The sequence below is a fragment of the Alteromonas sp. genome (genome assembly GCF_984505615.1).
Map to the genome: position 1 here is coordinate 57,672 of NZ_CFHOXV010000001.1, position 57,671 is coordinate 115,342.

Sequence of the window (57,671 nt, forward strand, 5' to 3'; positions counted from 1 at the left end):
TGAACGAGCACGGGCGCATTGTCGTTTGCGGAATGATTGCAGATTACCAGTCCGACACCCCTTCCCCCGGCCCCAACTGGATCCCGCTTATCAAAAAACGAGTCTCCATTCAGGGGTTTGCTATGCCTGATCACTGGGGCGAGATCCCGCAATTACTCGAAAAGCTCACACCTTATGTGCAGCAGGGTAAAATTAAATACCGTGCACATATTATTGAAGGGCTGGAAAATGCACAGAGCGGCCTGAACATGTTGTTCGACGGCAAGAACACAGGGAAAATGATTGTAAAACTTTGATTATTAATCTTTTAGAGAAGGCCGGAGGACTGCATTTTCCTGCGGCTTTCTCTATACATTTCACGGTTTAATTTAAAAAATTAAAAAAGTTTTGTCAGGATCTCCGGATTCTCCTCGTCTATGGAATTAACTGAACCACTTCAGTCATCTGACAAAAAGAGGAAAATACCGTGACAATGAATACCAGCTCCATACCCGGCAACGGAATACCGGCATCTTTAAAAACTTCATATTCTTTCCCGGAAGCTTACATCTGGCTGGCTGAAGGATGGGCTCTGTTCAAAACGGCCCCTGTTAAGCTTTTTTTATTCTGCCTTCTGCCAATGATTATCTCAGGCTGTATTCAAGTTATTCCGGGCCCCGCCGGAATGGTCCTGTCGAAATGGGCAGGGGCAATTGTTGTCGCCTCAGTCTGGCCGGTTCTCAGCTATCTTCACCATCACAGTGCCTTTTCCGTGAAGTCTGTCTTTGCCGCAAAAAACTGGTTATCTGTAGCGGTATACAGTGTGACCGGTGTCATTGTGGCCGCTCAACAATTTGGTGTGGCTTATGCACTTGCAGGTGATGACGCAGTGGCCATGTTTTTCCATATGAGCGGGACTGGTATTAAAGTTTGGCATCTTAGCCTGATTTTCGCGTCAGCCGTTCCCCTGATGACCCTGCTCATTTTTGCCCCTGCCAGAATTTTCTTTGCAAGCCGGAACCCGTTGCGTGCGGTACAGGATAGCATCAGCGCTGTCGTCAGAATGTGGAAACCATGTTGCGTTATTGCAATCATACAGGGCTTGTTGCTGGCACTGGCGCCCTATACCATTCTGCTTTCAGTCGTATTATCAGGACCGGTTTTGGCTTGTACATGGTACTGCGTATATCAGCGCTATCTTTCAGAACATTAAGCAGGGATTGCCAGTTTGGATGCATCGCAAATCACTCATCTATTGCAGCAGTTCACGCCCTTACTGGCGCGGATTGCTGCCACCCATGAAGCAGACACAGCCTTACAGGAAGACTTGATTCAGGATATGTCTGTTGCAATCTGGCGTGCACTCGACAGCAGTGAAAGCGGAACATCTGCATTTCGCGGCGAAGCCAGTGTTAAAACGTACATTACACGGATCGCCCACAATCGCGCGGTTGACCATGTTCTCAAAGAGCTGCGACGGCATGAGAGTCCTTCATCAGACGAAATGTTGTTTGACCATAAATTACAGGAGAAAAATGCGCATCAGGAAAATGCCATTGATCTCATGACAGCACTACACCAGCTTCCTTTGCCCTACCGCCAGGTGATTGCATTGCAACTGGAAGGTTTCAGTTTTGCAGAAATTGGCAATGTACTGGGACTTAAAGAGGATGCCATTGCACAGCGCTCACACCGTGCAAGAAAGCAACTAGAACAAATAATGAACAGGAATTAACCATGGACCCGCAGTTTGAACAATGGCAAAAGGCCTTTAAAGCGGCGACACCCGACGTCGATGCAGAAAAGCTGATAAAGCAGGTGACACGGGCGCAGCGCAGTATGAAAGTAAAAGCGTATATCGATCTGCTTATGGCTGTCGCTGTATCCATTTATGCTGCTTACACGGCACTTTTCCTGACCGCATCCAATTGGGAGATGTGGGGCATTGGCTCGCTGTCGCCTGTTGCATTGCTTTTCGGTATCTGGAGTTTTTCCTTCAGGCAGAAACAATGGCGCATGGAAACTACAGATGTGAGCAGCATGCTTGCGTTTAAACGCCATCAGTATCAGCGACAGGTCACCTACTGGTGGTACAGTGCACTGGCATGTGCAGGTCTTTTCGGCGCCTTACTTATCATCGCCGTTATCAATATTGTTCTGTACGCCACCTGGACGATGTGGTTAACCCAGCTTGCTGTAAACGGCGCGATTGTGGCAGCGGTTTGGGTGCGGTATGCCATTTTGAAAAAGAGATTACCCGCCAGGCTTAAGCTAATCGATGAGATGTCCTGAGCTGATACAGCCACTTATGTGGCTTTACTGTCCGCACTTTTCATCTTCATATAAAGACAGCCGGCGTTATTATCTTTACTGATAAGCCTTTCACCATTTTGGTTCAAGTGCCGCATCAGATTAGAACATTTCCTGCATTGCCGGCCCACGTCTGCCACTGATTTTGTGCTGAAACCCGCACTTCACCGCTATTAAACGGCGCTTTATCCTCCATTAGCAGCCCACCGGCATGCCTCACAGGTTTCTGGAATATCTGTTGCATTACATGAGTACGTACACCCAGGTGATAACAATAAGAAAACACTGGCATTCAACTACCACTACCCAAAATAAGAGGGAACTCATGTCTGAAGAATTAACCGGGAACATTTCTGCTGAAGGTGCTTCGCGCCGTAAATGGTTAAAAACATTTAGTTTAGGTGCGGGTGCAGTTGCCCTTACGGGTTGTTTCGATACCGGTGTAAAAGAGCTGCAGGCAGCGGGAATGAAAACTGAACATTTCCCGTCTGCAACGCCAAATGTTAATGACGGTCTGGTTCGTCTGTCTTCGAATGAAAATGCTTTTGGTCCTTCACAGAAGGCCGTTGAAGCGATGCAGGGTGAACTTTTTAATCTCGCCCGTTACACAGATGCTACTGTCGATGTGCTGAAAAAGAAAATTGCCGCGCAGGAAGGTGTCTCTGAAGACCAAATCGTTGTTACGAATGGTTCATCACCTATTTTATTCGGTTATGCAGAGTGGATAACTGAAAACGGTAATAACCTCGTTACCTCGATGGCCACTTATGAAGGTATTCCCCGCGGCGCCGAGTTCATGGGTGCCAATGTCACCTACGTGCCTCTGGATGCAGAAATGGGTTTCGACTTAGATGCCATTGAAGCTGCAGTTACTGACGAAACCACGGCTGTGTACGTATGTAACCCTAACAACCCCACCGGCTGCATGGTCGACCCTGCCAAACTGACAGCGTTTGCCAAACGGGTATCGAAAAAAGCGCAGGTGTTCATCGACGAAGCCTACATTGAAATGTCTGATGCCTATCCGGCAAACGTGCAGTCTAAGCTGGTTGCCGAAGGGCATAACGTGGTTATCTGCCGTACGTTTTCAAAAATTCATGCTATGGCAGGACAACGTTTAGGTTATGCCATTATGCCGGCAGATCAGGCTAAATCTCTGGGCGGAAAACTGCGTATGGGTGGTGTTAACTATCTGGCACTGGTGGCCGGAATGGCGAGTATGGACGATCATGCGAACCTGAACACCATGCGCGACCGCATCAAAACCGAACGTACTAAACTGACTAAGGTTGCTGAAGAACTGGGTCGTCCTTACGCGAAAAATCCTCAGGGCAACTTCATCTACGTGGATACCGGCATGCCCCACGACCAGTTTGCTGCGAAGATGAAAGATGAGGGTATCAAAGTAGTTGGCCGTACGTGGCCAGGCTATGATTCCTGGTCACGCATCAGCGTGGGTACACCGGAAGAAACCGATGCCTGTGTAGCTGCATTAAATAAAGTACTGGCTTAAGTGCCTGTGGCGGGGTGAGGCTTATTCAGCCTCATCCCGTAAAAATACCAAATCCGTCTCAGTGCTCTGTTCCGGCGAAAAGACATAACCCGCTTCGCTGAACGCCTTTAAACCCGCTACGTCTTCAATGCGATTCTGAATCACATATCTGGCCATTAATCCCCGCGCCTTTTTAGCAAAGAAACTAATCACCTTGTACTGACCGTTTTTCTTGTCTTTAAAGTGTGGCGTAATGATCATGCCGTCCAGTGACTTCGCCTTGACTGACTTGAAGTACTCATTTGAAGCCAGATTAATCAGTACATTATCGCCCTGCTCTTCCAGCGCCTTATTCAGCGCAAGGGTGATATCTGTTCCCCAGAATTCATAGAGATTTTTACCCTTAGGATTTTCAAGACGGGTCCCCATTTCCAGACGGTAAGGCTGCATTAAGTCCAGCGGACGTAACAGACCGTAAAGGCCGGAAAGCATTCTTAAATGTTGCTGTGCATATTCCACGTCCTGCTCAGACAATGAATAAGCATCCAGGCCCGTATACACGTCGCCGTTAAAGGCGTACAGCGCCTGACGTGCATTGTCTTTGGTAAACGGGGTAGTGAAAGAGTCAAAACGGTTGGCGTTCAGTGTCGCCAGTTTATCGCTGATCTTCATCAAAGAAGACAGGTCTGCCGGCGTCAGTTTCCGGCAGGTTTCTACCAGTACTTCAGCAGATGACAACATGGCAGGCTTCGTAAACGACGCTACCGGCACCGGCGTTTCAAAATCCAGGTTCTTAGCCGGTGAAACAACAACTAACATAATTCAACTTCCTCTTTACTATCAGACACCGCAGTAACATATTCATCGGGCTTATCAAACTCCGGCGCAAAGAATATCACGGTCTGCCCCGCGTTTTTGCCCTTTTACCCGCCGGATTGGGATTAAACCGTTATGTTTATACGCTATAGCGGGATAATTTAGCGCTTTGCTGTGTTATTTAACCCGCCAGTCTGTTATAAATTTACTAAATTCGATCTGGTTTAACCGTCCGGACATACAAACCCTACATAGTGGTTGATTCAGCTGTTTACAACCAACATATTCAATCAGTCTGCCCCCTTCCGGTGGCGGGCTGTTCATTTATTTAGGTCACACATTCAGAGAGAAACGATGAGCAATCAATTAGACGCGTTGCGCGAAATCACTACCGTCGTTGCCGATACCGGCGATATCGAAGCGATCAAAAAGTACGAGCCTGTAGACGCTACGACGAATCCGTCTCTTTTACTTAAAGCCGCAGGTATTCCTGAATATGCGGGTTACATTGACGATGCAGTGGCATGGGCTAAATTACAGTCACAGGATCCGGCTCAGCAGTTAACAGATGCCTCTGACAAGCTTGCCGTTACTATCGGTAAAGAAATTTCCGGCGTAATCCCGGGTCGTATTTCTACAGAAGTAGATGCCCGTTTATCATTCGACACCGACGCGACTATTGCTAAAGCAAAACGTCTGGTTGAACTGTACAACGATGAAGGTATCGATAAATCACGTATTCTGATCAAAATCGCTTCCACCTGGGAAGGCATCAAGGCTGCTGAAATTCTGGAACAGGAAGGGATCCAGTGTAACCTGACACTGTTATTCAGCTTTGCACAGGCACGTGCCTGCGCGGAAGCCGGTGTCTATCTTATTTCTCCTTTCGTGGGCCGTATTCTTGACTGGTATAAAGCCAACACTGACAAGAAAGAGTACACCGCAGAAGAAGATCCGGGTGTGGTTTCAGTAACCCGCATCTATAACTACTACAAAGAGCATGGTTACAGCACGGTAGTCATGGGCGCGAGCTTCCGTAACATTGGTGAAATTCAGGCGCTGGCCGGTTGCGACCGTCTGACCATCAGCCCGAATCTGCTGGAAGAACTCAAAAACAGTACTGAAGCGCTGCCTGTGAAACTGAAAGACGAAGGCGCCACAGCAACACCGGGCGCGAAACTGGACGAAAAAGGTTTCCGCTGGGACATGAACGAAGATGCCATGGCGACACAAAAGCTGGCAGAAGGGATCCGCAACTTTGCAGCTGACCAGGAAAAACTGGAAACCATGCTGAAAGAAAAACTGGGTCAATAAACTTCGCTGGTATCAGGAAACATTCAGACAATGACAAATTTTACCCAACAGCCAGCTTTCGCTAATTTGTCGAAGCTGGCAGAAGACATCAAAAAGACTCACATGCGTGACTGGTTTGACGCGCAGCCTGAGCGTGCAGACACCATGCAGGCGCAGGCTTGTGGTTTGTTTATTGATTATTCAAAAAACCGTGTTAACGAAGAAGCGCTTGCACAATTGTTTGCACTGGCGAAAGCACAGGGCGTGGACACGCATCGTAAAGCCATGTTTGACGGTGACACCATCAACAACACTGAAAAACGTGCTGTACTGCATACAGCGCTGCGTAATTTCAGTGGTAAGCCCGTTATGGTTGACGGTGAAGATGTGATGCCGGAAGTGCTGGCTACGCTGGACAAAATTGAAGCCTTTACGGCTTCAGTGCATTCCGGTGAGCACAAAGGTTATACCGGCAAGCCAGTTAAACACGTAGTCAGCATTGGTATCGGCGGTTCATTCCTGGGCCCTAAAATCATGACTGAGGCGCTGAAGCCGTACACCCATGATGCCGTTAAAGTGCACTTTGTAGCAAACGTAGACGGCTGTCATATTCATGATGTGCTGACGTCTCTGGATCACGAAGAAACGTTAATCGTTATGTCTTCCAAGTCGTTTTCCACTCAGGAAACGTTGCAGAATACCTTAACTGCGAAAGCCTGGTTCCTGGAACAGGGCGGCACTCAGGAAGATATTGCAAAACACTTTGTTGCCGTATCCTCAAACGTTAAAGCAGCCACTGAGTTCGGAATTGCGGAAGAAAACATTTTCCCCATGTGGGACTGGGTTGGCGGACGCTACTCGTTGTGGTCTGCGATAGGCTTACCCATCGCACTGGCACTGGGTTTTGAAAACTACAAAGGCTTGCTCGAAGGCGCCCATGAAATGGACAAACATTTCTGTGATGCACCATTTGAAAGCAACCTGCCCGTTATTCTTGCAGTTCTCGGCGTCTGGTACCGCAATTTCTTTGATGCACAGTCTCACGTCATGTTGCCTTACTATCATTATCTTCGTGGACTGCCCGCTTATGTGCAGCAACTTGATATGGAAAGTAACGGTAAGCAGGTCACACAGAACGGCGATGTGGTTGAGTGGGAAACCGGCCCGGTTATCTGGGGAAGTGAAGGCACCAATGGTCAGCACAGCTTCCATCAGTTAATCCACCAGGGTACCTCTGTCATCCCCGCAGACTTTATGCTGCCGCTGAATGTGCCTAATCAGAACGACACGCATCATGCCATGCTGGCATCGAATTGCTTTGGTCAGACTCAGGCACTTATGCAGGGAAAAACCTTCGAAGAATGCTACGCTGATCTTGAAGGTAAGGTGTCTGATGAAAGTGAACGCAAAGCACTGGCTCAGCACAAAACCATGCCCGGTAATAAACCCAGCAATACAATTTTGTTCGATAAACTGGATCCGCAAACACTTGGCGCGCTGGTTGCAATGTATGAACATAAGGTATTTGTCCAGGGCGTTATCTGGCAGGTGAACTCCTTTGATCAATGGGGTGTCGAGTTAGGAAAAGTACTTGGTAATCAGGTTCTTGACGGCATTCAGGGTAAGGCAGAAAGCGATGCGTTTGATGCTTCTACCCAACAACTCATTAATCGCTTCAGAAACGCCAATGCACCAACTTAAGGAAAGTTAATTTGGTTTACGCCAAATAAGTGCATCTGACAAACGGCCGGTTTTTACTGGCCGTTTTCATTGGGCAAACCACACGCTGTCATGCAATCGTCATATTTTGTTAATAAAAGGTAAATTTAATCATTTTATTATCGTGTCGACTGTGATACAAAAGTAGTCAGAAGGATGAAAAAACATTCAACTCTGACACTGATGTTAGTGGTAAACAAAAGGAGATCCTAGTGGATAAGTCAGATCTGTTTGCGATGTTAAATATTGAAGAAACTCCGGCTAAAACTAAAAGCAAGAAAAGAAAGTGGAGAGAGATCGAAGCCTTACAAGACAGGTTCAAACTGGAAAAAGAACTGGCAGAAATCGACTACGGTTTTGAGTACGAACTGGAATCGATGGAAAGATAAAATGAAAACGGCCACCTGATATCAGGTGGCCGTTTTTCGTTATATCACCCTGCAGGTTTTTATATCTGCCAGTTAATGGCAGGTTGCCCGTGTTTGCGCAGCCAGGCATTTGTCTGACTGAAATGCTGACACCCGAAAAAACCTTTGTAGGCCGACAACGGAGACGGATGTGGTGCTTCCAGTACCAGATGTCGCTGTTTGTCGATATTTGCGCCTTTCTTTTGCGCGTGACTGCCCCACAACAGGAACACCACATTGCTGGTGTGTTCATTAATGGCGGCTATGACGTGGTCGGTAAACGGTTCCCAGCCAAACTTTGCATGGCTGTGTGCCTTCCCCTGCTCTACCGTCAGTACAGTATTTAACAACAATACACCCTGCTCAGCCCACGACGTGAGATCGCCGTCAGAAGGCATAGAAAACCCTTCGATATCCGTTTCCAGTTCTTTGCAGATATTCTTCAGCGATGGTGGCAGCTTTACGCCTTTCTTTACGGAAAAAGATAATCCGTGCGCCTGTCCCGGCCCGTGGTAGGGATCCTGTCCCAGGATCACAACCCGCACTTTATTCAGGGGGGTGAGAGCGAATGCATTGAATACATCCGGTTCAGGAGGAAACACCACTGATGCAGCCCTGGCCTCATCAACCCTGGCCATTAGTGATTTAAAATAAGGCCGGGACTTTTCAGGTCCCAGCACATCTTGCCATGTTGTCATTTCAATATAGAGAACATGTGCGCTTTTAGCGCTTCGTAGTCAGCTGGCAGTGGCACGGCCTGGCTTTCTTTACTCGAACACTCTACCAGTGCCTGAGGCAGGCTCAGAGGCTGTCCGAGTACATTCTCAACGGTTTCGCGGAATTTAGCCGGATGTGCAGTACCAAGGAACAGACCATACTCATTGTCCGCCAAATCGTGACTTACCGCACGGTAAGCGATGGCAGCATGAGGTTCGCTGGTATATCCCTGTTGCGCAAGCTGACGCATGGCGATTTGTGTATATTCTTCATCTACACATTCACCACGCAGGCACGACTTATCCAGGTAACCACGCTCAATCAGCGCTTCGATGCGGGGCCAGTTGTTTGGCTGGCTGACATCCATTGCATTAGACATGGTTGCAACCGTCGGATTGGGCGCCCACTCGCCGGTTTTCAGGTAACGGGGAACAGTATCGTTCAGGTTCGTTGCCGCAACAAAACGCTTAATGGGCAAGCCCATAGACTTGGCAATCATACCTGCTGTCAGATTACCGAAGTTACCGCTCGGCACCGAGATAACCAGCTCTTCACGCTGTTCCGGCGTAAGCTGGCTAACCGCTTCAAAGTAGTAACAAACCTGCGCCAGCAAACGGCTGATGTTGATAGAGTTTGCTGAATTCAGATGCAAACCTTCACGCACATCCGGATCGTCAAACGCATTTTTAACCATCGCCTGACAGGCGTCGAAATCACTCTCGATAGCAACGGTATGAATGTTATCACCCAAAGTGGTAAACAGCTTTTCCTGCAGCTGACTGATTTTTCCTTTCGGGAATAAAATCACCACATTGATGTTCGGGATACCGTGGAACGCATGGGCAACAGCGGCACCGGTGTCACCGGACGTGGCGGTAAGGATGGTAATGGGTTCGCCATTGCCGATGCGGGAAAGCACCTGCGCCATAAAACGGCCGCCGAAATCTTTAAAGGCCAGCGTAGGACCGTGAAACAACTCCAGTGTGGCGACTTTGTCATTGACACTGACCACAGGAGCCGGAAAGGTAAACGCCTCTTCAACAATACTGCCAATGGTGCCTTCGCCCAGCTCGTCACCGATTAAGGCGGTAAGCACTTCTGTGCTGCGCTCAACGAAAGGCTTTTTGAGCAAGCCATCGATGTCGTCTAATTTCGGAATGTCAGTAGGGAAATATAAGCCCTGCTCCTGACCTAAACCGCGCTTTACTGCTTCTGAAAAGGAAGCGGTGTCTGATGCTACTTTTAAATTTACTAATTCCACCTGGGATACCTTTAATCTTTACACTTGCTGCTCTACCGCACCCTTATCAGGGATCCGGCAAACGTGGCTAAAGCCATCTTCATTTTGTACGTAATTGGCCTGCAGCCATTCACGAATCGCTTCGGCTTTTTCAGCATCGTCACAGACAGCAAATACTGTCGGACCAGAACCGGAGATCCCGAATGCTAATCCACCATTTTCCATACTGAACGCTCTGGCCTCGTCAAAGCCGGGCAATAATGACTTGCGGTAAGGTTCAGCTATTACATCCTGCATCACACTGGCTGCCAGGCCCGCGTTCTGCGCGTGCAGTGCATGCACGAACACGCCCAGTTGACGGCCAAAAGTCAGCGTATTTGCCATCGCCACTTCTTTCGGCAAAATATTCCGGGCCGCCGATGTGGAAACACTTATTCCAGAGTAGCACACAACCCAGTACCAGCTGCCGATAACCGGTAATTTCACCGTCACTTCGGCATCATTGCCGGTCATAAGGGTTAATCCGCCAAGATAACAGGGGGCAACATTGTCATAATGAATGCTGCCGCTAATCTGCCCTTCCAGCTCGCCCATCATTAACAGAAGCGCATTCTCATCAAAGGGATATTCAAAGTGTGCATTCAGTGCATGAAAGGCTGCAACGATAGAACTGGCACTGGAGCCAAGGCCGCTGCCAATGGGCAGGTTCTTATGCAAAATCAGTTCAACATGACGGGGGGGTTTGCCGGCTTTTACCATTTCTTCAAAAAAATGGGCATAGCATAAGGTAACAATGTTGTTATCGGCACCTGCCGGTAACTTATGGGCAAACGGGCCGGTGGCGGTCAAAGAAAATGCATCTGCATCTTTTACTTCAACAACATCGCCTAACTCAGTGCCGTCGACGGGTGCCAGTGCGGCACCCAACACATCAAAACCTAAACTTACATTGCCGATGGAGGCTGGCGCATAAGCGCGGGTGGTTTTCATACTACTCATCCTTCAATTACAGCGCCATTTGTTTCCACGGCATGGTACGCAGAATATCAGCAAACACACCGGCAGCGGTTACCGTACCACCCGCTCCGTAGCCGCGGATAACGTAAGGAATTGGCTGGTAATAGTCACTGCTGATTGCCAGCGCGTTCTCACCGTCTTTCACCGCAGCAAGAGGATGCGAAAGCGGCACCGCCTGAATGGTTACCTTACACTTGTCACCATCGATACTGCCGATATAACGCAACACACTGTCGTTGGCTTTGGCCTCTTCCACGCGCTGACCAAATGCGGCATCCAGCTCAGGTAACTGCTGCATAAACTCATCAATTGATGCACCTTCTGCAAAACCTTCCGGTAACACAGATTCAATCTGAATATCAGACAGTTCAAGCACCAGGCCGGCTTCACGTGCCATGATCAGCAGTTTACGGGCCACGTCCATGCCGCTTAAGTCATCACGTGGATCCGGCTCGGTATAGCCATTTACTTTTGCTGCACTGGTAGCCTGTGACAAGCTCATACCTTCTTCAAGCTTACCGAATACATAGGATAAGCTACCGGATAAAATGCCTTCAAACTGATGCAGCACGTCGCCGGCAGCAAACAATTTCTGCAGGTTATCGATAACCGGCAAGCCCGCACCGACGGTAGTTTCATATAAATACTGGCGATTTGTATTCTGCGCGGTTCTGCGCAGCTGACGGTAATACGCCATGGTGTCGGTGTTGGCTTTTTTGTTAGGTGTCACTACGTGGAAGCCCTGCTCCATCATATCCACGTACTGTGAAGCTACCGCTTCGTGACTGGTACAATCAACAATCACCGGATTTACCAGACTGTTGCTGTTAACAAACTGGTGTAAACGCTCAACACTTAACGACTCCTCAGAAGCTGCCAGTGCAGACTGCCAGTCGCCTGACACATCAATGCCCTGCGCGTTAAGCAGCAGTTTGCGGCTGTTGGCAATACCATATACACGTAACTGAATATTGCGCTTTAACAGTGCAGGTTGCTGACGGGCAATCTGACCCAGCAATTCTGTACCTACGTTACCGCAGCCAACCAGGAATACGTCAATGGTGTGGCGATCGGAGAAGAAGTTCTGGTGAATAACCCGTACCGCCTTCTTCGCCTTTTTCGCTTCGATAACCGTAGAGATGGAACGCTCTGAAGATCCCTGAGCAATGGCTACGTTGTTCACACGGGCTTGCGCCAGTGCAGCAAAGAACCGGGCTGCCAGGCCTTTTGTGTGACGCATTCCATCACCGACCAGAGTAACAATGGCTAAGTCGTGACGCACTTCAATTTGATCAAGCAACTGGTTTTGCAGTTCCAGAGCAAAGGCATCTTCCAGCAGTTGCTGTGCACGGGCCGCATCTTTTTCCTGTATACAGAAGCTGATGCTGTATTCCGAGCTGGACTGGGTGATCAGGCTGATGGAGATATTGGCATTACTCATCACCTCAAATACACGGCTTGCCATGCCTACCATGCCTTTGAGGCCAGGTCCGGCAACATTAAACATCGTGATGTTATCGAGCTGCGAAATACCTTTCACTGACGTCCATTTCTCGCTGGCTTCGTTACTGATTAGCGTGCCGGGCGCAGAAGGATTCAGGGTGTTTTTGATCAGGCAGGGAATGTGATGCTGAGCGATAGGACCTATGGTTTTCGGGTGCAGTACTTTGGCACCGAAGTAAGACAGCTCCATGGCTTCCTGATAAGTCAGCTTATCAAGTAATACTGCCCCTTCAACCTGATTCGGGTCAGCGTTATAAACACCGTCTACATCCGTCCAGATTTCACAGCAGTCTGCGTCGATACAGGCCGCAAGGATGGCAGCAGAGTAATCAGAACCGTTACGGCCGAGCGTGACTTTTTCACCCTCTTCATTAACTGCAACAAAGCCGGGCATAACCAGTAGTACTGAACCGTCGTTCTTTACGTCACTGAAACGAGCTTTACTCATTGCCACATCAGCAATGCTGTCGAGATATTCGCCGTGTGCCAGCACGTATTCGACCGGGTCGATGATACTGTTAACCACACCTTTACTCTGCAAAATCGCACTGAACAGCGTCACACTGATGTATTCGCCGATACTTAAGATGCCGGCAGCCACAGAATCCGGAGCACAACCAAGCAACTTAATGCCTTCCAGTTGTTGCTTAAGCGCAGACAAGCGCTCTGAGATAAATGAAGAAACGTGGTCGTGGGCGAAGTTATCTAAGGTGGTGTTTAATTCGTCAGCAATACCCTGAACAGTTTGCTCCAACTTTTCGAACAGAGGCTGGAAGTCATCCCCTGCGGCAGCCTGTTCACAAAGAGAAGAAAGCGCGTTGGTCACGCCCTTTGGCGCAGAAAGCACTACTGCTGCGCCATCGGTTTGGTGGGTGGTCATACAAATCCCGGTCACACGCAGGTATCGGGGTGCGTCGGCCAGAGAAGATCCACCAAACTTTAAGACTTTCATGTAATGCTCCTTTCGGTTTTATTTTGCTACATCAACGCTCAATTGCGTAAAAAAAAACCCGCTCCTGGTGAGGGCGGGCTTTCGATGTCTGGTTGCAATGTTGCGCACTAGCCAGCGACCGCCCTCAAAGAGGTGGTAATAATCATCGTGCCGGTGGTGCTAATCATTGTTTTCATACGGACAATTTGCCGTATAGACGTCTATCTGTCAACCGCGATTTTGCTTTTTCTGCGTAAAACACCGTCAGAACAGACAATTTACTCCTAAAGAGAGCCTTTTTCTGCCTTTTCATATTGCGATTCATCATATTTTGACAGGAAAAACGGGAATTTCATTGCGTACATTTTGCCGGAGCATTCCGTAATTTTTTCTTCCGGAGCCCAATGGGCACCCCGTTCAGGCCAGGGCAATGGAATTCTGCGCGGGAATAACTTTATATTTTTCATATCATTAGTGCATAAAAAAGGGCCGTACTCTCCGGTACAACGTCCGGCGCGTTGCGGCACTGTCTTTGCTATCTCAGCTTACACATGCCTATCAGATTTTATTTTTCCCGGAGAAAGTCCTTATGTCAGCGTTTAACGGAGTTTTAGGCGTCAGCCAGGCAGAGTCAGGTTATCAGTTTGCAGTGTGGGCGCCGAACGCCAAATCTGTATGTGTAACCGGAACATTTAATGAATGGGATGAGACTGCAAATCCTCTGGAATCCCGTGAAGGCGGAATCTGGGTTGGTTTTGCCGACAACGCGAAAAACGGTGATGAATACAAGTTTGCTATTACCACCTTGCAGGATGAGCTGTTATTAAAAAACGATCCCCGTGCCCGAAAGGTCACAAACAGTGTGGGAAACAGTGTTATTTACGATGATGAATATCAGTGGCAACACACACAATTTAAATCCGCCCCCCTTCATGAGCGCGTCATTTATGAAATGCATATTGGCACGTTTAATAAACCCGAAGATGGCCACGGCACATTTGCATCGGCCATAGAAAAGCTGCCTGAGTTGAAAGCGCTGGGCGTGACGATGGTTGAACTCATGCCTGTGAATGAATTCGCCGGGGATATAAGCTGGGGCTATAACCCTGCCTATCCCTTTGCAGTAGAAGAAGCCTACGGTGGTCCTGACGGACTGAAAGCCTTTATCGATTCAGCTCACGGCATGGGGATCGGTGTGATCCTTGATGTGGTTTACAACCATTTAGGCCCGAGCGACCTGGATATCTGGCAGTTTGACGGCTGGCACGAGAACGATAAAGGCGGCATTTATTTCTACAATGATTACCGCAGCGCCACGCCATGGGGAGATACACGACCAGACTATGGCCGTCAGGAGGTGCGGGACTATCTCACCGACAATGCACTGATGTGGCTGAACGAATTCAAAGCTGACGGATTGCGGATGGATATGGTGCCTTATATGCGCAGTGTTTCCGGTGCCGATACCGGCGATGACGATATCCCGGAAGCCTACGATCTGATTAAAACCATCAATCACCGTATTCAGACGTCCTGCCCGGGTAAAATGACCATTGCTGAAGATCTTCACAGTCATGAGTACATTACCGATCCTTTAGACAAAGGCGGTTGCGGCTATACAGCACAGTGGGCAGCAGGTTTCGTTCATCCTGTCCGCGATACGCTGACAAAAACAGAAGACAGTTATGTCGATTTGAGCACGGTGGTTAACGCGATTACCAGAGTGGTCAGCGGAAACCCGTTTGCCAGAGTGGTCTATAGCGAATCCCATGATGAAGTCGCTAACGGTCAGGCCAGACTGGTTGAGGAAGTAGCGCCGGGCGGTGTGGATGACAACTACTTTGCCCGTCAGAAAGGCATTTTAGCCGGCGTCCTTACCCTCACAACCGCGGGTATTCCTATGCTGTTTCAGGGGCAGGATTTCAAAGAGTCCGGCTGGTTCGATGATACCAGTGATATCGACTGGGAACGCAAAACCCGCTTTGCTGAGTATGCAGAAGCATTTACGCAACTGGTCGGTTTACGTACCAACAAAAACGGCAACAGTGCAGCATTAACCGGCGGTGCCACAGAAATTGTGCATAAGGACGATGACAACAAAGTGCTGATCTACAAACGAAGCAATGGCCTCGATGACAAACACGTCTATGTCATGATTAATTTTTCAGGCGCTGATGTGGAAGGATACCGGTTAAATGGCATGCCGCCGGATGCAGCCTGCCTGTTTGCCTGGCAGGACGGCATTACAACAAACGATGTGCAACTGAACGACAACCTTATCCATCTTACGGCTTACAGTGCGATGATATTTTCCGGCAGCTGAGGCCGGAACGAAAAACGCGGTGCATTGTGTGCACCGCGTATATCAGGCTGGTAATTACCAGTTCACATCATCAGAAACGGTAAGTGATTTTTCCGTATACATAGCGGCCGGTAAAGCCGTAAGGCGAAAAGCCTGAATAAGGCATGATGTAAGTAAAGGTGGTCGGCGCTTCAACCGTGTAGCGGCTTGCCTCAGGATACACATCAAATACGTTGTTTGCGCCCACAGACACAGACAACCCTTCCGTTAACGCTACATTAATGTCCAAATCGGTTACCCACTCTGCCGGAATGATTTCATTCAGTTCAGCCGTGGAGGACGGATCTTCCACTTCACCGTAACGGGTTGTTCTTAACGTTGTGGTGTAGCGGTCAAACGACCAGGTGACGCCTAAATTAACTTTACTTTCAGGCGAAGCCGTTTCGAACCGGCGCAACTCGACATCAGAGAATAAGTTACTCTGGTCAAAACCGGCGCCCTGCAGCACATCCGGCGCATCGATAACGCGGGTGACTTCGTTGTCGTTAAAGTTTATGCCGGCATTGAAGTTAAATGCGCCCCACTCTGCTGTGTCCAGCGTATACGTTGACACAATATCGACACCCTGCGTACGGGAGTCAATCGCATTTAAGAAGAAACGCGCGCTGGTCGCGCCGGTGCCTTCAAGTAGCGCCTCGATTGCATCGCCGGACAGGTTGTTTGACAACACAATGCGGTCGTCAATATCGATGCGGTAGAAATCGACTGTCAGGTTAAAATCTGCAGACGGTGACCAGGTAAAGCCTGCGCTGTAGTTAACTGACTCTTCTGCATCCAGACCGGGACTGCCCAGCGCCTGCGCAACATCACTGGACGGTGCAAAGGTACCTGTTTCTACCGGAACACTGTCTACAAAAACGGTAGAAATGGCAGTGAAATGTTGTTGCTGTAATGACGGAGCGCGGAAACCGGTAGATACCGATGCGCGCAAAGCAAATTCATCCGTCACTGTTACCCGGTTAGACAACTTCCAGTTAAAGGTGCTGCCAAAATCGGAATAGTCTTCAAAACGGCCCGCAACAGCAACGTTCCACTGCTCAAGTACATCTGCTTCCAAATCGACATACAAGCTGTAGTTGTGGCGGCTGTTCTTGCCCGCCGATTCCGGTGTGAAACCCGGAAATACCTGGGAACCTGCCGCACCCAAAGAGCCATCTGCAGAAACCGCACCGCCGGGACCGAACGTCCCCTGAATGTAAGAGCTTTCCTCACCTGCGGTAATTTCATAGCTTTCATGACGGTACTCTGCGCCCATGGCGAAGTTCATTTCGCTGTAGAATACACCGGTATCAACCAGGCGTGACGCATCTGCATTCACCACAGTGGTTTGATACTCTAAAGAGCCGGCGTCAAAACTTGTCTGGCTGTCAGGGCCCAAAGACGTATTCAGAGAATTGGCGACACCGTATTCCAGCTCGTTTTCACCATGAGTGACAGATAAATCGTAATTCCAGACTTCGTCATAACCTTTGATACCGGCCAGTACAGACGAATCTTTGATATCAGTGGTAATTTGCGGCAGGAAACCGTCAGGATAAATGGATGTAATGTTCCGTGAATCCTGTGCTCTGCGGTAGAAGCCGCCGCTGACAGAATTACGCTTACTGGCGCCGGCTGTTCCGTAAAACTCAACCTTATCGTTAATCGCTTTTCCGGCATTCACAAACAGCGCATAGTCTTCCACGTCACCATTGCCGAATACATGATTGTAACGGTCCACCGTTAACTCACGGGGATCAAGATTACCTTCTTCGTCGCGGGCATAGTTTTCACGGGGATCGTAATCGGCACGGTTGGCCTGGCCCCGGTCGCGGTATTCAGCAGACACATTCACAAAACCATCATTGCCCCATTCGAAGCCGATGTTGCCGCGCAGAGTGGCTGTCTGACCATCCGTTAAAGAGCGGTCTGAGCCGGTCTGGAAAGCAAGATCACCATTATCACCGACACTGACTCCGGTTAACTCCGGCACACCGTCCATTGTAGTCACGTTGGCACCGTAGGTGGCAGACACTTCGCCGCCTTCGCTGGCATCTTTCAGTACGATATTAATCACACCTGCGATAGCATCAGAGCCATACTGGGCAGCCGCACCGTCACGCAATACTTCAATACGCTTAATGGCGTTAGCCGGAATCGCATTTAAATCCACCGCAGAAGAACCCCGGCCAACAGAACCGTTCAGGTTTAACAGTGCGCTGGTATGCCTGCGCTTACCGTTAACTAAAACGAGAGTGTGGTCAGGAGCCAGACCGCGCAGCTGTGCAGGACGTACGTGGTCAGTACCATCGGTCATAGAAGGTTGCGGAAAGTTAAAGCTGGGCAGCAGGTTATTCAGAATCATGTTGGTTTCAGTTAAACCTGTCGCAGCAATAGCGGACGCATCAATGATATCGATAGGCACCGGTGAATCATTCACTGTGCGTCCCACGCGGCGTGAACCCACTACCTGAATTTTTTCCAGACTGGCATCTGCAGCCGGATCAGTTTGCTCTTGAGCGACGGCCTGAGAAGAAACGGCTAACGGTAATCCGATGATTGCGGCAGAAAGAAGAGATAGTCGAAATGCAGACGACCGGGATTTGTCCTGTAACATAAAAAGTGTTCCCTAAGAATTTATTATTGAATCGAAAATACGCCTTATCGGAATTGATAAGCGGGATGTCATGGCATCCGTTTCTGAAGTCAGGGTACGGCCCGAAAGCCCTTTGATGAGCCTTGATGAGACTCTTAGAATTATATGCATGGCAGCATGAAGAACGATCAGGTTAAAACCTGAACAACTGGTCAGTAGTGCTGCGGGCGGAGTAAATCATAAATAATGAGTTAACTGAAGCCGGAGTTTGAAATATTAATTTATTCCTCGGCAGATAAACAAAAATAACCGATGAATCTCTGTGGAGCCCGGGAACTAAGATGTTCAAATACATAGAAACAACTCAGGAGCTAAAACCGATGTCAGCAGAAATCAAAACCCTGTCGAGCAAAGTGGTGTATGAAAATAAGTGGATGCGGGTGAGAGAAGATGCCATCGAGCGCCCGAGTGGCCAGCAAGGCATTTACAGCGTGATGGAAAAACCGGACTTCACCGTTGTTATCCCCGTGCAGGACGGATACGTGTACATGGTAGAACAATACCGTTACCCGGTTGAAAAGCGTCAGCTGGAATTTCCCCAGGGCACCTGGGAAGAGAATGGCCAGGCCGATCCGGCAGAACTAGCTGCCGGCGAACTACAGGAAGAAACGGGTCTGCTGGCAAAAAACTGGACTCACGTGGGTTATCAGTATTTAGCTTACGGTTTTTGTAATCAGGGGTATCATATCTGGATTGCCACAGATTTTACCATGACCGAGCAGAACCTCGACCCTGAAGAAGAAGGCCTGACCTGCCACCGCATTGCTTTATCCGATCTGGATGAGATGATTAAAAAAGGTGAAATCCTTGATGCCACCACCTGCAATGCGCTGGGGTTGGCGCGTCTGAAAGGACTTATTTAACTATCTTCCTGTGTATCGCACTTCCGCTGATGAATTCAGCGGAAGCATGCTGCTTTAGCAAACTCAAGCGCCTTCGAATTGATACGATTAATCATCCCGGTTAAGCGCTTCAATCAATTCAATTTCAAAATACAAATCGCTGCCGGCGGGAATTTTGCCGACTTGCCGGTCGCCGTAGCCCAGTTCCGCTGGTACCCAGAGTTTGCGTTTACCTCCCTCTTTCATTCCCTGAATACCCAAAAACCAGCCCTGAATAATTTTATTTTTAGATAACACGGTTTGAAACGGACGCCCCTTTTCATAAGAGGAGTCAAACTCAGTGCCGTCTGCCAGCTGTCCGCGATAGTGGGCGGTAATTAACGCGCCTTTCTTCGCTTCACGCCCTTCTCCTGTCACCACGTCTTCAAACTTAATTTCTGCACTCATACTACTGATGTCCTGTAATCAATCATGCTGCAATGGTAACCGATTGTGCGATCCGGAGGAATGGCAGGCATTGCTGTAGCCGGTGCGCTATAGTGGATGTTCAATTAGCTAAACTTATCACTCAATTTGTATCGGGTACTTCTGCCGCCACCAGCCTTAACCAGACAGCCTTGTTCTACGAGGAAAGCCAGATGACGGGTAGCGGTTGGTTTACTTACTTTCGCGACACGATGATATTGAGTAGTGTTAATCCCGTCTGCAAAGTCACCATCCAGCATCTTGTTCAACACCTTTACTTGTGCAGGATTCAACACAGACTGATCAACAGATCGCCAGTACCTGCTTTTGAATATGAGTTGTTCAATATCACACATTACTTGACTAAACGTGTCATCAAGTGTTTCGAGAAACCATTTCACCCAGTCAGTTATGTCCATGGTTCCCTTCTGGCTTCTTTCAAGTGTGTCGTAATAACTGGCACGCCGTTTCAGTATACTTACAGACATCGCGTAAAATCGTACAGACTGGTTTTCAGCCTGCGCTAATGCAAGATCTGTCAGTAAGCGGGTAATGCGACCGTTACCATCTTCAAACGGGTGGATTGTTACAAACCAGAAATGGGTAATTGCCGCACGAATTATGGGGTCAGGAAAAGACGCATCACGGGACTCATTGAACCAGGAAATGAACCCGGAAAGTTCCGGCTCTAAATGTATTCGCGCGGGGGCTTCAAAATTTACAACAGGTTTTTCCAGCCTGCCTGAAACGACTTGCATGGGACTACTTCCTCTGAGCACTCCCCCCTCAATACGATGAAGAAAATTATCCTCTCCCGAAAACAACAGGCTGTGCCACCGTAAAATCCTCTCAAGGGTTAACGGCTTTTCATACTCCTCAATCGCATCAACTATGATTTCCGCCAACCCGTCTGTCTGCGCTGTAGTAGGATAAGGCGTTTTTTCATTAAGTCCCAGTTTTGCGGCCAGTGACGATCTTACTGAAAATGCATTAATATTCTCTCCCTCGATAGCACTCGAATGGACAATATTTGCCAGAAAAGTGTCCAGCATTCGCTGTTTTTCTTCGACAGGCTGGCTCAACATTTTTCCGATGAGAATTCCCAGATTTAATCTGACTTTCCGGAGGAGCGGCTCAATGACATCTGCATTCCACGTAAAATCAGGCCATTCTGGTTGTTGCCATATCCACATAATTGCTCTCTGATTCGATTGACGAGCCTATTCTAATCATAATTTAATCAGAATAAGTGCATTAATCAAATCAGAAACCCGTGCAATGCGAGAGAGAGCGCTTTGAAAATGGCGAGTGGTCTTCGGAAACAGTTGCCGGTGCGCTATAGTGGAGGCGTGTTTTTTCAAAAAACTGTCAGCAAGGAGCTACCATGCGCATAAGAAAGAGCCAACTTCTGGCCGCTACCCTACTGCTTTCAAGCGCGACCAGCGCTAATGGTTTGCGGTGCGGAACAAAGCTGGTACTGGAAGGAGAAAGTACCTATGACGTCATTCAGAAGTGTGGCCAGCCGGATTCGCAGGAAGATCTCGGTTTTATTCGCAAGCGGGACGATTACGTCAAGGTAACCCGCTACATTTATGACATAGGTAACGGTAAATTTCTGCGCCTGCTCGATTTTCACAATGGTAAATTAATCAAAATCGCTGACGGACCGCGTCAGTAGTCATAACATGAAACTCTGGTTGCTAATTTTTATCGAAATTACCGTCGATATGCTCTGTGTTAACAGTATTCTTTTCAATTTCATCCCGTAGCAACAGGAACGGCCGGTACTGCTCATTTTTCAGCAGTTCTAGCTGGTCAGAATAATGCTCAGAGCCTTTCTGGCGAGAGTTACCGTAGGCCATAAGGCCTTTAGCTTTGACCGGCGTAGAGAACTCAATCATCGAAATCCAGGTTTCACCGTGATAGGGCTCGCGGATACCATCCTCATCAGGATCGACCCAGGTGATTACGTTAAACGCCCCCAGGTTTCCGTAGCCACCGTGACCGGCAACGTCTTTATCGAGAATGCGGAAGCGTGAAATTTCCCCGAATACCGGATCCATTCTGCCATATTTAGCTTTGGTATTCTCAATAGCCGTTTTCAGCATCACGACAGCCTGAGCCGGATCCTTGATGCCGTAAGGCGTAGACAGCGGCTTGTCCATACTCCAGCCCTCAACATAATTCGCTTCGCTGCTGAATCGCGGACGGGGACCGGCAAACTGTGCTGCCCACTCCTCGAACAGATATCCGGCACGGCTGTCTTCGCTGAAAGTTTTGTCCCAGTTCTCAAACAGGGTAACCGCCTGCTGAATTTCCGGATCGTCACTATTTCTGGCTTCAGTAAGAAGCTCATCCATCAGACGTTCTGCCATCAATGAGTATGTGGAGGTTTTCATTACCTCAAACTCAGCAAAAGACAGCTTACCGGACTCCGCCATACGCTTAACCGCGCCCTGTGCCCGGTATGACATCGGGCCTTTAGGAGCGACATAAGCTGGGAAATCTTCAGGTTTGTACACTACAGGATAGGTCGCAAGCCAAGGTGGATCGTTAGCGTTCTGCACGAACCCGCTGTCAGGGTTAATCACTTTTGGCAGTTCTTCATAGGTGTGCACTTCGGTCCAGAGATACTCAGAACTGTCGCCGGGTACCAACCCCTGCCAGAAATCTAAATCTCCCTGTTTGCGTTTCGGCAGAATACCGTTATCCAGATACTCGATGTTGCCAGCTTTATCCGCGTAGGTGATGTTGAAGGTAGGAATTTGCAGGCGCTTCATGATGGACTGAAACTCATCAAAGTTCTTTGCCTGAAGCATGTCGTAGTACTGCTGCAGCATGAAAGGACGGTCAAGACCGGCAACGCGCAGAGCGATGGTTACACCGTCATCCCGAACAAACACAGGACCATGCACGGACTGTCTCAGCTCAAGGGTTTTATCCTCAAAGGAGCCATCTTCCTGCAGCACCTTATAGTGCTTAGTTTCTGCTTCAAACGGCAGCGTTTCGCCGTCATACACGTAACCGTCGTCTTTCAGTGTCAGCAAGTAAGAGGTTGCTCCCAGCATGCTGTTCACTGTATTGGAAATGCCCATATTCTGGTTGAAGGCAAAGCGGATAACCGGCAGACCTACCTGAGTAGCACCGTACATTTCAAAGTCTGGTCCGGTCAGGTGGGACTCATAATACGTGAAGAAACCGGATGCCCATGGCAGATGCGGGTTCTGCAGCAACAGGGTATTACCGCTCTTTGACTTCGACGGCATCACCGCATAAGTATTGGAGCCGTTTTTCACCGGCGGCGCACGGTCACCGATGATTTTGCTCTCGTTAGCGACATAGATGAAATTCATCAGCCTGTGGGCGTGAGTCACCACATCAGCACCGGTTAAGGGAAGCACTTTCAGCACGTCCTGATCCAGATTTTCCGGATGTGCCTCAGCGTAATCGTTGATACCTTGTGCAAACGCATCCAGAACGGCTTTGAAATCCGGCTCCTGAGCCTGATACCACTTTTCGCCCCGTTCAGGCACGCCGTTGGCAATCAGCCATTTATCTGTGGACTCATAGTCTGCGCCCCAATATTCCGCGCCTTTCGCGCGCGCCTGGCCATAAAGCCGGAGAATGATATCTCCCTGACTTTCTGCCTGCGCCCAGCCAAAGCCGTAGAAAACCGATTCCGCACTGTCACCATAGATATGCGGAACACCGTAACCATCCCAGCGGATTTCGGTGCCGGTTGATTCAGCAGGTTGCTCAACAGAGGTGGTTTCCTCCGGTGCAGGAGAGCACCCGAGGAGATAGCAGCTGGCGGTAACCAGCCAGAATTTAATTAAAAGTTTCATGGCAGGTGTCTGCCCCTGAGTTCTGTATGTGCGGAGGAAAGCGGCTGTGCTTCCCCTGCGATACATAGCTGATACTTTCGAAATGAATTTTGATAAGAGAAAGGCAGATTTTAAACCGCGCGCTTGCGTGTTTTTACTTACTGCCAAACGGAAGAATACAGAACTTTCTTTATTATTTTCAGACACAAAAATCCCCGCCAGTGAATGACATTCATGATTAAGGCAAGGTATTTCTTATTTGATACCAAACTATCATTACTAAGAGCAGGTTCGCAATAAAAAATGGGCATGCTGCTGCCCTGTCAGTTGAGTCATGATCAAACTTTCTCTCCCATAAGTACCAACATTAACTTGAAAAAATTCACCCGAAAGGAAGGAGTTGACGATGAGTAAAGTGGTACTGATAACCGGCGCATCCAGTGGCATTGGTGAAGCAACAGCCAGAAAGTTAGTTGCCGGTGGCCATAGATTGATTATCACTGCACGAAGTAGCGATAAACTTGAAAAGTTGACCGATGAGCTTGGCTCTCAAAACGTCCTTGCTGTGGCTGCTGATGCCACGGATTTTGAGGCACTTTCACAGGTAGTAAAAACTGGTGTTGACCATTTCGGACGCCTGGATGCCGTTTTCGCTAATGCCGGCAAGGGTGTGAACGCCGCTGGCACTCAAAATGGTGATCCTGAGGAATGGGATACCATGGTTGATATCAATATTAAGGCGCTGCTCTGGACAGCTAAGCTAACGCTTCCACATCTGAAAGAAACAAAGGGCCATTTCCTGCTCACCAGTTCTGCGGCCGGTAAAGTGTCAATTAAAGGGTCAGTGTACGGAGCGACTAAGTGGTTTGCCTATGGCTTCGGCATGAACCTTGCCGAAGAAATGAAAGAATGGCAGGGCCGGTGTACCACAATATGCCCCGGCATGGTCAATACGCCGTTCTTTGACGAACCCAAAGAAGATAAACTTCAACCTGAAGATGTAGCAGATGCTGTTGCTTTTGCCATCAATGCAGATCCGCGCAATAGTGTACGGGAAATCTATCTAATGCCGGCTAACTGAGTGTCACAGGTAGTAATATAAGTCTGTCTGATTGCTGACAGACTTATAATTACTATTCACCAGAGTGTTACTGCCCTGACACGCCATGTGCTAGGGTTATGGTGTAAAAGTTTAATGAGCACCGGCCATGACAGATACCCGCCTGGCGAAAAAAATCGCATTTCAAATTCTTACCCACTTTGATAAAAGTTACCGGTGGTTCACCCGTATAACCCGTGGCGCAAAAGAGCGCTTTGAAAATGGCGAGTGGTCTGCCACCCAAACCGCGTCCAGAGACAGACTGAACATTTATGAAAAAAGTGTTTCCGACGCGGTAGCTGATATCTATCACCTGGTGGAAGTCCACCAGCGGGATCGCAGCTTCTGGCAGGAATTAAAGGAGTCATTCACCCGCCACCTTGAAACCCATCCCCAGTTTGAGCTGGCTGAAACATTTTATAATTCCATCATCGGCCGTCTGTTCCGTCACCAGAGCTTCGATAATGACGTGATGTTTGTACTGCCCAGCAGGTGCTTTCTTCCCGGCCGCGACAGGGCGCAGGTGATTAACAGCCTCGACACCACGACAACCGTGGCGCAAATGTATGAATCTATTTATAAACTTTACCGCTTCAATCTTGCCTTCGAAGATTATCCACGTGATATGGCTCACCTTGAAACAGCGCTGCGCAAGCGTCTGAATAAGGAACGACTGGCCAGCGTGGAACTGGTGGAAATCCTTAAACCGGTATTTTATCGTGGCAAATCGGCTTACCTTATCGGTCGTATCTGCATGCCCGGCGAAACCCTGCCCTTTGTCATCTCCATGCATACCAATGACAATCAGGAAATTTACGTGGACGCCCTGCTCACCGACCGTCAGGATCTGAGTGTTATCTTCGGGTTTGCCCGCAGCTACTTTATGGTGGATACCCAGTATCCCGCTGAAATCGCCGCCTTTTTGCAGGAGCTGCTGCCGCACAAGAAGCATTTTGAATTGTATATGTCGCTGGGCCATCACAAACACGGTAAAACCGTGTTTTACCGCAATTACCTGCAGCATCTGGAGAACAGCGACGACATTTTTGAGCGGGCACCGGGAACCCGCGGTCTGGTGATGATGGTGTTCCACCTGCCGTCATACGGCGTGGTGTTCAAAATCATCAAAGATGAATTTGCAGAAAGCAAAAAAATTACCCGTCAGCACGTGAAAGACTGCTACAAGATGGTAAAAATGTCGGACCGTGTGGGCAGAATGGCCGATACCCATGAATACGTGAATTTCCGCTTCCCCCTTTCACGCATGCATCCGGACCTGATTCAGGAACTGAAAGACACTTGCGCATCCAGCCTGGAATTTACCGGTGACGAACTTATCATCCGTCACCTGTACATTGAACGGAAGATGACCCCGCTTAATCTGTATCTCCTTCAGGAAACCGATGAAGACAAACTGCGTCACGCCATCTACGAACTGGGTTTGTGCATAAAACAAATTGCGCTGGCGAATATATTCCCGGGCGATATGCTGCACAAGAACTTCGGCATCACCAAAGGCGGCCGGGTAATATTCTATGATTACGATGAAATTTGTCTGATGAAAGATCGTAACTTCAGAACACTGCCCAAGTCCGACGATCCTTACGCTCTGGATACCCTTTCCGTGGCACCCGATGATGTATTCCCCGAACAGTTCGAACACTTTATTGTGGGGAAAAAGCAATTCAAGGACATCCTCAAAGAATATCACGGCGATCTGATGACGCCCGAATACTGGCAAAGTGTGCAGGCAATTACGGCCCGCGGTGAAGTTCAGAATTTTACGCCGTACAATCCGGCCATGCGCTTCAGTAACCGGCGCACCTGAATCATCAGTTTCTCACAGTCTGCTATCATTAAAAGATTGTCATAAAGACTAAATTTAACTGGAAATCGATTATTCTGGTGATCAGGCAAGTACGTTTATGGCGTATTAGTTACTGACATTTCTGATGGTAGAACCACACGTATGAGAGCATTAATAATTGAAGATGATCACACCGTTGCAGATCACATCCGCAATGGTCTTGAGTCGGCCGGACATGAATGCTTTCATCAAAGTGACGGTAAAAGCGGACTGAACCGTGCCCTTGATGAGCAATTCGATCTGGTCATTTTAGATATCATGTTACCTGAGATGGACGGCTTTACGGTGTTGGACAACATCCGTTCCTCGTCTTCCGGTTTACCGGTACTGCTTTTAAGTGCCAAGAGTCAGGTTGATGATAAGGTGCGGGGCTTGCGCTCAGGCGCAAATGATTACCTCACCAAACCCTTTGCCATTGAAGAGCTGCTTGCGCGGGCTGAAGGCTTAACCGGCCGCACTGCCACCAGCGCGAAAGAAACGGAATTATCGGTGGGCGACCTGACCCTGGATTTGCTGCGCCGGAAAGTAACCCGTGGCGACACGGAAATTGATTTGCAGGCCAAAGAGTTCCAGCTGCTTGAATGTTTGCTGAGAAACCGCGGAAAAGTGGTGACCCGCAGCATGCTGCTGGAGCGGGTGTGGAATTATCACTTCGATCCGCAAACCAATTTAATTGACGTTCATATCAGCCGGTTACGACAAAAAGTAGATAAAACGTTTAATATACCCCTCATCGAAACTGTTCGCGGTACCGGTTACCGCATTTCAGAGGGTATCGCTTGATAGCAATTGGTGCGTTTACCCGCAGTTCCAGCTTCAGGGTAGGCGCATTATTTACCGCCCTGTCTTCTGCGGGCATTTTATTTATTCTTTATTTCTGGTCGTTGTCTGACGACGACAAACTGCTTACAGAAGCCCGCGCGGCCCTGTCCGCAGAGCGTTTTGCATTCGGTGAAATTTATGCACAGGGCGGACTTAGCGCCCTCACCTCCAGCCTTGAAGGCCGCGCCGCCAGTTCTGACAACGACTCACTCCTTGCATTGCTCGGACCGGACAACACCATTCTGGCCGGAAACCTGTCGAAACTTCCCCCACTGACCACAGACACCATGCCGGCCATAGTACCGGTGTCGCTACCTGATTATCTCCGTGAAGACATGTCTCTGCGCACAGAAAATCCGGACGCCAGCAACCTGTTGTACGATGTAGTGACTCTGGGCAATCATAAGATCTTTATAGCCCGCAACGTTGAAGCGCTGTACAGCAAACAAAAAATTGGCCGTGCTCTTGGCTGGATCTTCGCCGTCATGCTGGTGATGATTGCAGCACTCAGCTTCGGTGTTGCCCTGTATGTGGTGAACAGAATCAACCGCATGTCTCACACGGCCAGCGACATCATGGATACCGGCGATCTCAGTGCCCGCATGGAAATCGACAGCAACTGGGATGATTTAAGCAAACTGGCTATCGTGTTTAACAAAACGCTGGATAAGATTGAAAACTCGGTAAAAAATATCAAACAGGTTTCAGACAATATCGCCCACGATTTACGCACCCCGCTTTCCCGCTTACGCAGCAAACTGGAACGCATGGATGAAGGGGAGTTACGGGACGAGGCGCTGGCTGAAGCCGACAACCTTCTGGCTATTTTTAACGGCCTGCTGCGTATTGCCGACGTGGAAAGTGAGCGGCAGCGTGCCGGATTCGACAATGTGGCCCTGCATACTGTTGTTGCCGATGTGGTGGATTTATACGAACCTCTGGTGGAAGAGCAGCAGGTATCTCTGACCTGCAATATCGAGCCCGTTGACATTGAAGGTGATATGCACCTGCTGTTTCAGGCATTGAGCAATTTACTGGATAACAGCCTGAAACACGCCAAAAATAACTGCCGTATTGAAGTTAACCTGATGAAAACCTCACACCGGATCATCATCGCTGTTTTTGATTCCGGGAAAGGCCTTCCTCCCCGCGAATTTGAAAACCTCGACCGGCGCTTTTACCGTGCAGAACAAAGCCGTACAACGCCCGGCAATGGTCTGGGCTTATCCATGGTCAGTGCTGTCACATCCCTTCACTACGGCAAGCTCTGGTTTGTCGATAACCCGCTGTGTACTCACAGCGGGTTCGGTGTTGTGATGAGTTTGCCCCTGCGGCAGACAAAGGCAAAACGACCGTCAGCAGATTAATCAGCCGTGATTCAAAATAGCCGGAATGCCGGGTAGCAAACCGACGAGCGCCATTACACTGGTCAGAACAACGAACATGATGCCGGGAATGATCCAGCGGTTCATTTTTGACAGTTCCGCGCTACGTTCTTTACATCCGATTAAGCCCAGATTATCCAGTAGCATGGTAAGTGACCATCCGAATGCAGGGTTTACCAGTGATGAGGCAAATACCACGATGGCTGCCGACTGGGTGGTTTTACCCTCTCTGGTCATTTCCATGCCCGCTTCAAGTAACGGTACAAACACGCCCACAATCAGTGCAACACACAGCACCGGCTCCCAGATAGCAAGATCCATGGGATAACCCAGCAGACCTGCAGCAACACAGAACAGCGCCGTTAAGATAGCGCCGGCGGGAATAGGACGCTTGGCAATAGCAGCAGGAACAATGTACGTCCCCCAGGAAGAGGTGAAGTTAGCACCTCCCATGAGTGAACCGGCCACCTGGCGGGTGGCTGCACTCACCATGGTGTCATCAATGTTCATCTGTACTTTTTCAGTTTTTGCCGGATAACTGATTTTCTGAAACACCTGATGTCCCAGAAAGTCCGGTGACCACATTGCCACAGCCAGCACCGCGAAAGGCAGCACCACGATGAACTGCTCAATACCCGGCAAGCCCAGCATCCAGCCGGTGTTTTCTCCCCACCAGTATGCCGGATTCATATTAGGCAACCCCGGAGAGGTATGAAACTCAAACGGTGCGCCCAGCAAAAAGGCCAGCCCGCCGCCAAGCAGACAACTGAGCGGCACTGCCAGCCAGCGCTTCTTCCAGTGTTCAAGTAAAGCATAGAGTACAATTGTGCTGAGTATTACCACAAAGGCAATGTGCGCCATATCTATACCCTGCGCCCATGCAAACAGCTTTTTCACCTGAGACGTTGTACCGATAAACCCCAGGTACAGCAGAAGTCCCCCGCACACCCCTTTACTGGTCAGGTTAGCCAGCAAACTGCCGCCTTTACTGATCGCCAGCAGCATACCGAAGATCCCGATGAGCAGTCCGAATGCCATGGGATGTCCGCCGGCAGCAACCACTATAGGGATGAGCGGGATAAGCGGACCGTGAGTACCGGCAAGGTTTGCGGTGGGCAGTAAAAAGCCGGAAAACAGTAAAATGAAGAACGCCACAATCACCAGCTCGTAACGCACGTTCTCCAGGATAAATGCATCGCCAAGCCCCAACTGACCGGCAAACGTGGCAGCAATGGCACCTACCATCACCACCTTACCAATGGTGCCGGCGAGTGCCGGAATCGTGTCTTCCCACTCAAAGCGATAATCCCTGAACGGCAAATTCGGCCGCCACCTTTTTGGAGACATGATTTGTAACTCATGCTCAAGGTATTCATCCCGACTTGAAAACTCTGAAGAAGGCTTGTGTTGTTCTGCGTAATCTGAAGTTGAAGGCTGTTGATGATTTGAAGATGGGTTTGTAAACCCGCTACCTGATCCCATACTTTCTCCGCATGTCTGGCTTAAGAAAAAAGCCATCCTAGAGCAAACACCACCCGTCAATTGTTAATATAACTTGAAGAAATAAACACAAAATAAACATTCAAGGACATAAATGGTCGTCGCCAGACAATAAGCAACGGGGAAACCTGCGTTAACAAAGCACAGCAAAGAAGTAACAATGAGAACCTTTAGTTAACATTTTGATAACACCAAGATATAAGCTATTAGTCGTATAGATGCTGTTAAGCGTAATAACTGTACTGATCATCTATCTCTGACCTGCCCGCTGAACCAAAACACCACCGTGCCGTAACGAAAATTGTAACGGGCAACCGCAACATCTGAGTGCATGCCCGCTTCCCGTCGCGTCGTTCTGTGCGCGCACTGTTTCAGACCTCTGCATCAGAGGCCTTTTCTTACAATTTTTAAGAAGGATTTTACTGTGACGACTTCCAGTCAGACTTCTGCCAGCAAGTACACATTATTTGTGTCTGCCCTGCTGGTTTTATGCGGTCTGCCATTGCTTGTTGGCGGTGGCTGGCTCGCTGCCGCAGGTGGCAGCTGGTACTATCTTCTTGCGGGTATTGGCATGCTGATATCTGCATTTCTTCTGGCCAGACAATCACGTGCCGGTGTGTGGATGTATGGCCTGGTTGTGCTGGGCACTGGTTTATGGTCCGCATGGGAATCGGGGCTGGACTACTGGCGCTGGGTACCCAGGCTTGATGTGGTGATGGTGCTGGCGCTCCTGGTCGCCTTAACCATGCCCCGGTTAAAACAACCATTCAGTAAGACGTTGTCTTACACGTATGCCGGCGCATCTGTGGCAATTTTTGTTGTAGCCTTTGCCCTCGCTTTTGTTCCCTACGGCTTTAATCAATATGATGCCGTTCCCGCTACAGCAAAAACCTCATTTTCAACTTACACCGGTCAGCTTGATAAAGCGGATCAACCTGCCAGCGGAGACTGGCCGGCCTACGGACGCGATAATGCTGCTACCCGGTACTCTCCCCTCACACAAATTAATACAGGTAACGTGTCCGGACTCACCCGTGCCTGGGAGTTCAGAACCGGCGAGATGGACGTAAAAAGCTGGGGAGCGGAAACCACGCCTATCAAAGTGAACGACCGGCTTTATCTGTGCTCAGGCCTGAACAATATGTTTGCACTGGATAGTAAAACCGGTAAGCAAATCTGGAAGTACGATGCCGGACTGGATCAAAAAGATATTCCTTACACTGCCGCCTGCCGCGGAGTGGCTTACTACGACACACCGGCCAGTGCGATGACAGAAGGACAGACAACCTGTAAAGCCCGCATTGTCGAAGGCACCCTGGACGGCCGTATTATCGAAGTGGATGCAGATACCGGCAAACCTTGCGAAGATTTTGGCGACCACGGCCAGGTAAGCATCAAGGAGCATATGGGGGAAACTCCCGACGGTTATGTAGCCATTACCGGCGTACCTAACATTGTTCAGGGAGTGATTGTTACCGGCCATCAGGTTATCGACGGACAAGCCCGCTACGAACCGTCCGGCGTCATTAAGGCCTATGATGCAGTGACCGGCGAACTGAAATGGGCATGGGATATGGTTCGCCCGGACATAGACACCATTCCTCCTGAGGGTGAAACCTATACCCGAGGTACACCGAACATGTGGACTACAGGTACGGGCGACAACGAACTTGGTCTGGTTTATTTGCCTATGGGTAACTCAACTGCTGATTACTACAGCTCCATGCGCCGCAAAGAAGAGCATGAATATTCAAGCTCACTGGTCGCTATTGATGTAAACACCGGTAAGCCCGTCTGGCATTTTCAGACCGTGCATGCCGATGTGTGGGATTATGATTTAGGTTCTCAGGTCACTCTGCTCGACTTCCCTGTTGAAAACGGTACGGTGCCTGCGTTGATGCTGCCATCCAAACAGGGCGATTTGTATGTGCTTGACCGCAGAACAGGCAAGCCTCTCACCGGGGTGACTGAAAAACCAGTGGCTCAGGGTGGTGTTGAGCCGGAAGAGCGCTCAGCCACGCAGCCGGTAAGTGAATATCACGCTCTGCGCAAACCACCGCTGACAGCTCAGGATATGTGGGGGATCACGCCATTTGATCAACTGGCATGCCGCATCCAGTTTCAGGAAGCCGCTTATGACGGTATGTATACGCCTCCCACTGTCAATCAACGCTGGATCCAGTATCCCAGCTACAACGGCGGCTCTGACTGGGGAAGCATAGCTATCGACCCTGAGCGCGGCGTTATGATTGCCAATTACAATGATATGCCCATGTATAACAAACTCGTTCCCCGCGACATAGTTGATAAAGAAGGCTGGCTGACCCGTGCAGAAGAGAATGAAAAGTTCGGTGGTCCGGCAGGCGGCGCTGAAGGTGCAGGCGATCCTCAGGTAGGCACGCCCTACGGTATTGATGTGAATGCTGGCTGGCGTCTGCCATTTACCGGCCTACTGTGTAAAGAACCGCCCTACGGCGGGATCCGTGCCATTGATATCGCCACCGGCAAAACCCTGTGGGACAGACCTCTTGGTACCGCCCGTAATAATGGTCCGTTCGGCATTGCCTCTCACCTGCCAATCAATATCGGCACACCAAACAACGGTGGCGCGGTGGTGACAGCCGGTGATTTGATTTTCATTGCAGCAGCCACTGACGGGCTTATCCGTGCTATCGACATAAATACCGGAAGCACGGTATGGCAGGATGAACTTCCCACCAGCGCTCAGGCCAATCCGATGGTGTATGAACAGGACGGCAAAGAGTATCTGGTGATCATGGCCGGCGGCCACCATTTTATGGAAACGCCGGTGGGTGACTATGTCATAGCTTATGCCTTGCCCGATAACATCGCCCGCAATGCTTCCGGTGCAGGTAGTACACCGGGGCAGCTGTGATAGCTGTTTAGTAAGGGGGTATTGCCCTAATCTCAAAAGCTTCCCTTCTCCGCCTGCCGGTGAGGGAAAGCTTTTGCCAGTTTATGTACCGGTCTCTGTTTTTACGGGATAAACCCGGCACACGGAGGAACTTAAACAGCCATCAGGCACAAGCCTTTAGTTTTGAAGAAATTCAGCTAACTTTTGCTTTTGTCGCCCTGCTGCATCGAAGTTATCAGACGCAAGCCAGGCTGCATATCCGGCCCGCATTTTTGCATACTCGTAATCCAGGATTGCATACCATGCGGTATCGCGGTTTCGCCCCTGTGTGACCAGCATCTGTCGGAAAATGCCTTCAAAGGTAAAGCCGAAACGCTCCGCTGCTGCTCTGGACGGGGCATTTAATGCATCGCATTTCCATTCCAGCCGGCGGTATCCGAGTGTAATAAACACATATTCAAGCAGCAACGACATCACTTCTGTAGAAATCGCCGTGCGCTGCATCAAAGGTGAATAAATCAGATGGCCGGTTTCGATTACGCCATTTGTCACATCGATTCTCATCAGAGAAACGGTACCGGCTGCATGACCTGATACTTTGTCGATAACGGCAAAGTGATAAGGATCTTTTTTAGCCTCTATGCCGAGCAGGAAGTCGCGGTATTCCCGCAATGACTCAAACGGCCCGTAAGGTAAATAGGTCCAGCTTCGTCCATCTTCATTTTGCTGAAAAGCATGATACAGGCTTTCAGCATGACGTTGTGCGTCGAGGCGTTCCAGACAGCAAAACTTGCCATCAATGCGCAATGCTGCAGGCGGCTCCACAGGTTGCCAGTCTGGCAAAGCATCGCCAACAGGCTGTCCGTATTCATTCAGTTTCATTTTGTACTTTTGCGGGGGTTAATTTGAACTGATAGAACGCTACCACCGGAACTGTAGTAAGTGCCACTATTCTTTCACATTAAAGCGCAGTCAGGTGGCGACTGAAATTTCAGTCGCCACTTACCGGTATAGAACAGGTAAAGAACAGCATGCAGAAATTTGCAGTTATAAAGCTCTATTGTTTCTGCATAAAAATAGTCACTTCCGCCATGGTGATGCCAAATTTCTTTATATAAGAACGATTCATCATGGTGTCTTCAGACATGCCAAAAAACCAGTCATCAAAGGCAACTTCGTAGGTGGTGTCGTCAACAGGCAAATCCATGCTGTAGGTAAAGTTGAAGGCATTGCCGTAACTGGTGCCCTTTGCGGTTCCCAGAATATCGCCCGCTTCACCGGCGTACCGGCCATTTCCCTGCGGAGTAATGCGCCAGGTGCGCTTTTTCACGCCGTCACCGAGCTGATAAGTGAAGGCCTCTTCAAGAATAAGTGTATCGCCTTCCTGACGGGCGTTTATGTCGACAATGAAGCGCTGCACCACTTCACCTGAACGGTCCTGCACAATGCCCCAGGCTTTAACGTCACCACTGAAAAACTGATACAAATCGAATGCGGGCGTTTGCTGACGGTAGGTATCGCCTTCAGGCGCGCCGGCGCAACCTGCCAGTCCTGTAGCAAAAGTAACAGCAAGTAAAATACGTAAGACTGATTTCATTTTCTCTCTCCGGTCAGAGCTTTGCGAACTGCAGGCTCTGAGGTGTTTTCCGCCAGCCAGATAGCAAAAAATGCGTCAGTAAACGCCTCTTCCTCAACTTTGCCCAGCGGTTCGTCGTTATAATAAAACTGTGTATTTCCCTGACTGTCAGCCACACCCGTCAGGCGGTCACCCTCTTCAACATCGGGAAGCAGCGCTTTCATTTCCTTTTCCCAACGTTCAAGAACGGCTTTATCAGAGATCCCCTGCCCCTTCATCTCTTTCACCGACCGCTCTGCAATGTCTTTGCCGTTAAAATCGCGCAGGTAGGTGAGTTCAAGGGCGAACGGGCGCTTGTCTTGCCAACTACCGTCAGCGGTAAACAACCTGATGTCGTATACATCCCAGAACAGATAGCTGAGCCGTGATTCTCCGGCCAGTTTTGCTTTGTCCGGCCAGAAGTCTCCCTCTGGCTCAGAAACTGGTTCTGCGGCGGCAGAATACACAAATACAGATAAAGCCAGCGCACCGGCCGTTTTCGTAAACATGGGAAACCTCCGTTATCCGGAACAGGTAACTAATAGTGATTACAAGCTTTGCACCCGGCCTGATCATTCATTAACATCTGTTATTGTAGCTGTTCAGAACAATTTGTATTAATGACCTCACCAATTTCTCTGCACGATACCGGAGAGCTATTGCTGCCTTCACCGTTGCAATCATTCCACCCTGACTGGCCGGGTGCGGATAAACTGAATCTGTTTATAAAACGGGATGACCTCATCCACCCGGTCATATCCGGTAATAAATGGCGGAAGCTGAAATATACCTTCAATGCTCTGCCCGCCGGTTGTGAACGCATCATCAGTTTTGGTGGCGGCTTTTCTAATCATCTTCATGCCTGCGGCTTTTTATGTGCATTGTCTGGTTTGCCATTCACGGCGATTGTGCGGGGAGATTACTCAACGAGCCTTACTCCCATGCTGGAAGATTTGTATCGCTGGCAGGCGGACATCCGCTTCGTTGATAAAAAAACCTACAAACTGCGGGATGATCCTGACTGGCTCTCGGCTTTATCTCAACGTTATCCCGGTTCAGTAATCATTCCGGAAGGTGGCAGTCAGCATCTCGCGCTGAAAGGGGTGGCAGAAATTGTTGAAGAATGTGATGTGGAATTTGACCATGTCATCGTCCCCGTGGGCAGCGGCGCAACCCTGGCAGGGTTAATTACCGCACTAAAAAAACCACAGAGCGCAACAGGCATTGCAGTGCTGAAAGGTGAAGCGTACCTTGAATCTCTGGTAGAAAACCTGCTTCCGCCGGACACCGTAATGCCAGCATGGCAGATTCATCATCAGTATCATTGCGGTGGTTACGGCAAAGCGCCGGAAGAACTGAAAGCGTTTTGTAATGATATGCAGCGCAGCTACAACATACCTGTTGAGCCGGTCTATTCAGGGAAAATGTTTGCTGCCGTTAAAGATATGATTGCCAACGGTCAATTTTCCTCTGGTTCTGCTGTGTTATTAGTGCATACTGGAGGTCTTCAGGGCGCACGGTGATGTGATCTGAACGGGCATTTTCCCCGTTTCAATGCACATATTCTGTCATTTAAAAGACTTTGTGCAGGGTTATCTTTTTCGTTGAATTTTTATACTTAAAAATCAACATGTTTTATCAGGAGAACCAGATTGATTAATAATCCGCAACAATTGCCCGAACCACTGCAATTGCTGGTTAACCGCTCACTTCATCTCTGTGAACTTATGCTTCCTCACTGCAGCGCGTTGTATCCTTTTGCTGCAATTTATGAAGATGGCCGCGTCGGCTGCCTGTTTGCAGACGACCGTTGCCACGGCGAAAATGAAAGTTACCTTATCGAACAGCTTCAATGGCGAATCATCGATACCACCACTGACACCGACAGCTACAGTGTGCTGGTATATGCCGCTACCGTTACCACAGACAGACACAAACAACTCAACGCCATTGCCATCAATGCCGGTCATCCAAACGGCGATGAAACTATGCTACTGTATCCCTACTTCCGGGTCGGGAAAAAGATTGTAGTATCCCCGCCAATTCCGGGCTGAAAAATTGCTGGTTACCGGCTAACTTTGCTTGCCAAAAAGTTGATGTCTGCTAGCATTCAGCGCAAATTTACCTAACGTCACGGGAAATAAAAATATGTCTCGCTTTTTAATTATTGGTGCTGGCGGTGTTGCCGCTGTAACAGTGAAAAAATGTGCCCGCCTGCCAGAATATTTTGATGAAATTTATCTGGCCAGCCGTACTGTATCCAAGTGCGAAGCCCTGCAAAAAGAAGTCGGAGCTGATCGCGTAAAAGCGGTTTATGCCGTTGATGCAGACAATGCTGCTGAAGTTGAAAAACTGATTAACGAAGTAAAGCCTGACTTGCTGATCAATCTGGCACTGCCGTATCAGGACCTGCCAATCATGGACGCGTGTCTGGCAACCAAGACAGATTACCTGGATACTGCGAACTACGAACCCAAAGACGAAGCTAAATTCGAATACAGCTGGCAATGGGCCTATCAGGATAAGTTCAAAGATGCCGGCATTATGGCGTTGTTAGGCTCAGGATTTGATCCGGGCGTAACGAACGTATACACCGCTTACGCTGCAAAACACTACTTTGACGAAATCCATTATCTGGATATTGTTGACTGTAACGGCGGCGACCACGGTCAGGCATTCGCGACTAACTTTAACCCTGAAATTAATATCCGTGAAATCACTCAGCGCGGCCGTTTCTGGGAAAATGGCGAATGGAAAGAAACCGATCCGTTGAGCGTACGTGAAGATCTGGATTACCAGAACATTGGTGTCCGTGCATCTTACCTCATGTTCCACGAAGAGCTGGAGTCAATTGTTAAGCACTTCCCTACCCTGAAACGTGCCCGTTTCTGGATGACGTTCGGTGATGCTTACCTGAACCACCTGCGCGTACTTGAAGGTATCGGCATGACCAGCATTGAGCCTGTTGATTTCCAGGGTCAGAAAATTGTCCCTCTGGAGTTCCTGAAAGCCGTATTACCTAACCCGGGTTCACTGGCTGAAGGCTATACAGGTCAAACGTGTATCGGTACCTACATTACCGGTGTGAAAGACGGCAAAGAGAAAACTATCTTCATCTACAACAACTGTGACCATGCAGTCTGTAACGAAGAAGTGGGCGCTCAGGCCGTGTCTTACACCACTGGTGTACCGGCAATGATTGGCGCAATGATGATGCTGCAAAACAAGTGGAAAGCACCAGGCGTATGGAACATGGAGCAATTTGATCCGGATCCGTTCATGGAGCAGCTGAACATTCACGGTTTACCGTGGCATGTTATTGAGTGTGACGAAAGTCCGTTCAAACGTTAATTGGAGACAACAGGTTGACTGATTTAACACAGCGAAATGATATTCCTTCTCCCTGTTATGTGCTGGAAGAGGAAAAGTTAATTCGTAATGTGACGTTGATGAAGCGTGTTCAGGATGAATCCGGCGTGCGTATTATTCTTGCGCTCAAAGGGTTCTCCATGTGGTCCAGCTTTGACATCATCAAACCTTACCTGCACGGTGCAACAGCAAGCTCAGTATGGGAAGCTAAACTGGCCGCGGAGATGGGCAAAGAAGTCCATGCATACTCTCCGGCTTACAAGCAGGCTGATATTGCTGAGCTGAAAAATCTGGTCAACCATATCTCGTTTAACAGCATCAATCAGTGGCATACCCACCGTGAAGCGCTGGGCGGCATATCCATGGGATTACGTATCAATCCTGAACATCAGGAAGCTGATACCCCGTTATATGACCCGGCTGCCCCCGGCTCCCGCCTGGGGATCCGTGCTTCTGAGCTTGAAGGTGTGGATTTAACAGGTATTGAAGGTTTTCATTGTCACAACCTGTGTGAGTGTGATTCCTTCGCCACTGAGCGCACATTGAAGGCCATTGAAGCACGGTTCGCTAAATGGCTGCCATCACTGAAATGGCTCAATCTGGGCGGTGGTCACCTGATGACCCGTGCCGGTTATGATGTTGAGCATTTAATTGCAACGCTGAAAGACTTCAAAGCACGTTATCCTCACCTCGATGTGATTATGGAACCGGGTTCTGCCGTTGCCTGGCAGACCGGACCATTGATCGCCGAAGTAGTCGATATTGTTGAGAATGAAGGCAAAATTGCCATTCTTGATATTTCCGCCACTGCACACATGCCGGACGTTCTTGAAATGCCTTACCGTCCTGCCATTTTGGGTGCCGGTGAGCCGGGCGAAAAAGCTCACGACTACCGTTTAGGCGGCAACTCCTGTCTGGCCGGTGATGTGATTGACACCTATTCCTTTGATAAACCGCTGGGAATTGGTGACCGTTTGCAGTTTGAAGACATGATCCACTATACCATGGTGAAAACCACTTTCTTCAACGGCGTTGAGCATCCGGGGATTGGTATTCTGCGGTCAGACGGAACCTTTGATCTGATCCGTCAGTTCAGCTACGAAGATTTTAAAGGCCGTTTGTCTTAAAACGCGCCGGTAATAAACGAAAAGACTGCCTTGAGAAATCAGCAGTCTTTTTTTATGCCTGCAAGCTGAACTCCGCCGGCGGGCTCACAGCAGGAAATCCGTGACGCCCTGGTGAAAAAGAACGAAGGTTAGATAACACAGCTACCGCGGCAGATACCGGTGTGGCTGACGCGGTCGTCCAGCAGCAATTCTCCGTCCAGCAGAATCTTAAACTCCGTCCCTTCCGGAGCACTGATACTGTACTCAAGCCCGTACATGTGCTCTTCGTGCACATGGATCTTCGCTTCTTTATGCGGGTAAATCAGATCATAAACACCGTCATCATTACGCTCGGCCACTACGTCGAGCATCCATGTTCCCTTGTTGATTTCGATAGACAACGTCTTTTCAATCATGGTCGCTCCTGTTTTCCTTTTTTACTGTGCAGATTTGTATCCACATGCATGAACTGCGGATCAATAATCTTTATCCGTGATGGGTGTTTCTCCGTTTTCCGGTTATTCCCCATCCATCTCCAGACCAGCCTGATACAGCGCATTCTTTTTAAGGTTATAGTGTTCCGCAACAATGGCTGCCGCTTTTTTCAAAGGCAACAACGGCTTAAGTGACGCCAGTAGTGATAATGCTTCCGGCGGCAACGCTTTTTGTTGAGCAGCCGCCGGGCTGATCATCAGTACAAATTCCCCTTTCTGACGCACCGGGTCTTCCTGCAGCCACTCAATCACCTTCTTTGCTGCACCATCAACGTAAGTCTCAAAGGTTTTGGTCAACTCCTTTGCCAGCACAATATGACGGTGTTCGCCAAGGGTCTCACAAACATCCTGTACAGTATCCAGTACCCGTCTTGGCGCCTCGTAATACACCGTTGTGAATGTCCGTTCGCTCAACCCTTCCAGTACTTGTTTACGCGGTCCGGTTTTGGGTGGCAAAAAGCCTTCGAACATAAATTTATCGGTGGGCAAACCGGATGCACTCAGCGCGGTTATCGCGGCACACGGGCCGGGCAATGCCACAACAGGGATCCCCTCTTCACGGCAACGGCGAACCAGTATAAACCCGGGGTCACTGATAAGAGGCGTACCGGCATCACTGACCAGAGCAACAGCTTCCCCGTCTTTTAAACGCTGGCATAACAGGGCAGTGCGTTTATCTTCATTATGCTCATGCAAAGACAGTGTGCGTGTATTTACGGAAAAGTGCTGTAACAGTTTATGAGTATGCCGGGTATCTTCTGCTGCAATCCAGTCCACTTCCGACAAAACGGTTAATGCCCGGGGTGAAATATCATCCAGGTTGCCAATCGGAGTGGGAACAATATAGAGCGTTGCAGGTTCAGACATAGTGTTATCTCATACAAAATAAAAAGCGCAGGTAACTGACATTAGCGGCAGCGCTGAAACCGGCGCAGCGGATGCGTAGCCCGCCGGTCAGCCTGGCAGGAGCTGTTGTATCCGGATTGTAGCATGACGAAGGGACAGTTTATCGCTGCAAACATAGATTTTCTGTGTGTTTTCGTTACACTGACGTGGTTTCTCATCAGAAGGAATTTTCGGTGAATTTGTCTGCAGGTTGCCTCCGCTTCTCACAACTCACTCTCATTGCCAGCGCGTTAGTACTCGCCGGTTGTGGCAGTACACCTAAAACCGTGCAATCCCGCGCGCCGGTTGAATCAAACACTCAGGTATCTGTAGTGAACATAGATGACTCTCCGGAGTCGCTGATTAAGAAAGCGCGGTCTGCATGGGAGAACAACCATGATGCCATTCAGCGAAACCGCTATCTGCTTGATGCCGCAGACCTGTACCTGCAAGAAAATGAAAGCACTAAAGCACAGGCAATACTGCTGTTATTAAAAGAAGATGGCGTAGCAGAAGAAAACCGCCTTCGTTTGAATTTCCTGATTGCAACTTTGTATAACGGCGATGACGCTGCCAGCGACGACGAATTACTGTCACTGCTGTCTCCTCTTGCTACGATTGGTGATCTGAAGCGCCGCCAGCAGGCGCTGCGTGCAACGATACTTGAGCGCAAGCATGACTGGACAGGAGCGGCAGAAGCGTATGCAGAATCACTGGAACCTTCTGTACAAAGTGTGGAGAAAATCTGGGCACTGGTTAACCATGCCACACCGTCTCAGCGACAACAGGCTCAGGCATCCTCAGCCACACTCCGGCCTTACCTTGCTCTGTATGACCTGGCAGCAACAGAAGGTTTGTCTCCGGCAGGCTTAAGCCGCGCACTGGTTCAGTTCAATCAGGTTTATCGCGGACATCCGGTCAGTGAGTATATGCCCGCCAGTGTCGTTGCCGGTGCGGAATTACGTACAGAGCCCCCCCGTGAAGTAGCCGTATTATTGCCTTTAAGCGGTAAACTTGGCGCAACGGGCACAACAATTAAAGAAGGTTTGCTTTCTGCTTATTACGACCAGGCCAGTGCTCTGCGCGCAGGTGAACAGCCGGTATCTCTGAACTTTATTGATACACAGAACAAAACAGCGGATGAATTGCTTAGCGCAATACATGGCTACAAATGGGTGATTGGGCCGCTATTGAAGGAAAATGTCGAAGGTATTATGCACCGTATCCCTGCCGGCACCCACCTGCTTGCCCTTAACCGCGCCGACGCGGTAGCTGCCGGAGATAACCTGCAAGGTTTAACAGGCAATACGTTGACGTCAGATGTCCCTTCGCTGGCAGACATCACTGAACAGGCCGGGAATGCCCTTAATCTTCAGCCCGCAGCCACCTCTCAGCAAGCTTTCTTCGCCCTTGCGCCGGAAGATGAAGCAACCCAGCTGGCTGATTATATTTACCAGAACGGATTTAAAACGCCTATCGTCGTTTCTGCTCAGAACAGCATCAATCAACGTATGGAGACTGCGTTCACTACCCGCTGGCAGGAATTAAATGGCAATAAAGCACAGGGAAAACAGGTTAAATTAACCACCGTGCAATTTACCGACAGCAATAGCCTGCGTGAAGGCATTACTCAGTCGCTGGACGTGGCTCAAAGTCACGACAGAATTAAGCAGATTGAGTACATGGTTAACGAAAAACTGTACAACGTGCCCCGCAACCGCCGGGACGTAGATGCCATCATTGTTTTTGCATCGCCTGAGCAGACTGAATTGCTGAACCCCATGGTAGAAGCCAGCCTGAGCCCTTTCAACGGGCAGACAGTGCCGGTTTTCGCCACCTCCCGTTCTATTGAGTATGATGACACCAAAAACCAGTGGCGTGATTTGCAGAATGTACGCTTCCTGGACATGCCCTGGATGTTGCCACAGCATCAGTGGCAAACCTTGCAAAGCCGCTCAGAAACCCTCTGGCCACAGCGTTCAACGCAAATGTCCAGGCTGTTCGCCTTCGGTGTAGACGCTTATAATCTGCTTCCTCACATGCCATCCATGATGGCCTTACCGCAAACCCAATTGTCCGGATTAACCGGTACACTCAGCATTAACAGTCAGGGCGATGTTGTACGTACACTGCCCCAGGCAGTGATCAGCAACGAAGCGGTGCAAATGCTCTCCTCCGGAAAGGCTGCCGCACCGGGACGCTGATATTATGGCCACCGCCAGAGATACCGGTTTACGGGCTGAGCAAACAGCCCGCAGCTACCTCGAAGGACAGGGCCTGCTTTTTTTGTGCTCAAATTACACTGCGAAAACCGGCGAACTGGATCTGGTGATGCGGGAAAATGACACCCTGGTCTGTATTGAAGTAAAGTATCGTGATGACGACGGCTACGGCAGCGCTGCAGAGTTTGTTACGCCTTCAAAGCTCAGAAAAGTCAAACGCACCTTTGAACATTATTTACTGTCATGTGGTCTTAACCCGATACACACACTCGCGAGAGTGGATGTGGTAGCATTAGATGGTGATAAGTTACAATGGCTTAAGAATGTGTGAAAACCGTGAGTTGCTCGCAGAACGTGAACGCCCGCGGACGATCAGTGAAATACTATGATAGAAAAAATAAAAGAAAATTTTACCGAGAGTATTCAAACCAAGATTTCTGCTATCGAGGTATTACCGGAAGCTATTGGTAAAGCCGCGTATATGATGGTTGATGCGCTGATCAGAGGAAATAAAATTCTGAGTTGTGGCAACGGCGGCTCGGCCAGCGAAGCACAACGCTTTTCATCGGAAATGCTTAACCGGTTTGAAAGGGATCGTCCCAGCCTGCCGGCCATCGCACTGAATACCGATACCTCAACCATGACCTCCATCGCTAATGACGCCAGTTATGATGAAGTGTTTGCCCGTCAGGTACGTGCACTCGGTCAACCGGGTGATATCCTGCTGGCCATCAGCAGCAGTGGCAATTCAAGAAACATCATTGCAGCCGTGGAAGCCGCACTTTCCCGTGATATGACTATCGTCGCACTGACCGGAAAAGATGGCGGTGAAATGGCCGGATTCCTCAGTGAACATGATGTTGAAATCAGGGTGCCGTCTAACAGAACGGCGCGAATTCAGGAAGTTCATCTACTTGTGATTCACAATTTATGTGAATGTATAGATGATATATTATTCCCTGCAGATCACGGAGACGAACATTAATGTGGTGTAGTACAAGGAAGGCAGCATCCGCTCTGGTTATATTTTCTCTGCTCAGCAGCGTTCAGGGCTGCGCAGTGGTGGCCGTCGGCGCAGCCGGCGCGTTGACAGCTAAAGTCGCCAATGATCGGCGAACAGTCGGTACCCAGTTGGACGACCAGACCGCAGAAGGTCAGGTGTCCTATCAGTGGTCCAAAAGTGAAGCGCTGAAGAAAGGGGCAAATCTTCAGGTCGATATTTACAACGGTGTCGCCCTCATCACAGGACAGGCTCCCAGTCAGATCCTCATCGATGAAGCTATAGCCGGTGTGGAGAAAGTAGAGTACGTCAAAAAAGTACACAACCAAATCCGCCAGGCAATGCCCATTGACGCCTCGACACAGGCCAACGATATCTGGCTGGCATCAAAAGTAAAAACTAAGCTGGTGGCCGACGAGCGGGTTCCTTCTTTGCAGGTCAGAGTGATTGTTCAGAACAGCGAAGTGTTTTTAATGGGCAGAGTCACTAATCAGGAAGGCACCTATGCGGTCGACATTGCCCGTAACGTGAATGGTGTTACACGGGTCATCCGCGCCTTCGAGATCATGTAAGCGTCAGCTTATCCGGGTCGGATACAGACAAATAAAAAATGCTGGCACTGCCAGCATTTTTTATGAGTAGTCGTTTATTAAGTTACTTATTATCCGGTTTATTGATTTCCGGCTTTAGCTTCCGGGCCAGATAATTTTTAACTTATTTTGTCCGCTGCGCGGATTAACTGTTTACCACTTCCTTAACAAAGGCACTCAGCGCTTCGTCCTGACTGTTACTGAAGAAACATTCCTGGAACTGCGCACCGCCGGTTGCCGTTTTCAGTAAATCTTCAGGTAAGGCTGCCAGAGCTTCAAGGATTGGCTTGTTTGTCGCCGCCTTCACATCATTCAGAATAATGGCATTGGCATTCTGTGATTCACGACGCTCCGGTGGATAACCCAGCCCCGTTTCACCGGTAAACGCTTTTTCAAACATATAGCGCACATTCAGTTCTGCACCCCAGCCAAAACCTTTAGCAAAAGGCAATGCCAGCGCGTTACCGTTATTAATCTGGGCAAACAGATAGGCATCCGCAGGATCAATACAATAGCCACAAACAACACCCGGCCAGGCGTTCAGTGACATCAGCGCGCCCTGCCCTGTACCGCAGCCTGAAATAACAAAATCAACCGCTTTGCTGTTCAGCAATAAAGCGGAAATAATACCCAGATGGATATAAGTCAGACGGTGGTCGTTATCATCTTTCATTCCCACATTGAACACTTCGTGACCCTGCTCAGCAGCCACAGACTCAAGTTGTTCAAGTACAACGGCGTTTTTTGACGCCTGACTAAATTCATTCATTAATGCAATACGCATGGAAAATCTCCAAACAAAGTTATGGCGGAAATGGTGGCGATAATTCCCGCCAAAGTAAACGCCTGGCGGTGTGTTTCGCCGTTTCGTTTCATATATGGAAAAATCCTCTCAAAGGTCATCCTGTCAGCAATGTCGGCGTCTTATGAAATAACATGTACAATAGCGTTTCTGCGGATTCAGAGCGCCTCCCGGGCCATTCTTTTGAATGTCATTGCACCAGAGCGAAATTGACATGGCCGCAGACGCACAAAAGGTGAATAATGGATAAATACCTGATCCCCAGCGTAACTCACGCCTGCCAGATCTTTCGCATACTTGCAGCTTCTTCACAGGGCATGACCATGCACGACATTGAACAGCAGCTCGATTTACCGCGCACGACGCTGTTCCGGTTGCTGCGTACCCTTTGCCATGAGCAGATGCTGGAGAAAAAAGGAAAAATTTACCGCTGCGGAAATGAACTGACACGCCTTGGTTTACATATGATCAATGCAGACCATATGCATCAGCTTGCAATCCCGCACATTCAGCGGCTTGCACTGAAAAGTGGTCATACTGCACACCTTGCAGTACCCAATAACGGTAAAGTGCTTATCGTGGAAGTCGTCGACAGCCCGAACCCGCTGATGGTATCGAAACGTCCCGGCGGACAGGCTCAGATGCACTGTTCGTCCACCGGCAAGGTGTTTCTGGCCTTTTTGTACAGAGAAAACCTGGATTTATACATTGCAGAGCATCCGCTGGAACGACATACCGCTTACACGATAACAGACAAAGCCAGCCTGGAAGCGGAACTTCAGCGCATTACGGCTCTCGGCTACGCCGTCGACGAACGGGAGCTGAATGAAAATGTGCGTTGTCTGGCGGTGCCGGTGCGGGACAACCGCGGTATTGTCGTGGCAGCAGTGGGGATCACGGCTCCGGCAGTGACTTTCAGTCAGGCATCAGTCCCTGAAGTCGCAGAGTTTACGAAAGAAGCTGCCCGTGGTATCTACAGAGATGCTTATCAATTGCGTCGTCAGAACGACGGCTGACCGAAAATTTAAACGGAAATAATGAGTAAATTTGACCGCAAAACAGCAACCGCATTACTGGTTGCCGCCACACTGTTTATGGAAATTCTTGACGCAACGGTGATCAGTACAGCACTGCCCATCATTGCTGCCGACTTCAATGTTGCTGCCGCCCATTTATCCGTGGGCATATCAGCCTATCTGGTTGCCGTGACGGTTTTCATTCCCATCAGCGGCTGGGCAGCTGACCGGCTGGGTCCCAAAACGGTTTTTTGTGCGGCAATCTGTGTATTCGTGATTGCTTCGGTACTCTGTGCCATCAGTACAAACCTGTATACTTTCACCGGAGCCCGAATTTTGCAGGGACTCGGCGGAGCCATGATGGTGCCCGTAGGCCGGCTTGTTGTATTACGGGCGTTACCGAAAAATCAGATTGTAAGAGGTATGGCAATTCTTACCTGGCCTGCCCTCGCTGCCCCCCTCATCGGCCCGGTGCTGGGCGGATGGATAGCACAGACATTCAGCTGGCACTGGATATTTTTAATGAATGTCCCCCTTGGCATCATCGCCCTGACCATAGGCATGGTATTGATTGAAAATCATAAAAGTGAGCCGCAGCGCTTCGACGTCACGGGATTTCTTTTAAGCGGGATTGGTTTCGGCCTGTTTATGGCGGGACTGGAATCTTTCAGCGGCCGGCCTGACTCTCTGCTGGTGCCCGGCCTTCTGACCTCCTGCGGACTCGTTTTATTAATTCTCACCTTCAGACACATGGCTGTTTCACCCGGCCCGCTGTTTTCACTGAAGGCGATGTCTGTAGCCACCTTCAGAATAACTGTAATCGGCGGTTCAGCAATCCGGATTGGCTTATCCAGCGCACCGTTTCTTATTCCCCTGATGCTCCAACTGGCGCTGGGTTTCACACCGGTGGAAGCCGGTACGCTGCTGCTCTGGTTGTTTGCAGGTAACCTGGCCATCAAGCCGGCAACAACCTGGGTCATGAATACATTCGGATTCCGCACTGTACTGTTGGCCAACACTGTATTTATTGCCGCCGGATTCGCCGCTATCGCACTGTTTGATGCTTCCACTCCGTCATGGTTAATGGCGCTGGTACTGTTTATCAGCGGTATGAACCGCTCAATGCACCTCACCGTCCTGAATACCATCAGCTTCGCGGATATTCCGCAGAATGAAATGCGGGATGCCAATACCTTAGGTGCTGTACTCATGCAGATGACACGTGGTCTGGGTATCACCACCGGCGCCCTCGCCCTTGCACTGGCCACCGTGATCACCGGCTCCTCAACGGAAAATCCGTCGGTATTTGATTTCAGCCTGACCTTTTACATGATGGCCGCAGTCTCTTTACTTGCGCTCATAGACAGCGCAAAACTACCTGCTAACGCAGGTGATGCTATTTTAAATAAGCGGGCCGCAAAGGTGTCATAACGTTTGAATGAACAATGAAGCGGAAGTGCGGCTTCTCAACATCAGAGGAAATACATGCTGCTCAATACAGAAAGCGATGAACTGACAGAAGATAATTGCGGTCTGCTAATTGTAGACATACAGGGTAAGCTTGCCCGACAGGTCCACGACAGTGAGCAGTGCATAACGACGACTGAAAAGTTGATCCGCTGCTGTACAGCGTTATCGCTGCCCGTCATCGTGCTGGAACAGAACCCGCAGGGTCTCGGCGAAACAATCCCTCAGTTAAAGCAGCATCTTCATGCCTTTCCATTGATTGAGAAATACCACTTCAGCGGCTTTGCAGAACCGGCTCTGAAGTCTGAACTGGCAAAAAGCAAAATGAAAAACTGGCTGGTTGCCGGTATTGAAGCCCATGTTTGTGTGTATCAAACGGTAATGGATATGACCGCTGCAGGCTATCAGATTCACCTTGTTACCGATTGTGTGTCATCACGCAAGCAGGCAGATCGTGATTTGGCCATCAATAATATGCACAACGCCGGCGTCCGGCTCACCAGTTTTGAAATGATCGTGTTCAGGTTAATGAAAACCTGTCATCACCCCGCCTTCAAAACTGTGCTGAACATACTGAAATAGCTCCCCTTCTTCTTCAGAAATATCGTTGACCGCAGGATCTGCAGAGTTACGTCTGCTCAATAAGATTGTCGACAATCTACCGCCTTTTGGTTGACTATCTCTTCAAAACCGCCTACATTGTCGACACTTTAGACATATTTATTGTGACTGACAGGTTTATGGAACTCGCTTTTGAAAGCCCCGTTACACAGGCGGATCGCACGTTTATCAAGCTTCGCAACGACATTGTTGAAGGAGTCATTCCGTCGGGTTCCAAGTTAAGTGAAACGGAATTGTCGACAAAATATGATGTCAGCCGGGCCATTATCCGTGAAGCAATAAACCGTCTTACCGCCAGCCATCTCGTAGAACGCAAGGCCAATGTCGGCGCACGGGTCGTTACTCTCACTCCGCAAGGTTTAATAGAGCTGTATCAGGTGCGCGAAGCACTTGAAGGCATGGCGGCGCGGCTGGCAGCACAGAATATGTCAGATCAGGACATTAACGCGCTGCAAGGCCTGCTCAACGATCATTTTGACGAGGTAAAAGGCGGCGAGTCTTATTATCAGGAAGCCGGCGATGTGGACTTTCATTACCGCATTGTTCTGGGCAGCAAAAACACCCATCTTATTACCGTTTTAATTGACGGTATTTATCATCTGGTGCGCATGTACCGCGTGCAGTTTGGTATGGCCGGTCCCCGCGTCACCACCGCTTACGACGAACATCGTCACGTTGTTCAGGCCATTGCCAACCGTGACGGCGAGCTGGCTGAAATGCTCATGCGCAGACACATTTTGTATTCGAAAAATAATATCGAACGCAAGTTACTTATCACATCACAGAGTTAACCGGAGAACAGTTCATGCACAGTGCAGGCAAGAAATTCCGTCAGGCGTTAGCTGACAACAAGCCGTTGCAAATTGTCGGTACCATCAACGCGTACACCGCCATGATGGCAAAACAAATTGGTCATCAGGCAATTTATCTGTCCGGTGGCGGCGTAGCCAATGCTTCTTACGGCCTGCCGGATCTCGGTATGACGTCGTTAAACGATGTGCTCGTTGATGTGCAGCGCATTACCTCAGCCTGCGATTTACCCCTGATGGTCGATATCGACACCGGTTGGGGCGGCGCTTTTAATATTGCTAAAACCATTCGCGATATGGAAAAGGCCGGTGCAGCGGCGGTGCATATGGAAGACCAGGTGGCGCAGAAACGTTGTGGTCACCGCCCTAACAAAGAAATCGTGTCCACAGAGGAAATGGTCGACCGGATCAAATCGGCGGTTGATGCCCGCACCGATCCTGACTTTTTCATTATGGCCCGTACAGATGCCTTCGCACAGGAAGGGCTGGAAAAAGCCATTGAACGGGCAAAAGCGTATGTTGCTGCAGGTGCTGACGGTATTTTCGCAGAAGCCATTCAAACCGAAGCCCACTACCGCGCGTTTGCTGAGGCGCTGGATGTGCCCATTCTTGCCAATATCACCGAATTTGGCAAAACCGAATTATGGAATAAAGCCCAGCTCGGAGAATGGGGTGCAGACATGGTGCTGTATCCTTTAAGTGCTTTCCGGGCAATGAATAAAGCCGCTGAACGGGTTTATCAAAGCATTCTCACCGACGGCGACCAGAAGGCAGTTGTCGATACCATGCAAACCCGCATGGAGCTGTACGACTATCTGGGATATCACGATTACGAGCAAAAACTCGACGCGCTGTTTTCAAAGTCAAAGGCGTAATACGGCGAAATTAATAACACACCACATTTGACCCTACACACGATGAAAATCGGGAGACAAGATCATGGCTAAAGAATTAAGCGGCGCCGGACTTCGCGGACAAGTTGCAGGCAAAACGGCACTTTCCACCGTTGGTCAGTCAGGCTCAGGACTGACGTATCGCGGATATGATGTGAAAGACCTGGCAAATCATTGTCAGTTTGAAGAAGTCGCCCATCTTATTTTGAAAGGAAAATTACCGGACTCCGGCGAACTGGCAGCTTACAAAGCAAAACTGAAAAGCCAGCGCGGGTTGCCACAAGCGCTTAAAGAAGTCCTTGAACGCATCCCGAAAGATGCCCATCCGATGGATGTGTTGCGCACCGGTTGTTCGGTACTGGGTAACCTTGAAATGGAACAGGATTTTTCTGAGCAGGATGCAGTCACCGACCGCATGCTGGCTTGTTTCCCAAGTATCATTTGTTACTGGTACCGCTTCAGTCACGATGGCGTACGCATTGATACCGAACTTGATGATGACTCCATCGGCGCTCACTTCTTACACATGCTGCATGGTGAAAAGCCCCGTGAACTTCACGAACAGGTTATGCATGTTTCCCTGATCCTTTACGCCGAACATGAATTCAACGCTTCCACCTTTACCGCCAGAGTGTGTGCATCCACGTTATCAGACATGCACTCTTGTATTACCGGTGCAATCGGTTCATTGCGTGGCCCGCTTCACGGCGGCGCAAATGAAGCAGCCATGGAGATGATCGAAGGTTTCACCTCGGCGGACGATGCTGAAGAACAGATGATGGGTAAGCTTGCCCGCAAAGAGAAGATCATGGGCTTCGGTCATGCCATTTACCGTGAATCCGATCCGCGCAACGAAATCATCAAAGGCTGGTCAGAAAAACTGGCTGAAGACGTTGGTGATAAAGTGCTTTATCCGGTGTCTGTGCGCTGTGAAGAAGTGATGTGGCGTGAAAAGAAACTGTTCTGTAATGCCGATTTCTTCCATGCCTCTGCCTATAACTTTATGGGGATCCCGACGAAGTTATTCACCCCTATTTTCGTTATGTCCAGGCTCACCGGCTGGGCTGCCCACGTGATGGAGCAGCGGGCGGATAACCGCATCATCCGTCCGTCTGCCGAATATACCGGCGAAGAATTACGTCCCGTTACCCCCATCGAACAACGCTGATGCGCTGCGGGCGGGCCGCCACAGCCCGCCATTGCCTGCCGGAGAAGACCGATTATGAATATGGACTATCGCAAACCCTTTTTAAACACCGGGTTAGATTTTTACGATACCCGTGAAGCTGTAAACAGCATAAAAGCAGGGGCTTATGAAAAGCTGCCGTACACGTCCAGAGTGCTGGCGGAAAACCTGGTAAGAAAATGCCAGCCCGAACACCTCACTGCTTCACTGGAGCAGTTAATTTATCGCAAGCGCGACCTCGACTTTCCCTGGTTCCCCTCCCGCGTAGTTTGCCACGACATTCTGGGCCAGACCGCACTGGTCGATTTAGCCGGATTGCGGGACGCGATTGCAGAGAAAGGCGGCGATCCGTCTAAAGTGAACCCCGTCGTACCGACTCAACTGATTGTCGACCATTCACTGGCTGTAGAACACGCAGGCTTTGAAGCAGATGCCTTTGAAAAAAATCGTGAAGTAGAAGACCGCCGTAACGACGATCGCTTTCACTTTATTAACTGGACCAAAACGGCGTTTAAAAACGTGGATGTGATTGGCCCGGGTAACGGCATCATGCACCAGATCAATCTGGAAAAAATGTCTCCTGTGATCCACGCCAGAGACGGCGTTGCCTTTCCTGATACCCTGGTCGGTACAGACAGTCACACCCCGCATGTTGACGCACTTGGGGTGATAGCCGTGGGTGTAGGCGGTCTGGAAGCAGAAAGTGTCATGCTGGGCCGCGCTTCCTATATGCGCCTGCCTGACATTGTCGGCGTAGAATTAACCGGCAAACCACAGCCCGGTATTACCGCCACCGATATCGTTCTGGCGCTTACTGAATTCCTGCGTAAAGAGCGTGTTGTATCTGCTTATCTTGAATTCTACGGCGAAGGCGCGTCGGCGCTGACCGTGGGCGACCGCGCAACGATTTCAAACATGACGCCGGAATACGGCGCCACAGCTGCCATGTTTTATATTGATGAGCAAACCATCGACTACCTGAAACTGACCGGTCGTGAAGACAAACAGGTTGAACTGGTTGAGTCTTACGCGAAAGCCACCGGCCTTTGGGCTGATGACCTGATGACAGCGGAATATGAGCGGGTACTGACCTTTGACTTGTCCGGAGTCGGCAGAAATATGGCCGGCCCGTCTAATCCTCATGCAAGGCTGGCGACGGCAGACCTGGCAAGCAAAGGCATTGCCGCTCATGTTGAACAGGAAAATGGCAAAATGCCGGATGGCGCAGTCATTATCGCGGCTATCACTTCGTGTACTAATACCAGCAACCCCCGCAATGTTATTGCCGCCGGATTGCTGGCCCGCAATGCCAATGCCAGAGGACTGATCAGAAAGCCCTGGGTAAAAAGCTCGCTGGCGCCGGGCTCTAAAACAGTAAAGCTTTATCTGGAAGAAGCCGGCCTTTTATCTGAACTGGAACAGTTGGGCTTTGGTGTTGTCGCATTCGCCTGTACCACCTGTAACGGCATGAGCGGTGCCCTCGATCCGAAGATTCAGGAAGAAATTATTAAGCGTGATTTATATTCCACTGCTGTCTTGTCAGGAAACCGGAACTTTGACGGCCGCATTCACCCCTATGCCAAACAGGCCTTTTTAGCCTCTCCGCCGCTGGTTGTGGCCTATGCCATCGCCGGTACAGTGCGGTTCGATATCGAAAAAGATGTGCTGGGTACGGACAGTGACGGTAACCCTGTCACGCTGAAAGATATCTGGCCTTCAGATGAAGAAATTGATGCCATTGTCGCCAGTGCGGTTAAGCCAGAGCAGTTCAGACAAGTGTACGAGCCCATGTTCGATCTGAAAGTCGACTATGGCAAGGATTTGGATCCGCTTTACAAATGGCGTCCGAAGAGCACCTATATTCGCCGCCCCCCCTACTGGGAAGGTGCGCTGGCAGCAGAGCGTACAATGAAAGGCATGCGTCCCCTTGCCGTGCTGGGCGATAACATTACCACTGACCATTTATCACCTTCAAACGCCATACTGGCGTCAAGTGCCGCCGGTGAATATTTGTCGAAAATGGGCGTACCGGAAGAGGATTACAATTCCTACGCCACCCACCGGGGTGACCATTTAACCGCCCAGCGGGCTACGTTGGCGAACCCGAAGTTGTTTAATGAAATGGTAACGGAAAACGGTGACGTGGTTCAGGGCTCACTGGCGCGCATCGAACCGGAAGGTAAAGTGGTACGCATGTGGGAAGCCATTGAGACCTACATGAACCGCAAGCAGCCTTTGATCATTGTAGCGGGTGCTGATTACGGTCAGGGATCATCCCGTGACTGGGCAGCAAAAGGCGTCAGGCTTGCTGGTGTGGAAGTGATTGTGGCAGAAGGCTTTGAGCGCATACACCGCACCAATCTGATTGGTATGGGTGTATTACCGCTGGAATTCCAGCCGGGCACAACACGCAAAACCCTGCATATCGACGGTACTGAAACCTTCGATGTAGAGGGGGATATTTCACCCGGCGCCACTTTGACGCTAATCATCCATCGCGCCGGCGGCGAAACGGACAAAGCAGAAGTGAAATGCCGTTTAGACACCGCTGAGGAAGTGTCCATTTATTCCGCTGGCGGTGTGTTGCAGCGCTTTGCTCAGGATTTCCTGGAATCTGAAAACACCTGACCAGAGTGGTTCAGACTGGCCTGCGTGCCAGCCAGTCTGACAAACACCCCGCATCATCTAACAAGAGAAAAGAGCCATGACTTTCGCCCCACAAATTAAAATTCCGGCAACCTACATTCGCGGCGGTACCAGCAAAGGCGTGTTTTTCAAACTCACCGATTTGCCCGAAGCCGCACAGCAACCCGGCCCGGTAAGAGACGCGTTATTGCTGCGGGTCATTGGCAGCCCGGACCCGTACGGTAAACAAACGGACGGCATGGGCGGTGCAACGTCAAGTACCAGCAAGACCGTTATCCTGTCTAAAAGTGAACGGGAAGGATTTGATGTGGACTACCTGTTCGGACAAGTGGCTATTGATAAGCCTTTTGTGGACTGGTCAGGAAATTGCGGCAACCTCACCGCCGCGGTGGGCGCATTTGCCATTAGCAACGGGTTGGTTGATAAGGACTCAATACCACACAATGGTATCGTCACCGTGAAAATCTGGCAGGTGAATATTGGTAAAGGCATCATTGCAAAAGTGTCCGTGACCAACGGTGAGGTACAGGAAACCGGTGACTTTGAACTGGATGGCGTAACCTTTCCGGCGGCAGAAGTAGAAATCGCTTTTGTGGACCCTGCGGATGATGATGGCGCGATGTTTCCTACCGGTAATGTGGTTGATGATCTCCACGTCCCGGGTGTTGGCACGCTCAGAGCAACGATGATCAATGCCGGTATTCCCACCATTTTCATTGATGCAGAAAGTTGCGGCTACAGCGGCACAGAGTTACAGGATGCCATTAACAGTGATGAAAAAGCGCTGGCAATGTTCGAAACTATCCGGGCTCACGGCGCAATGAAAATGGGCCTCATCGGTCATATTGATGAAGCGGCCACGCGCCAGCACACGCCGAAAGTCGCGTTTGTCAGCCCGCCTGCAGATTATACGGCATCCAGCGGGAAGCACATAGCGAAGCAGGATATTGACCTGAATGTCCGGGCCTTATCCATGGGTAAGTTACATCATGCCATGATGGGTACTGCTGCAGTGTCCATTGCTACTGCCGCCTGTATTCCCGGCACACTGGTGAATGAAGCAGCCGGTGGCGGGGAACGTAGTCAGGTGGTATTCGGCCATCCCTCCGGCACACTGAAAGTCGGCGCACAGGCTGAATATCATCACGCCCAGTGGCAGGTAAAAAAGGTAATAATGAGCCGCAGCGCAAGGGTACTGATGGAAGGATGGGTGCGGGTTCCCGCTGACGTTCTGACACCCTGAAGGCAGTTTAAAAACCTGAGTGCCAAAAAACCGGCGAAAAAACAGGCACACTATTTGTAATAGGGACTTCAAAGGACGCCGTTCAGAGCGTCCGTTGTCAATAACACATTGAAGGTAAGAGGTCCTTATGCAGGCATTACTCGTTGAAGATGATTACGTATCATCAGCTGCACTGTTTACCGCACGCAAGTATGCATTAGCCGGTCATTTACGCCGCCACAATGGCGCAACCTTTATCCACCACCCGCGGGAACTGGCGGTGCTGTTAAGTAAGCTGCCCCATAACCGGGAAATGCTGGCTGCGGCCTGGCTGACACGCTCCATGCAGGACGACTACGCAGACAGTGATGAAGTTGAGATGTGTTTTGGTCAGAAGGTTGCGGACATGGTATCTGCCATGCGCAGTTTCAATTTGCCGGACAGCGGCGCGCCCGAAACCCTGGCACAAACGAATTTCCCGGCGATTCAGGCCGCTCCTGCCCTTTTACAAACTATGGCACTCGCTGACATGTTTGTGCTGGCACAAACGGTTACCGAGTTTGAATCCGGCATGTTGCCCGAGTTTAGCCAGTGGCTTGCCCGGCATTTACCACTATTTCCGCAAGCCAGTAGCGCATTAATACAAATGGTAGAACGATGGCTGGTTAACCAGCCTGCCTCTCCGGTTGCATTGCATCAGGTGAGTTAGCCAGTCTGAACAGCACATCACCTGGCAACCTATTGATTTCCTGTATATAACTTGTATTACAGGACATTTGTCCTGTTCTGTTTGTACCTTTCGGGATATCTGTGAAGAATGGAAACCACACAGATATCCGGACAAGAACAATGAAAAAACATGCCCTTGCTATAGCAATGACAGCCGCTCTGCTGAGTGGTTGTGCTGCAACTTCCTCTTCTCAAAACAATACTGAATCAACACCTTACACGTTAAAAAGCGGCGGTGAGATCGCCCCGTATCAAAAGGGATTGTCGGTTAGCCACGCCAGACTCAATTTTTCCTTCGACTTTACGAACGAAGTGTTATTTGGTGATACCACACTCACGCTTAACTCAGACAACCCGCAAACACATCTTTCTGTGGATTTAGATACCCGCTTCACCATCACTTCGGTGTGGTTAAATGGAAAACCACTTACCACAGACGCATACCGTAACGAACAAGGTGAGCTGATCGTTGAAAATAGTACGGTTATCACCTATCCCGCGACGCTGCGGATTGTGTATCAGGGACATCCCCGTACACCGGTACGGGCCCCCTGGGACGGCGGCGTCATGTGGGAACAAACACCTGATGGCGAACCATGGTTAGCGACAGCGGTACAGGGTGAAGGCTGTGATCTGTTCTGGCCTTGTATTGATCAGCCATTTGGTGAACCGGCTACAGCAGATATTTTCATTACCGTGCCCGACAATCTCGTTGCTGCAGCCAATGGCGTGCTGACAGACACAACAGAGAACGGTGACAGTAAAACCTGGCACTGGCATACCAGGTCGATGCATAACACCTACGGTATCGCACTGAATATCGCTCCCTACGAAATACTCGAAGACAATTTCACCAGTATCTATGGCAATACTATTCCGCTGGTGTATTACCACTTAAAAGGCAACGACGATAAAGCGCGGGCATTATTTAATGAGCTTCCCGGCATGATCACGTTCTTCGAACGGATGATTGGTCCCTATCCGTTTGCAGATGAAAAGGCCGGCATTGTGCAAACCCCTCATCTTGGCATGGAGCACCAGACCATTAACGCTTATGGTAATGACTACAAAAAAGATGAAACCGGCTACGATTGGTTAATGCAGCACGAGTTTTCTCACGAATGGTTCGGCAACCAGCTCACCAATGACAACTGGGATCACATGTGGCTGCACGAAGGGTTAGGTTCATACATGCAACCTCTGTATGCCCAATACCTCAATGGTGACCTGTCTTATTTTGCGCTGCTGAACAACCAGCGTAAAGGCCTCATTAATGAGTACCCCATCGTAAACAACAAACTGATGTCGGAAGAAGACGTTTATGAAAGCGGGCCCGCCGGCGACATTTACGCGAAAGGCTCACTGATTATGCATACACTGCGTTATCTGATTGGTGACGAGGCTTTTTTCAGGGCAGTTACCACCACAGTATATGGCCGTCCTGATCCTGCTCCGGGGAACTTCAAGCCGGTATTTGCAGATACACAGACCTTCATCGACAATATCAATGCGGCAACTGACACCAATATGGACTGGTTCTTTGATGTTTATTTATATCACGCCCCGCTTCCTGAGCTGATCACTACCCGCGACGACAACGGCGTCACCTTTACGTGGAAGACTGAAAATGACTTACCGTTTCCTATGCCTCTCGACGTCAGCATCGACGGAAAAGTGATAACTATCGATATGGTAAAGACCCGTCGTGTACCGGCGCATCCGAAAGATACCGTTATTGCCGATCCACACAGTAAAGTGCTGCGTTACGAACAACGCTATGAAGATTTTAAAGCGTGGAAAGCAGAGCAGGCAGAAAAAGAGGAAACGAAATAGAGCTGGTGCTACATCCAGGAGCGGCGGCCTGATTCGGCATGCCACAGCGCTTTGTCAGCCAGCGCT

51 protein-coding genes (2 of these 51 cut by a window edge) are annotated in these 57,671 nt (G+C 49.6%); 34 read left to right on the top strand and 17 right to left on the bottom strand.

Going from position 1 to position 57,671, the window contains the following annotated elements; translation table 11 throughout:
- From AC4PME_RS00260 to AC4PME_RS00280, 5 genes are all read left to right on the top strand, one after another.
- A protein-coding gene (locus tag AC4PME_RS00260) for an NADP-dependent oxidoreductase (protein WP_491044575.1) crosses the window boundary here: on the top strand, nt 1–296 show its final stretch. Its footprint begins 703 nt before the window's first position; the window shows 296 of its 999 coding nt (coding positions 704–999); its start codon lies off the left edge, out of view; the stop codon is at nt 294–296.
- Nucleotides 297–664: 368 nt separating this feature from the next.
- The gene (locus tag AC4PME_RS00265) at nt 665–1,192 is read left to right on the top strand and encodes a hypothetical protein (protein WP_491044574.1); all 528 of its coding nucleotides are present in this window, start codon (nt 665–667) and stop codon (nt 1,190–1,192) included.
- A gap of 15 nt (nt 1,193–1,207) precedes the next feature.
- Nucleotides 1,208–1,714, top strand: a complete 507-nt coding sequence (locus tag AC4PME_RS00270; RefSeq protein ID WP_491044573.1) for an RNA polymerase sigma factor — start codon at nt 1,208–1,210, stop codon at nt 1,712–1,714.
- A 2-nt stretch (nt 1,715–1,716) separates the two neighbouring features.
- Nucleotides 1,717–2,271: a hypothetical protein gene (locus tag AC4PME_RS00275; RefSeq protein ID WP_491044572.1), complete on the top strand. Its 555-nt coding sequence runs from the start codon at nt 1,717–1,719 to the stop codon at nt 2,269–2,271.
- Nucleotides 2,272–2,614: 343 nt separating this feature from the next.
- Nucleotides 2,615–3,802 (top strand): pyridoxal phosphate-dependent aminotransferase, encoded by a 1,188-nt coding sequence (locus AC4PME_RS00280; RefSeq protein ID WP_303572831.1) that lies wholly within the window; start codon nt 2,615–2,617, stop codon nt 3,800–3,802.
- Between the two features lie 21 nt (nt 3,803–3,823).
- Here the strand turns inward: AC4PME_RS00280 and yaaA are convergent, their stop codons facing one another.
- Complete coding sequence (yaaA, locus tag AC4PME_RS00285) at nt 3,824–4,600, bottom strand: peroxide stress protein YaaA (protein WP_491044571.1); 777 nt, start codon at nt 4,598–4,600, stop codon at nt 3,824–3,826.
- A 351-nt stretch (nt 4,601–4,951) separates the two neighbouring features.
- Between yaaA and tal the strand changes: the two genes are divergently transcribed.
- The 3 genes from tal (at nt 4,952) to AC4PME_RS00300 (ending at nt 7,998) form a co-directional block, all read left to right on the top strand.
- A complete protein-coding gene (gene tal, locus AC4PME_RS00290; protein ID WP_119502237.1) occupies nt 4,952–5,911 on the top strand; it encodes a transaldolase in 960 nt (319 codons plus the stop codon).
- 30 nt (nt 5,912–5,941) lie between these two features.
- Entirely contained in the window at nt 5,942–7,591 is a 1,650-nt protein-coding gene (pgi, locus tag AC4PME_RS00295; protein WP_491044570.1) for a glucose-6-phosphate isomerase, read from the top strand.
- Between the two features lie 230 nt (nt 7,592–7,821).
- Entirely contained in the window at nt 7,822–7,998 is a 177-nt protein-coding gene (locus tag AC4PME_RS00300; RefSeq protein WP_303572827.1) for a DUF3545 family protein, read from the top strand.
- Between the two features lie 59 nt (nt 7,999–8,057).
- On the opposite strand, the gene ung is transcribed toward AC4PME_RS00300, so the two are convergent.
- From ung to thrA, 4 genes are read right to left on the bottom strand one after another with little or no spacing between them, the layout of a single operon-like run.
- A complete protein-coding gene (ung, locus tag AC4PME_RS00305) occupies nt 8,058–8,714 on the bottom strand; it encodes a uracil-DNA glycosylase (protein ID WP_491044569.1) in 657 nt (218 codons plus the stop codon).
- Nucleotides 8,711–9,994 carry a threonine synthase gene (thrC, locus tag AC4PME_RS00310; protein WP_491044568.1) on the bottom strand — a complete coding sequence of 428 codons (1,284 nt, stop codon included), beginning with the start codon at nt 9,992–9,994 and terminating at the stop codon, nt 8,711–8,713. Before thrC ends, ung begins: the two co-directional genes overlap by 4 nt.
- A gap of 18 nt (nt 9,995–10,012) precedes the next feature.
- The gene (gene thrB / locus AC4PME_RS00315) at nt 10,013–10,963 is read right to left on the bottom strand and encodes a homoserine kinase (RefSeq protein WP_491044567.1); all 951 of its coding nucleotides are present in this window, start codon (nt 10,961–10,963) and stop codon (nt 10,013–10,015) included.
- Between the two features lie 16 nt (nt 10,964–10,979).
- Entirely contained in the window at nt 10,980–13,445 is a 2,466-nt protein-coding gene (gene thrA, locus AC4PME_RS00320) for a bifunctional aspartate kinase/homoserine dehydrogenase I (RefSeq protein ID WP_491044566.1), read from the bottom strand.
- Nucleotides 13,446–14,013: 568 nt separating this feature from the next.
- Between thrA and AC4PME_RS00325 the strand changes: the two genes are divergently transcribed.
- The gene (locus AC4PME_RS00325) at nt 14,014–15,747 is read left to right on the top strand and encodes an alpha-amylase family glycosyl hydrolase (protein WP_491044565.1); all 1,734 of its coding nucleotides are present in this window, start codon (nt 14,014–14,016) and stop codon (nt 15,745–15,747) included.
- 70 nt (nt 15,748–15,817) lie between these two features.
- Here the strand turns inward: AC4PME_RS00325 and AC4PME_RS00330 are convergent, their stop codons facing one another.
- Nucleotides 15,818–18,382 (bottom strand): TonB-dependent receptor plug domain-containing protein, encoded by a 2,565-nt coding sequence (locus tag AC4PME_RS00330; RefSeq protein WP_491044564.1) that lies wholly within the window; start codon nt 18,380–18,382, stop codon nt 15,818–15,820.
- A gap of 359 nt (nt 18,383–18,741) precedes the next feature.
- Between AC4PME_RS00330 and AC4PME_RS00335 the strand changes: the two genes are divergently transcribed.
- Nucleotides 18,742–19,284 (top strand): NUDIX domain-containing protein, encoded by a 543-nt coding sequence (locus tag AC4PME_RS00335; RefSeq protein WP_349588563.1) that lies wholly within the window; start codon nt 18,742–18,744, stop codon nt 19,282–19,284.
- 87 nt (nt 19,285–19,371) lie between these two features.
- On the opposite strand, the gene AC4PME_RS00340 is transcribed toward AC4PME_RS00335, so the two are convergent.
- Both AC4PME_RS00340 and AC4PME_RS00345 read right to left on the bottom strand, forming a co-directional pair.
- Nucleotides 19,372–19,710 carry an FKBP-type peptidyl-prolyl cis-trans isomerase gene (locus tag AC4PME_RS00340; RefSeq protein ID WP_491044563.1) on the bottom strand — a complete coding sequence of 113 codons (339 nt, stop codon included), beginning with the start codon at nt 19,708–19,710 and terminating at the stop codon, nt 19,372–19,374.
- Nucleotides 19,711–19,814: 104 nt separating this feature from the next.
- Complete coding sequence (locus AC4PME_RS00345; RefSeq protein WP_491044562.1) at nt 19,815–20,921, bottom strand: Fic family protein; 1,107 nt, start codon at nt 20,919–20,921, stop codon at nt 19,815–19,817.
- Nucleotides 20,922–21,112: 191 nt separating this feature from the next.
- Here AC4PME_RS00345 and AC4PME_RS00350 point away from each other — a divergent pair, with 191 nt between their 5' ends.
- Nucleotides 21,113–21,406 carry a DUF2845 domain-containing protein gene (locus AC4PME_RS00350; RefSeq protein WP_491044561.1) on the top strand — a complete coding sequence of 98 codons (294 nt, stop codon included), beginning with the start codon at nt 21,113–21,115 and terminating at the stop codon, nt 21,404–21,406.
- Nucleotides 21,407–21,428: 22 nt separating this feature from the next.
- Here the strand turns inward: AC4PME_RS00350 and AC4PME_RS00355 are convergent, their stop codons facing one another.
- Nucleotides 21,429–23,573, bottom strand: coding sequence for an acylase (locus AC4PME_RS00355; protein ID WP_491044560.1), 2,145 nt, complete (start codon nt 23,571–23,573; stop codon nt 21,429–21,431).
- Nucleotides 23,574–23,958: 385 nt separating this feature from the next.
- Between AC4PME_RS00355 and AC4PME_RS00360 the strand changes: the two genes are divergently transcribed.
- From AC4PME_RS00360 to AC4PME_RS00375, 4 genes are all read left to right on the top strand, one after another.
- The gene (locus AC4PME_RS00360; RefSeq protein ID WP_474843061.1) at nt 23,959–24,633 is read left to right on the top strand and encodes an SDR family oxidoreductase; all 675 of its coding nucleotides are present in this window, start codon (nt 23,959–23,961) and stop codon (nt 24,631–24,633) included.
- A gap of 127 nt (nt 24,634–24,760) precedes the next feature.
- Entirely contained in the window at nt 24,761–26,479 is a 1,719-nt protein-coding gene (gene aceK / locus AC4PME_RS00365; protein WP_491044559.1) for a bifunctional isocitrate dehydrogenase kinase/phosphatase, read from the top strand.
- Between the two features lie 141 nt (nt 26,480–26,620).
- Entirely contained in the window at nt 26,621–27,301 is a 681-nt protein-coding gene (locus AC4PME_RS00370) for a response regulator transcription factor (protein WP_119502252.1), read from the top strand.
- On the top strand, nt 27,298–28,707 hold the full coding sequence (locus tag AC4PME_RS00375; protein WP_491044558.1) for a sensor histidine kinase: 1,410 nt from the start codon (nt 27,298–27,300) through the stop codon (nt 28,705–28,707). The genes AC4PME_RS00370 and AC4PME_RS00375 overlap by 4 nt, the downstream gene beginning before the upstream one ends.
- Here AC4PME_RS00375 and AC4PME_RS00380 read toward each other — a convergent pair whose 3' ends face one another.
- Nucleotides 28,708–30,207: a DUF3360 family protein gene (locus tag AC4PME_RS00380; protein WP_491044557.1), complete on the bottom strand. Its 1,500-nt coding sequence runs from the start codon at nt 30,205–30,207 to the stop codon at nt 28,708–28,710.
- A gap of 442 nt (nt 30,208–30,649) precedes the next feature.
- On the opposite strand from AC4PME_RS00380, the gene AC4PME_RS00385 reads away from it, so the two are divergent.
- Nucleotides 30,650–33,121 carry a membrane-bound PQQ-dependent dehydrogenase, glucose/quinate/shikimate family gene (locus AC4PME_RS00385; protein ID WP_491044556.1) on the top strand — a complete coding sequence of 824 codons (2,472 nt, stop codon included), beginning with the start codon at nt 30,650–30,652 and terminating at the stop codon, nt 33,119–33,121.
- 156 nt (nt 33,122–33,277) lie between these two features.
- Here AC4PME_RS00385 and AC4PME_RS00390 read toward each other — a convergent pair whose 3' ends face one another.
- The 3 genes from AC4PME_RS00390 to AC4PME_RS00400 all read right to left on the bottom strand — a co-directional run bounded on the left by AC4PME_RS00390 (nt 33,278) and on the right by AC4PME_RS00400 (nt 35,224).
- Nucleotides 33,278–33,982, bottom strand: coding sequence for a GNAT family N-acetyltransferase (locus tag AC4PME_RS00390; RefSeq protein WP_119502256.1), 705 nt, complete (start codon nt 33,980–33,982; stop codon nt 33,278–33,280).
- Nucleotides 33,983–34,157: 175 nt separating this feature from the next.
- Nucleotides 34,158–34,697 (bottom strand): DUF3833 domain-containing protein, encoded by a 540-nt coding sequence (locus tag AC4PME_RS00395; RefSeq protein ID WP_119502257.1) that lies wholly within the window; start codon nt 34,695–34,697, stop codon nt 34,158–34,160.
- The gene (locus AC4PME_RS00400; RefSeq protein ID WP_119502258.1) at nt 34,694–35,224 is read right to left on the bottom strand and encodes a chalcone isomerase family protein; all 531 of its coding nucleotides are present in this window, start codon (nt 35,222–35,224) and stop codon (nt 34,694–34,696) included. The genes AC4PME_RS00395 and AC4PME_RS00400 overlap by 4 nt, the downstream gene beginning before the upstream one ends.
- Nucleotides 35,225–35,335: 111 nt before the next feature.
- Between AC4PME_RS00400 and AC4PME_RS00405 the strand changes: the two genes are divergently transcribed.
- From AC4PME_RS00405 to nspC, 4 genes are all read left to right on the top strand, one after another.
- A complete protein-coding gene (locus tag AC4PME_RS00405) occupies nt 35,336–36,238 on the top strand; it encodes a 1-aminocyclopropane-1-carboxylate deaminase/D-cysteine desulfhydrase (RefSeq protein WP_491044555.1) in 903 nt (300 codons plus the stop codon).
- A 129-nt stretch (nt 36,239–36,367) separates the two neighbouring features.
- A complete protein-coding gene (locus AC4PME_RS00410) occupies nt 36,368–36,769 on the top strand; it encodes a hypothetical protein (protein WP_119502260.1) in 402 nt (133 codons plus the stop codon).
- A 94-nt stretch (nt 36,770–36,863) separates the two neighbouring features.
- Nucleotides 36,864–38,066, top strand: a complete 1,203-nt coding sequence (locus AC4PME_RS00415) for a saccharopine dehydrogenase family protein (RefSeq protein WP_491044554.1) — start codon at nt 36,864–36,866, stop codon at nt 38,064–38,066.
- 14 nt (nt 38,067–38,080) lie between these two features.
- Nucleotides 38,081–39,211: a carboxynorspermidine decarboxylase gene (gene nspC, locus AC4PME_RS00420; RefSeq protein ID WP_491044553.1), complete on the top strand. Its 1,131-nt coding sequence runs from the start codon at nt 38,081–38,083 to the stop codon at nt 39,209–39,211.
- A 128-nt stretch (nt 39,212–39,339) separates the two neighbouring features.
- Here nspC and AC4PME_RS00425 read toward each other — a convergent pair whose 3' ends face one another.
- Together AC4PME_RS00425 and rsmI are read right to left on the bottom strand one after the other, a co-directional pair.
- Nucleotides 39,340–39,606, bottom strand: coding sequence for a hypothetical protein (locus AC4PME_RS00425; RefSeq protein ID WP_303572802.1), 267 nt, complete (start codon nt 39,604–39,606; stop codon nt 39,340–39,342).
- Nucleotides 39,607–39,708: 102 nt separating this feature from the next.
- Nucleotides 39,709–40,551, bottom strand: a complete 843-nt coding sequence (rsmI, locus tag AC4PME_RS00430; RefSeq protein ID WP_491044552.1) for a 16S rRNA (cytidine(1402)-2'-O)-methyltransferase — start codon at nt 40,549–40,551, stop codon at nt 39,709–39,711.
- Between the two features lie 212 nt (nt 40,552–40,763).
- On the opposite strand from rsmI, the gene AC4PME_RS00435 reads away from it, so the two are divergent.
- The 4 genes from AC4PME_RS00435 to AC4PME_RS00450 are packed head-to-tail and all read left to right on the top strand — an operon-like array spanning nt 40,764 to nt 44,363.
- Nucleotides 40,764–42,773, top strand: coding sequence for a penicillin-binding protein activator (locus AC4PME_RS00435; protein ID WP_491044551.1), 2,010 nt, complete (start codon nt 40,764–40,766; stop codon nt 42,771–42,773).
- Nucleotides 42,774–42,777: 4 nt separating this feature from the next.
- On the top strand, nt 42,778–43,122 hold the full coding sequence (locus AC4PME_RS00440) for a YraN family protein (protein WP_119502266.1): 345 nt from the start codon (nt 42,778–42,780) through the stop codon (nt 43,120–43,122).
- 54 nt (nt 43,123–43,176) lie between these two features.
- Nucleotides 43,177–43,776 carry a phosphoheptose isomerase gene (locus AC4PME_RS00445; protein WP_119502267.1) on the top strand — a complete coding sequence of 200 codons (600 nt, stop codon included), beginning with the start codon at nt 43,177–43,179 and terminating at the stop codon, nt 43,774–43,776.
- On the top strand, nt 43,776–44,363 hold the full coding sequence (locus tag AC4PME_RS00450) for a BON domain-containing protein (RefSeq protein WP_119502268.1): 588 nt from the start codon (nt 43,776–43,778) through the stop codon (nt 44,361–44,363). The genes AC4PME_RS00445 and AC4PME_RS00450 overlap by 1 nt, the downstream gene beginning before the upstream one ends.
- 163 nt (nt 44,364–44,526) lie before the next feature.
- Here the strand turns inward: AC4PME_RS00450 and AC4PME_RS00455 are convergent, their stop codons facing one another.
- Complete coding sequence (locus AC4PME_RS00455; RefSeq protein ID WP_119502269.1) at nt 44,527–45,165, bottom strand: RpiB/LacA/LacB family sugar-phosphate isomerase; 639 nt, start codon at nt 45,163–45,165, stop codon at nt 44,527–44,529.
- A gap of 260 nt (nt 45,166–45,425) precedes the next feature.
- Here AC4PME_RS00455 and AC4PME_RS00460 point away from each other — a divergent pair, with 260 nt between their 5' ends.
- The 10 genes from AC4PME_RS00460 (at nt 45,426) to AC4PME_RS00505 (ending at nt 57,605) form a co-directional block, all read left to right on the top strand.
- A complete protein-coding gene (locus tag AC4PME_RS00460) occupies nt 45,426–46,199 on the top strand; it encodes an IclR family transcriptional regulator (RefSeq protein WP_491044550.1) in 774 nt (257 codons plus the stop codon).
- A 21-nt stretch (nt 46,200–46,220) separates the two neighbouring features.
- Nucleotides 46,221–47,630, top strand: coding sequence for an MFS transporter (locus AC4PME_RS00465; protein WP_491044549.1), 1,410 nt, complete (start codon nt 46,221–46,223; stop codon nt 47,628–47,630).
- Between the two features lie 54 nt (nt 47,631–47,684).
- Nucleotides 47,685–48,248 (top strand): hydrolase, encoded by a 564-nt coding sequence (locus AC4PME_RS00470; RefSeq protein WP_491044548.1) that lies wholly within the window; start codon nt 47,685–47,687, stop codon nt 48,246–48,248.
- 158 nt (nt 48,249–48,406) lie between these two features.
- Complete coding sequence (locus AC4PME_RS00475; RefSeq protein ID WP_119502272.1) at nt 48,407–49,078, top strand: GntR family transcriptional regulator; 672 nt, start codon at nt 48,407–48,409, stop codon at nt 49,076–49,078.
- Between the two features lie 14 nt (nt 49,079–49,092).
- Entirely contained in the window at nt 49,093–49,971 is an 879-nt protein-coding gene (gene prpB, locus AC4PME_RS00480) for a methylisocitrate lyase (RefSeq protein WP_119502273.1), read from the top strand.
- Nucleotides 49,972–50,035: 64 nt separating this feature from the next.
- Nucleotides 50,036–51,157: a bifunctional 2-methylcitrate synthase/citrate synthase gene (prpC, locus tag AC4PME_RS00485; RefSeq protein WP_491044547.1), complete on the top strand. Its 1,122-nt coding sequence runs from the start codon at nt 50,036–50,038 to the stop codon at nt 51,155–51,157.
- A gap of 54 nt (nt 51,158–51,211) precedes the next feature.
- On the top strand, nt 51,212–53,803 hold the full coding sequence (gene acnD / locus AC4PME_RS00490) for a Fe/S-dependent 2-methylisocitrate dehydratase AcnD (RefSeq protein ID WP_491044546.1): 2,592 nt from the start codon (nt 51,212–51,214) through the stop codon (nt 53,801–53,803).
- Nucleotides 53,804–53,879: 76 nt separating this feature from the next.
- Entirely contained in the window at nt 53,880–55,064 is a 1,185-nt protein-coding gene (prpF, locus tag AC4PME_RS00495) for a 2-methylaconitate cis-trans isomerase PrpF (RefSeq protein WP_491044545.1), read from the top strand.
- Between the two features lie 127 nt (nt 55,065–55,191).
- Nucleotides 55,192–55,752 (top strand): HD domain-containing protein, encoded by a 561-nt coding sequence (locus tag AC4PME_RS00500; RefSeq protein ID WP_491044544.1) that lies wholly within the window; start codon nt 55,192–55,194, stop codon nt 55,750–55,752.
- Nucleotides 55,753–55,892: 140 nt separating this feature from the next.
- Nucleotides 55,893–57,605, top strand: a complete 1,713-nt coding sequence (locus AC4PME_RS00505; RefSeq protein ID WP_119502278.1) for a M1 family metallopeptidase — start codon at nt 55,893–55,895, stop codon at nt 57,603–57,605.
- Nucleotides 57,606–57,613: 8 nt separating this feature from the next.
- Here the strand turns inward: AC4PME_RS00505 and AC4PME_RS00510 are convergent, their stop codons facing one another.
- Nucleotides 57,614–57,671, bottom strand: the 3' portion of a protein-coding gene (locus tag AC4PME_RS00510) for a PH domain-containing protein (RefSeq protein ID WP_119502279.1). It continues 1,508 nt past the right edge of the window; 58 of the gene's 1,566 nt are visible here — the last part of the coding sequence; the start codon falls outside the window, past its right edge; the stop codon is at nt 57,614–57,616.

Coding starts and splice junctions, on each gene's coding strand:
- AC4PME_RS00325 (WP_491044565.1), top strand. CDS start 14,014: ATGTCAGCGTTTAACGGAGTTTTAGGCGTCAGCCAGGCAGAGTCAGGT.
- rsmI (WP_491044552.1), bottom strand. CDS start 40,551: ATGTCTGAACCTGCAACGCTCTATATTGTTCCCACTCCGATTGGCAAC.
- ung (WP_491044569.1), bottom strand. CDS start 8,714: ATGACAACATGGCAAGATGTGCTGGGACCTGAAAAGTCCCGGCCTTAT.
- pgi (WP_491044570.1), top strand. CDS start 5,942: ATGACAAATTTTACCCAACAGCCAGCTTTCGCTAATTTGTCGAAGCTG.
- AC4PME_RS00460 (WP_491044550.1), top strand. CDS start 45,426: ATGGATAAATACCTGATCCCCAGCGTAACTCACGCCTGCCAGATCTTT.
- AC4PME_RS00360 (WP_474843061.1), top strand. CDS start 23,959: ATGAGTAAAGTGGTACTGATAACCGGCGCATCCAGTGGCATTGGTGAA.
- AC4PME_RS00345 (WP_491044562.1), bottom strand. CDS start 20,921: ATGTGGATATGGCAACAACCAGAATGGCCTGATTTTACGTGGAATGCA.
- AC4PME_RS00425 (WP_303572802.1), bottom strand. CDS start 39,606: ATGATTGAAAAGACGTTGTCTATCGAAATCAACAAGGGAACATGGATG.
- prpB (WP_119502273.1), top strand. CDS start 49,093: ATGCACAGTGCAGGCAAGAAATTCCGTCAGGCGTTAGCTGACAACAAG.
- AC4PME_RS00355 (WP_491044560.1), bottom strand. CDS start 23,573: ATGAAACTTTTAATTAAATTCTGGCTGGTTACCGCCAGCTGCTATCTC.
- thrA (WP_491044566.1), bottom strand. CDS start 13,445: ATGAAAGTCTTAAAGTTTGGTGGATCTTCTCTGGCCGACGCACCCCGA.
- AC4PME_RS00350 (WP_491044561.1), top strand. CDS start 21,113: ATGCGCATAAGAAAGAGCCAACTTCTGGCCGCTACCCTACTGCTTTCA.
- AC4PME_RS00280 (WP_303572831.1), top strand. CDS start 2,615: ATGTCTGAAGAATTAACCGGGAACATTTCTGCTGAAGGTGCTTCGCGC.
- AC4PME_RS00340 (WP_491044563.1), bottom strand. CDS start 19,710: ATGAGTGCAGAAATTAAGTTTGAAGACGTGGTGACAGGAGAAGGGCGT.
- AC4PME_RS00440 (WP_119502266.1), top strand. CDS start 42,778: ATGGCCACCGCCAGAGATACCGGTTTACGGGCTGAGCAAACAGCCCGC.
- AC4PME_RS00445 (WP_119502267.1), top strand. CDS start 43,177: ATGATAGAAAAAATAAAAGAAAATTTTACCGAGAGTATTCAAACCAAG.
- AC4PME_RS00465 (WP_491044549.1), top strand. CDS start 46,221: ATGAGTAAATTTGACCGCAAAACAGCAACCGCATTACTGGTTGCCGCC.
- AC4PME_RS00500 (WP_491044544.1), top strand. CDS start 55,192: ATGCAGGCATTACTCGTTGAAGATGATTACGTATCATCAGCTGCACTG.
- acnD (WP_491044546.1), top strand. CDS start 51,212: ATGAATATGGACTATCGCAAACCCTTTTTAAACACCGGGTTAGATTTT.
- thrB (WP_491044567.1), bottom strand. CDS start 10,963: ATGAAAACCACCCGCGCTTATGCGCCAGCCTCCATCGGCAATGTAAGT.
- AC4PME_RS00450 (WP_119502268.1), top strand. CDS start 43,776: ATGTGGTGTAGTACAAGGAAGGCAGCATCCGCTCTGGTTATATTTTCT.
- AC4PME_RS00265 (WP_491044574.1), top strand. CDS start 665: ATGGTCCTGTCGAAATGGGCAGGGGCAATTGTTGTCGCCTCAGTCTGG.
- AC4PME_RS00395 (WP_119502257.1), bottom strand. CDS start 34,697: ATGAAATCAGTCTTACGTATTTTACTTGCTGTTACTTTTGCTACAGGA.
- AC4PME_RS00400 (WP_119502258.1), bottom strand. CDS start 35,224: ATGTTTACGAAAACGGCCGGTGCGCTGGCTTTATCTGTATTTGTGTAT.
- AC4PME_RS00380 (WP_491044557.1), bottom strand. CDS start 30,207: ATGGGATCAGGTAGCGGGTTTACAAACCCATCTTCAAATCATCAACAG.
- tal (WP_119502237.1), top strand. CDS start 4,952: ATGAGCAATCAATTAGACGCGTTGCGCGAAATCACTACCGTCGTTGCC.
- AC4PME_RS00455 (WP_119502269.1), bottom strand. CDS start 45,165: ATGCGTATTGCATTAATGAATGAATTTAGTCAGGCGTCAAAAAACGCC.
- AC4PME_RS00330 (WP_491044564.1), bottom strand. CDS start 18,382: ATGTTACAGGACAAATCCCGGTCGTCTGCATTTCGACTATCTCTTCTT.
- prpC (WP_491044547.1), top strand. CDS start 50,036: ATGGCTAAAGAATTAAGCGGCGCCGGACTTCGCGGACAAGTTGCAGGC.
- AC4PME_RS00470 (WP_491044548.1), top strand. CDS start 47,685: ATGCTGCTCAATACAGAAAGCGATGAACTGACAGAAGATAATTGCGGT.
- AC4PME_RS00475 (WP_119502272.1), top strand. CDS start 48,407: ATGGAACTCGCTTTTGAAAGCCCCGTTACACAGGCGGATCGCACGTTT.
- AC4PME_RS00335 (WP_349588563.1), top strand. CDS start 18,742: ATGTCAGCAGAAATCAAAACCCTGTCGAGCAAAGTGGTGTATGAAAAT.
- AC4PME_RS00505 (WP_119502278.1), top strand. CDS start 55,893: ATGAAAAAACATGCCCTTGCTATAGCAATGACAGCCGCTCTGCTGAGT.
- AC4PME_RS00405 (WP_491044555.1), top strand. CDS start 35,336: ATGACCTCACCAATTTCTCTGCACGATACCGGAGAGCTATTGCTGCCT.
- prpF (WP_491044545.1), top strand. CDS start 53,880: ATGACTTTCGCCCCACAAATTAAAATTCCGGCAACCTACATTCGCGGC.
- AC4PME_RS00370 (WP_119502252.1), top strand. CDS start 26,621: ATGAGAGCATTAATAATTGAAGATGATCACACCGTTGCAGATCACATC.
- AC4PME_RS00415 (WP_491044554.1), top strand. CDS start 36,864: ATGTCTCGCTTTTTAATTATTGGTGCTGGCGGTGTTGCCGCTGTAACA.
- aceK (WP_491044559.1), top strand. CDS start 24,761: ATGACAGATACCCGCCTGGCGAAAAAAATCGCATTTCAAATTCTTACC.
- AC4PME_RS00275 (WP_491044572.1), top strand. CDS start 1,717: ATGGACCCGCAGTTTGAACAATGGCAAAAGGCCTTTAAAGCGGCGACA.
- AC4PME_RS00390 (WP_119502256.1), bottom strand. CDS start 33,982: ATGAAACTGAATGAATACGGACAGCCTGTTGGCGATGCTTTGCCAGAC.
- yaaA (WP_491044571.1), bottom strand. CDS start 4,600: ATGTTAGTTGTTGTTTCACCGGCTAAGAACCTGGATTTTGAAACGCCG.